Here is a 57,671-nt window from a genome sequence, read left to right on the forward strand (position 1 = left end):
CGAGGCCCCCGTGCGCCAGCGACCATTCGTACGGGAGCAGACCCCCGTAGTAGGCGTAGAGCAGGAAGCCTGCACAGAACGCAGGCAGCACCCACCCAGTGGTCCGCCGGCAGGCCTCGAGGACCAGCAGGAGCAGTATCAGTGCAACGACGGTGTCCACAACGGTGGGCAGTTGCCGCCGCTCGAGGAAGCCGTCGAAGTCGAGGAGCGGATACCCGCAGACCACCAAGGCGACTGCGGCCAGCACCCAGTCGACGATCCCCGGATCGTCGCCACGGGGCCCGTCGACGCCGGCACCGTCCCGCCGGTCGCCGGGACCTGCCCCTGTCGAGCGACGCAACGGCAGCCGGAGGGCCGCTGTGCGCAATCCCGCGCGGTGCGTCAGGAAGCAGAGCGGCAGCGCCACGGCAAGGAAGACGGTGACGTAGTACTGGGAACCCTCCTCCAGCGGAAAGAAGACCGTGCAGAGCGCGAAGACCGAAAGCGCGGCGCAGAGTGCGGATACCACGGCACCGACCATGGGCGAGAGCCGCCGCATCGGCCGCTCCTGCTCGTACTCGGCAACCAGCTCTTCGACGGTCGGCTGGGGCGGCAACGGAGGTTCTCATTTCTGGTGTTCCGGGGAAGGTGCACGGCCACGCCGCTGGTTGACGCGGGTAGCGACTCCCAGTGATCTTGAGGCGCAGCACCATGCCAACAGAGCGCCGAGCCCGCCGTCTACCGAGGAGTAGGGGATGACCGTGAACCTTTCGGGCCCGGTTCCCTAAGCTTTCGGTCACCTCTTTTCGGGTGAGTGACCTTCAAAAGGCGTGCCTCTGCCGACGTTGAACGGCGTCGGCGGCATCGCTGGTCGCCGACGCCGATGACTCAGCGGCCTCCGTCGGCGAACGCCCCGCCGCCGGGGACCCGTTGGCGGCTGGTTTCCAGGCCACCCCTTCCCGCCCCGCCGAGGGCCTACGAAGGGGGTGCTCACACAACGTGCTGGTTGAACGACGCAAAGTTCTGTGTGATGTGATATTGCACTCTCAACTGTCGTGGGTCCATGCTGTGCCGACCTCCGGGCAGCCCCACCCGGAGCTCACGTCTCAGCAGAGGACTGAAATGAGATGATCCCGAAGTTCGCGCGATGGGTCGCCGTGATCGGCGCGGCGGCCGTCGCCATATCGAGTGGGCTCGTGCCGGCGGCGACCGCCGTCCCACAGTCCGCGCACCCGAAATGTACGCTCAACGTCCCGGCCAGCCCCAAGTCGGAGAGCCCGGCCAGTTGTGTCGCGGTCGATCTGAAGCTGGACAAGCTCCCGGCCAAGGGTGAGACGGCTGCCCTCCGGGTCAGTCTCCGTTCCCAGGTCCACGTCACCCACGCCCGACTGACCGTCCGCGTGCCCGACACCCTCCAACTCATCACCGAGGGTTCCCCTCTCAGCGCGCCCCGGCCGGTGGGCCCTTGGCTGGACGCCAAGGGTGTGGTGGCCCTCGACACCGACAAGCGGACCCTCACCCTGCATGTCCGTGCCACGGCAGAGGGGCCTGCCCAGATCGAGGCCAACCTCACCGACGTCGACTCGCCGTCACCGGAACGGGAAGCCCACGGTTCGGTGTTGCTCACCGTCGGCACGAACAAGCCGGGCGACAGCGCCTCCCGGTCGGGGGTGGACATCACCCGGCTTCCGGGACGTTCGGGCGAGCGGCGCTCGAAGTCGACCTCGGTAAGCAAGAAGTTCGCGAAGGTTCCGCAGACCAGCGGGGGCACCGGCAGCGTTGCCCGGGCCGCCGGCGATCCGATCTGCATCAGCGGCGGCTTCGAGTTCACCAACCAGGCGGGGGCGTGGCTGGGCGGCCGCAACCTCACCGTGAAGGTGTGGGGGCGGCCCACCGCGAATGACGCGCAGCAGGTCTACGCCAGCGGGCTGACCGACAACAGCGGCCACTACAACCTCTGCTTCGCCCTGCCGGTCAACACGATGTACCTGATGTACGTGGAGTTCCGGTCGGAGAGCTCGGTCTGGCGAGTGACCGACGGCAATGGGTGGGTGTACTCGACCTCCACGCCCGCGAGGTACAACGTCTCCACCAACCAGGACTTCGGCTGGACGGCAGCGGCGGCAGCTCAGATGCGCGCCTGGCACGCCTTCGACACCCTCAATCTGACCTGGTGGTGGCGCAGCTCCGGCACCGGCTGCTGGACCTCCAACGAGAATCCGCCCTGCAGCAAGATCACAGTCCAGTGGTGGGCCGGCAACGCCGACGGCGGGTACTACAATCCCGGGGCCAACGCGGCCGCCAGCTACATCAGGCTGCGGGACAACGACCCCGACTCCGAGCACCTCGTGGTCCACGAATCCGCACACGCGCTGATGCACCAGCTGTACAACTGGTGGTGGTCAAACGCGAACTGCGCAGGGCACCAGATCTGGATCGCCCTGTCCACCCAGTGCGCCTGGACGGAGGGGTTCGCCAACGCTGTCGCCGGCAGCGTCAAGGGCGACAACCTGTTCGTCTGGCCCAGCGGCTCCTCGGTCAGCATGATGAACTCCACCTGGTTCAACTCCGGCTATCCGGTCTCCAGCACCAACTGGCACAACGGTGACGCGGTGGAAGGCCGCGTGGCAGGCTCCCTGATCGACCTGTGGAACCAGGTCGACGGCGGACAGGCGAGCACGATCAACCTGCTGCGGACGCAAGGGCAGTGGACCTTCGGCGAATACTTCAAGGACGACCGCCCCGTCAACGGACTGAGCACGGCGGACTTCGCCCGCAGTCAGCCGTACACGCACACCATCGACTACCGGGCCAACCTGCTCAACTCCGGCTTCGAGAACGGCACGCCCGGCTGGAGCTGGACGTCGTCGCTGGGCGGGTCGGTCATCGGCAACTGGGGGACGTACCCGGCCCACTGGGGCACCAAGTACGCCTGGCTGTGCGGCTGGGGGGCGGCGGGAACGCAGACCCTGTCCCAGCAGGTCACCATCCCGAGCAACGTCAATGGAGCGACGCTGGGGTTCTACAACCGCATCGGCACCTACGAGACGGAGCAGGTGGCATACGACACGCTCAAGGTGCAGGTCATCGACGGCGGCACCACCACCACTCTGGCGACCCTGTCCAACAGGGACGCCGTCGGCAGTTACGTCTACCGCTCCTACAACCTGTCCAACTGGCGGGGACGGACGGTGACGGTCAGGCTGACCGGCACCGAGGACGCCTCCCTCCAGACCGACTTCGTGGTCGACGACATGACGGTCACCACGTCCTGACGACGACGTCGGGCAGAGCCCCCCACGCTGGCAGGAACGCCAGTCCCCTTACCCTCGCTGCTGCATACAGCGAGGGTAAGGGGCCGTCATCGCCGTGGACCGCCACCAACGAGAACATTCAGAGGTGCGGTTCGAAGAGTGACGCCTGACCGAACTGGTCGGCGCCGGAGAAGATGACGCCTGGGGCGGACGGGGCCTGGTTGAGGACCCACAGGCCGATCAGAGTGGCCACGGCGAAGACGACGGCGATCAGCACCGCGAGGATGAGCCGCCGCCGGCGTTCACGGCGCAGCCACTCGCCACGTGCCGTGCGATAGGCGTCAGGGGCGGCCTGGACTCCGTCGGCCAGTGCCTGCAGGGCCTCGCGCAGCTCCTGCTCCGTGCGGTCCGGACTGGTGTCGTTCATCGCCGGGCCTCCATCGCCTGGGTCAGCGCGGTGGTGCCGCGTGACGTGTGTGTTTTCACCGAACCGCAGGAGATGCCCATCGCCGCCGCGATCTCGCTCTCCTTCAGTCCGAGCCAGTGCCGCAGCACGAGCGCCTCGCGCTGGCGCGGCGGTAGTTGCTGGAGCGCGTTGATCAGGACCCGCTGGTCCTCGCGCAGCAGCGCGGTGCTCTCGGCGGACGCGACGGTCTCGTCCGGCGGGGTCTCCACATGCTTGCGGGCGACCTGGAGGTGACGTATCCGCATACGGGCCAGGTTGCACACGGTGGAGCGCAGATAGGCCTCAGCCGCCTCGACGTCCCGCAGGCGCCGCCACCTTCGGTAGATCTGGTAGTACGCCTCGGCCACCACGTCCTCCGGGTCGTCCGCACCGAGCAGGTGGGCGAGGCGCAGCATCGAGGAGTAGTGCAGCTCGAAGAGCCGGGCGAGGCCGGCCTCGCGATCCAGGTCGGCCGGAGGCGTCGACACCGGCGCGAGGGGCTCGGCCGGCTGTCCGACGGACGGTTCCCGTACCTCGCGTTCCAGGTCGGCCGGAGCCGCCGTCGCGGGCGCGAGGGGCTCGGCCGGCTGCGCGACGGACGGTTCCCGTACGGGAGTTGTGTGTTTGCGTCTCACGGGTTGTCTGCTTCCGTCTCCGGGCGCCACCTCACGGCCAGGCGCGACGGCAGGTCGGTCAGATCGGCGCCGCGCGCGACGCCGAGGCGTTCGAGGGCCGCGGTCCCGGCCACAGCGACGGTCAGGTTGAGCAGCAGGGCCGCCAACCCCGCGTAGATCTCCAGCGGTCCGAGGCCCAGCGGCACGACCGGGGAGAACCCTTCGCGCACGACCATGAAGGTCCCGGCCACCATGCCCACGCCCCACCCGGCGAGCAGCGCCCGCGGATGCAGCCGCCCGGTGAACAGCCCCACGGCCACCGCCGGGAAGATCTGCAGGATCCAGACTCCGCCGAGGAGCTGGAGATTGATGGCGTCCTGGTCGCGCAGCCCGAACACGAAGGCCACCGCGCCCACCTTGGCGGTGAGCGACACGGCCTTGGCGGTGCGCACCTGACGCTTGGGCGTGGCGGTGGGATGGAAGTACTCGACGTACACATTGCGTACGAAGCTGGTGGCGGCCGCGATCGACATCACGGCTGCCGGGACGAGCGCCCCTACGGTGATCGCGCCGAACACCAGCCCGGCCAGCGGCCCCGGCATCAGCTGGTCGACCAGCATCGGCACGGCGGACTCGGCGCCGCCCCGGGGCGCCTTCACGCCTGCTGCGAGAGCGGCGATACCGAGGAAGCCGAACAGCGCGAGGAGTCCCGTCCAGGCGGGCAGCGCCACGCACGCCTTGCGCAGGGTTCGCGGGCTGTCGGCGGCGAAACCGGCGGTGAGCACGTGCGGGTACATCAGCAGAGCCAGCGCGGAGCCGAGGGCGAGCGTGGCGTACGCGGGCTGCTGCTCGGGGGACAGGAGCAAGGGGGAGTGGGCCACGTCCGTGCCGCCGAGCCGCCGTGCCGCGCCCTCGAACACGGCGCCGGGCCCGCCGAGCCGCACGAGGACCAGCCAGCACACGGCGGTCAGGGAGACGAAGACCGCCACCGCCTTCAGCGCGGAGATGACGGTGGGTGCGCGCAGCCCGTGCCGGTAGGTGGCCACGGCGAGCCCCGCGAACAGCGCCACCATCACCGCGTCTCCGGCCGCTTCCTGCGGGTACACGCCGCCGGCAGTCAGCACCGCGCGTATGCCGAGCAGCTGCAGCGCCAGATACGGCATGGTCGCCAGGATGCCGGTCAGCGCGACCACCAGGGCCAGCGGCGGCGACCCGTACCGTCCGCGCACGAAGTCGGCGACGGTGATGTAGCCGTGTCGGCGGGCCACGGTCCACAGGCGGCTCAGCAGGACGAAGGCGATCGGGCAGACGATCACCGTGTACGGCACCGCGAAGAAGGCGGCGGCGCCGTTGCCGTACGCCAGTCCCGGTACGGCGGTGAAGGTGTAGGCGGTGAAGATCGTGCCGCCGAGCAGCAGCCAGGTCCAGACGGGGCCGAGGCTGCGGTCGGCGAGGGCCCAGCCCTCCAGCGAGGGCAGCCGATCGCTGGGGTGCAGGCGGCGCGCGGTCACGGCGAGGAGCGACGCTCCGCCTATTACGGCGAGGAACGTCGCGGTCATGGCGCCGTCGGCCATGGGTCACCGTCCTTGGTGTGCCTGTGCCCTCGCAGAAGAGTTGCGCCGGGGGCCTGTCCGGAGGACACGGAACCGGGAGGAAATCTCGTGGAAATTCGCTGTCAACCGGTTGAGGCGTACGGGCAACTCTTGCACAGACCGACATTGAGCGGGAGAGGAGCGCAGGTCATGGGACGGAGGGGTCATCACCGGCTACGGCGCGTCGCGATCGCCGTACTGCTTCTCATGCCCGCCGCAGGCCTGCTCTGGGTCCCCTGGTACGCCGGTGAGAGCCCGATGCTCGCCGGGACGCCGTTCTTCTACTGGTACCAGCTCGCCTGGGTGCCGGGGTGCGGCCTCTGCCTGCTCGCCGCGTATGCGCTGACGGACCGACATCGTCGCCGCTGATCGCTTACTGATCCACGTTCACTTCTTGTCACACCGCCCCGGTGAGGAGCCGCCATGCCTACATCAGCCATGCCCGAATCCACTCTCCCGAGCCCAGAAGGGCCGCCGTCGCGGCGGTCCCGTATGACAGCCCGCTCGGTCCTGGTGTGGAGCGCGGTCGCCTTGGCCGGAGCGATCGGTTGGGCCGTGCTCGCCCTGTCCCGGGGCGAGGAGATCTCGGCCGTCTGGCTGGTCGTGGCGGCCCTCGGCTCGTACGCGATCGCCTACCGTTTCTATTCGCGGTTCATCGCCCGGCGGGTTCTCCAGGTCGACGACACCCGCGCCACTCCGGCCGAACGGCTGGAGGACGGCGTCGACTACCACCCCACCGACCGCCGGGTGCTCTTCGGCCACCACTTCGCGGCCATCGCCGGCGCCGGTCCACTCGTCGGCCCGGTCCTGGCCGCCCAGATGGGATACCTTCCCGGCACCATCTGGATCATTGCGGGTGTGATCTTCGCCGGTGCGGTGCAGGACATGATCGTCCTGTTCCTGTCCATGCGCCGGGACGGCAAGAGCCTGGGCCAGATGGCCCGGGACGAGATCGGCAAGGTGGGCGGTGCGGCCGCGCTGATCGGCGTGTTCGCCATCATGATCATCCTGCTTGCGGTCCTCGCGATGGTCGTCGTCAACGCGCTGGCCGAGTCCCCCTGGGGCACCTTCTCGGTCACCATGACCATCCCCATCGCCCTGTTCATGGGCTGCTACATGCGCTATCTGCGGCCGGGCCAGGTCGTGGAGACCAGCTTGATCGGTGTCGCGCTGCTGCTGCTCGCCATCCTCGGCGGCGGCTGGATCCAGGACTCCTCGCTCGCCGAGTACTTCGTCTGGAGTCCGGAGACCCTGGTCTTCTGCCTGGTCGGCTACGGTTTCGTCGCCTCCGTGCTCCCGGTGTGGATGCTGCTCGCGCCCCGTGACTACCTGTCGACCTTCATGAAGGTCGGCACCATCGCCCTGTTGGCCGTCGGTGTCGTGATCGCCGCGCCGCACCTGAAGGCCGAGTCGGTGACCGACTTCGCCTCCAACGGCGCCGGACCGGTGTTCGCCGGGTCGCTGTTCCCGTTCCTGTTCATCACCATCGCCTGCGGCGCCCTGTCCGGCTTCCACGCTCTGGTCTCCTCCGGCACCACGCCGAAGCTGATCCAGAAGGAGTCCCAGGTCCGGATGATCGGCTACGGCTCCATGCTCACGGAGTCCTTCGTCGCCGTGATGGCCCTCATCGCCGCCTGCGTCCTCGAACCCGGCCTGTTCTACGCGATGAACGCCCCGGCCGCGCTGCTCGGCCCGACCGTGGACAGCGCCGCCGAGGCGGTGAAGAACCTCGGCTTCACCATCACCCCGGACCAGCTCACCGCGGCGGCCAAGGCCGTGGAGGAGGAGACGCTCGTGGGCCGCTCGGGCGGCGCGCCCACGCTGGCCGTGGGCATGTCGGAGATCTTCTCCGGGGTGATCGGCGGCGCCGGACTGAAGGCCTTCTGGTACCACTTCGCCATCATGTTCGAGGCGCTGTTCATCCTCACCACCGTGGACGCCGGCACCCGGGTCGGCCGCTTCATGCTCCAGGACATGCTGGGCAACGTCTGGAAGCCGATCGGCCGGGTCACCTGGAAGCCGGGCATCTGGATCACCAGCGCCCTGGTCGTCGGCGCCTGGGGCTACTTCCTCTACGCCGGTGTCACCGACCCGCTGGGCGGCATCAAGCAGCTGTTCCCGCTGTTCGGTATCGCCAACCAGCTGCTTGCCGCGGTGGCTCTGGCCGTCACCACCACCGTACTGATCAAGTCCGGCAAGCTGCGCTGGGCCTGGGTCACCGGCATCCCCCTCGCCTGGGACGTGGCCGTCACCTTCACCGCCGGCTGGCAGAAGATCTTCTCCGACAACCCGAAGATCGGCTTCTTCTCCCTGCGGGACAAGTACGCCCAGGCCATCGACGCCGGCCAGCTCCTGCCGGGCGCGAAGACCATGGACGACATGCACACCATTGTGGTCAACAACACGGTCGACGGCGTGCTCATGGCCATCTTCCTCCTGCTGGTCCTCACGGTCCTGGTCAACTGCGCCGTGGTGTGCGTCCGCGCGGTCCGCGCCACGCAGCCGCTGCCGACGACCGAGGCACCCTACGTCGCCTCCCGCATCGACGTGCCGGTGCAGCGGGAGGAACCCCTGGCGGAGGTACGGGCATGAGGGCCGCCCGCTGGGCGCGGGCCGTGTGCTGGTACCTGCGGGAGCTGACGGGGGAGGCGGAGTACGGCCGTTACTGCGAGCGGCACCTACGCCACCACCCGCTCGCGCCGGTACCGACCCGCCGGGAATACCAGGAGCAGCGCGCACTGCACCGGGAGACCCACCCCCAGAGCCGCTGCTGCTGACGCCGCGGCGACGACCGCGGGGCGGGCGCGCCGACCAGCCCTGACCGGCGCGCCCGCCCCGCACCACCCTTTCGTACTCGACCGGGACCGAGATGCTCAGACGCCGCACAGCCCTGCTGGTCCGCCCCGAACTCGACGATCAGCCCCTCCACCTGACCCTGACTCAACTCCGCCCGACGGCACAGCTCCACGGTCTCGGCGCGGGCACCACGCGCCCCGTGTGGGAGCCGGTCGCCGAGCTGCTGCGCGGCACGGGGCGGGACTGGGACCGGCGGGTGCACCGGATCTCCGTACTGGCCCAGCACCTGCCGCCCGCGGTCTGCGAGCGCTGGGCCGCTGATCGGCCCGGCGACGGGGACGCCCTGGTCCTGCGCGCCTTCGTCCAGGTCACCAGAGCCGCGGCCGAGGGGCGGGCCGCCGCCGGCCCGGCCGAGCAGGCGTGTCTGCGCGCCGCCGACGTCTGTACCGCGGACCCGACACCGTGGCTGGCTCTGCTGGGCCTTATGCGCTCCTTCGCGGTCCCCGTTCATGACGCCGTTCCCGTCTGGAGCGAGGCCGTCTCCCGCGCCCCGTGGCACCGGACCGCCTACCACGATCTGCTGCGGTATCTGTCCCCGCGAGGGCACGGAACAGTCGCCGCCATGCTGGACTTCGCCCGGCAGAGCGCCGCCCGGTCACCGTACGGGTCCCCGGTCGCGCTGCTGCCCGTCGCGGCCCGCGTGGAGATCGTCGCCCACCGGCTGCGGCAGTCGGCGCCAGGGGCGGGGCTCCTCTGGAACGAACCACAGGTCGCCGAGGAGATCGACACGGCCCTGGACCAGTGGTTCGACTCCCGTGCCACGCCGCACGCCGAGGCGCTGATCGACCTCAACGTCCTCGCCTTCGCCCTGATCCAGGCCCACCGGCCCGCCGACGCCCGGCGGGTCCTCACACGCACAGGGCGCCACATGACCCCCCATCCCTGGGATCTCCTGCCCGAGCCGGAACGCACCTTCCGCTACTGGAGCGGCCGTTGACTAAGCCGGCACCGAGGGCGTTCCCGCCGATCGGACGCCGGTTCCGTCTCCGGGGCTTCCTTCTACGAGCAGTAGTGTGGTGTTGCCGCCGTGAGTTCGGCCCATACGAGCTGGCCGTGTGGGAGGCGGTATGTGCCCCACCGGGAGGTGAGAGCCTCGACCAGGTGGAGACCTCGTCCGCCGCCTGCGTCGCTTGCCATGCTCTGAGGTGTGGGGCTGCCGTCCCAGCCGGACCCGTGATCCCCGACTTCGATACGGATGACGCACGAGGCGGCTTCGTCGCGGATGATCTTCAGCGTGTGCCAGACGGGACCCGCGCCGTGCCGGACCGCATTGGTGACGAGTTCGGAGATGAGCAGGACGGCTTCGTCGGCAAGTTGGGAGTGACACCAGTGCCGCAGCCGGTCCGTTACCTGCTGCCGTGCCTGCCCGGGCGATTCGGGCGTCGCGGGGAGAATCCACGTGCTGGTCGTTCGCACGGTACGGGACACGTCAGTGCTGAGGATGGACATTGCGTGCTCGCAGAGGGGTGTACGCGGCCTGTATGTGTCAACGGCGTCCGCGCCTCACGCGAGGTGTCGTCCGCAGGCCACTGGGGGCTTTGCATAAGAGTTGCCCTGGTCGGCGATCCGGTTGACAGGAGGCATCCGGTGGATTCCGAGATCATTCCTGACGATCCGGGATGAACGGCCGACGGTCGACCAACCGCGGCCACCTCGACGGCCAGGCAGTGAGCCGCAACTCCGAGCCGCTCCAGCGGGTGGGCCAGGCCCCGTCCGCAGCGCGGCTCCGCCGCTCAGGGTGCGAAGTGCGCGGCGCGGACACGGTGCAGCCACGCCTCCACAGGCGCCTCGTCCGGCTGATCCGGCAGGGCGCTCCTCGTCCCGTCGAACCGCTCCTCGAAACGCTGCAGGAGAGGAAGCGCCGCCATGGCGTCCGCCGCGACCTGATCGCCGAAGGCGTGGTAGGCCTCAGGGTCCTCGACGCGGACATTCAGCCGGCCGGTGGCGTACAGCTCGAAACCCTGCTGGCACAGGCGCATGAGGTGCCGGGCATGCTTTGCGGTCCGCTTGCGGGTGTCCGCGGAAGGGGATCCGTCGCCCCGGTCGTACAGCCGCTTGAACTGCTGGGTGGCGTAGCCGAGGTAGGCGTCACGGATGCGCTTGGCGGACAGCAGGGAACTTCGCAGCTCGATCAGTTCGTCACCCCACGGAGTGCGCACTTCGTAGAGGTCGTCGGGAAGCCAGACGAGTTCCGTGACGGTGGGATTGCCGCGCAGGGCGAGGTGGCACCACTTCGCTGCCTCGTGCAGCGTCCGGTCCGGCGCCGTGGTGACATGGGACTCGGCCGGGCGGTGCAGGCCGTGGAGTGCGGCCGTGTCCACAGCGAACAGACCGAGACGGTCAACGTCGGATCCCGGCCCGGCCAGCCCGTAGGCGGTGGAACCGACTATCCCTGACAGAAGTACGTTCATGTGGGGTTTCTCCGGCCAGGACGAGTGTGTGCGCAGTGAACGCTACGGCAACAGCCCAGCACGACTCCACGGCATTTCGGCACGCCCCTCCCGCGGCCGCAACCCGCGGCGCAGTCAACGACCGGAATCTTGCGTATCCGTAATTCGGCACTCCTGCTTGTCCTGCCGGTCGGCTGCAGTCACGGTTGGAGCGATCCGATCCTCGATGCCCTGTTTCAGCGGGCACTTCCACGGAGTCCGATTTGGCCAGCACTGACTACACCCACCGAGCGGTCACCAGCCGCCCTCGACCGACCCTTGTGAAGCCGCCTGGTTTAGCACGATGTCGGGCGTTCTGCATCACCCGGGCGACGCGCACCACCGTGCCGGATCTACGTCGCTTCGCGGTCCATACAGCCCGGCGGTGGGCGATTGGGAAGGACCCGTACGACATGCTGGCGCTGGTCGTCAGCGAGCTGGTCACGAATGTCGTGCTCCACAGTGGCAGCCCGGACGTCGCGCTACTGATCACCTTGGACGGTGTCGACCTGACCGTCGAAGTCACCGACAGAGGACGGTGGCTGGAGCGTGACGCCGGCGCACCCACACTGGAGCACCGCGCCTCCTTCGGGCGAGGACTCGAGCTGGTCCGTGCGTACACCAGCTCGTGCGCCGTCCTCGCCACCGCGGCCGGCACCCGGGTGACGGCCGCTATCCCCGTCATTGAGCCGAACGCGAGCAGGGTTGAGGTCCGCGAGCACAGCGGTTCCACGCGCTTCGGGCAACTTCTTGGGTATGGGTGATCGCCATCCGCGTATTGCCGATCCCCAACCGTCCGAGGTGAGATGAGAGCGCACGGGGCTCCACACCGGAGCCACGGTCGCCTGGCGCACCCGGATCCGAGGTGGGGCGCGCCGGTCGTGCCCACGTGCCACTGCGGCGCCGTACGGCTCCGCTGTCTCGTCGACGGCCGGGCACCCGCATCGGGCACGCCCTGATACACCTCCGTCAACTCCTCGGAGTGACGCTCGGATTACGGGCGTGAGAATTCCATCGCCTCCCACGGCTGTCACCTGCCACCGGAGATGAGTGGAAGACCCCTATGCAATTACTCTCCGGCTCGCAAGCGCTGCAGCAGCCGCTCTCCGGCACCGCCTTGGTGCTTGCGGTCGCAAAGGTCATCTCGAGCTGTTCAGATTTATTGCCGTCGCCGCTACCCCGCCGAAGCAAATTACCCAAAACGCTCCCACTGGCATTCAAGCATCGGCCACAATGTCGCTTCCGCCTCATCGAAAGGCCTTGCTACGCATGTCCGTTGATAGTGTTGGCTCCCTGTCCGACGCCGAACTCACGGCAGCAATCAGAGAGTTAGTATCCGAAGCTCCGGTGGAGGAGCTGTACCGGCGGCACCGTTCGGCGGTTCTGTCCTATGCGCGTACGTGTTGCCGTGATCCCCACACGGCCGAGGACCTGGTTTCGGAAGCCTTCGCCCGCACGCTGCAGGCGGTGCGGTCCGGGGGTGGCCCGGAGGCCGCCTGGCGACCGTATCTGCTCACCGTGGTCCGCCGCGTCGCCGCGGAATGGGCGGGCACAGCACGGCGCACCGAGCTGTCGGCCGACTTCGAGCAGTGGCTCGGCAACCTGCCCGACAGTCCCGAGGCGGAGAGCAGCGAGGAGCGAATAATGCGCCTGGAGGACAACAGCCTCGTCGTCCGCGCGTTTCGCTCGCTGCCCGAGCGCTGGCAGGCCGTCCTGTGGCACACCGCCGTCGAGGAGGAACCCGCCTCGAAGGTCGGCGGCCTGCTCGGCATGAGCGCCAGCGGGGTCGGCTCGCTGGCGTCCCGGGCCCGGGAAGGGCTGCGCGAGGCCTACCTGGCCGTGCATGTCGAAAGCGCTTTGGTGAGCGAGGAGTGCCGCCGCTACAGTTCCCTGCTCGGAGCAGCGGTGCGCCGCAGTGGCCGTCGCTCGAACAAGGACCTCGACCGGCACCTCGCGCAGTGCCCGCACTGCCGTCACGCGCTGACCGAACTCACCGACCTCAATGAGCGGCTGGGCTCGGCGCTGCCGACCAGCGTGCTGTTGTGGGGCAGTTCGGCGTATGTGGCAGCCCGGATGGCCGAAGCCGGCGCGAGTGCCGCCGGTGCGGCCGTGGCACCCGGCACACTGGGCGGCGGCCCCTCCCCGGACGGTGGTACGGGGTGGTGGCCACCGGCGGCGGACTCCCCGCTGCGCTCGGGTGCCTTCGCCGGCGGCGTCGTCACCGCCCTCGCGGTCGCACTCCTCGTCCTGCCCATGCCGTTCGGTGACGACGACACCGAGTCCTCGCCCTCGCAGGCGGCGCCGGCCGTGACGGAGATCGAGCATCCGCCGCCCGTCACGGTCACCGCCACCCCCTCCCAGCAGCCCCCTTCCGGCCGGGCCGGGCCGGCCGTCCACGTATCAGGTGCGGCATCGGGGAAGCCGGCCGAGCCGTCTCCCACCGGGGCCGGTCTCGGGACCGTCACATGGTCGGGCACCCTCCGCAACCGGGGAATCACCACGAAATGCGTCGAGCCCGTCGGCACAGCAATCGTTCAGAACACATGCGACGGCAGCAAGGACCAGGTCTGGCAGGCCGTGTCGTCCAAGACCAGCAAGGACTACAGCCGGCTGCGCAACGCCGCCACCGGCGAGTGCATCGACTACGGTGCAGCGACCTATCACTCCGGAACCACCGGCAAGGACGTCATCGACGTCGGAATGTGCCCGTGCCGCACCGAGGGCGAAGGGCAACTGTTCCGCTTCGACCTGTGGTGGGGCGAGAACGACGGCAGCTATCTGGTGCGCGCCGACCTGACGGACGGCAAGCCCTGGGACGAGATGGTGCTCGGCATGCTGCACTGGCCGGAAGGCGGCGACCCGCCGCCCGAGACGAACGCCCCCCTCGTGCTCACCTACAACTACTACAACTCCACACGGCTCCGCTACTTCGTCGAAGGCCGGTGAGGGCAGGCCGGGCCGGACCCCGTACGAGGCCATCGCTCAACGGCACATGGACCCCACTCGGCAAAGCCTCGGCAAAGCGGCGGGATGGACGCTGTCGAACCCCCTCCTTTCTTGTGACCAGCCAAACACGCACAACGAGGGGGACTCGGTGGCCCGAAGCGTCGTCGCGCACCACGTCCACCAGCGCTTCAGCGATGCGCCCCGCGTTCGATGGGCGCGGAGACCACAGTCCGTTGCGACCAGACCGGCGCCGCGTCGGTCACCGCAATGCCGGTTCCCGAAGCGGGTTCAGCACGTGGGGCTCACGCGGTCATGAGGTCCGCCGTCGGCGGCCGCAGTGCGTACATCACGGCCGGTGCCGCAGCCGGATCCCCGCGTCCGCGCTACGGAATTCAACCAATGCGAGTGTCACCACAATTTCCTGCCGGCTGAGGCACGGCGACTCGGCCGGCAGGGAGGGTGGCGCCGTGCCGGAGTTCACCGATGGCACCACCGGACTTGAGTGGAAGGCTCCTCAATGCAATTGCTCTTGGGCTCGCGGCCGTCACAGCAGCCTCTCTCCGACGCTGCTGTGATGATTGCGTTGCGCAAAGGCCGGATCGAATTCTTTCGGCATCTCTACCGCCGCCACTATGCCGCGGTGCAGGCATACGCCTCCCAATGCGTGCGAGGTCCGCTGCATGCGCAGGAGGTGACATCAGATGTCTTTGCGCACCTGCTCCAACAGATGGTGTCCGGCGAATCGCTCATCGAGCGTCGTCATCCGGGGTGCCTGCGTCCCCAGTTACTGGGAAAGGTCCGCACCGCCGCGATCCATCGCTGGCACCGGGAGCGCGACACACTGGCGCCGGACTTCCAGGCCTGGGTCGCGGCAGGATCACGGTGGCCCTGGGGCGAAGACGGCCAGCTGGCTCTCGCGTACGAGCGCCTCCCGGCCACCACCCAGTGCCTGCTGTGGCACTCGGTGGTGGAACGGGACGATCCCGCGTTCACGGCACGCATCACGGGCCTGGATCACCATGCGGTTCCCGCTGCGTGCGACCAGGCCATGACCGCGCTGCGCCAGGCCCGTGCGGACCTGTACTTCGAGCGGCTGGAGCGTCCGGACTGCAGGGATGTGATCGAGCGGCTGATCAAGCGGCCTGAGGCGGACCCGGCTGAAGGATGGGGCCATCTCCGCGCCTGTCCGGCCTGTGCGGCTGTCTACAAGGACCTGTCCCAGCTCGACGAGCAGCTCGAAGCGCAGCTGCCGGTACGGCTGTTGGGATGGTGGACGGGACAGCGATACCTGCGTGCGAAGGCCGCCATCCCCATACCACTGGGCGATCCGCCGTTCCTGGCAAGGTTGCTGGAGCGAGGCCGGGCCGATGCCCCCGCCGAGCCCTCGCGTGTACGTCGGGCCACGGCGGCCACCCGGAGGAGCAGGGGGAGCAGGGGAAGAAGCAGGGCAGCGTCCCCGCAGTCTCCTCGCCGCTCCCGGGCTGCTTTCGCGGTGGCGGGCTTCCTGGTCGGCGCCGGTGCGGGCGTGCTGCTGCTGACCGCTTGTGACCCGCAGTTCGGAGCGAACATACAGCCGCCGCCTGCCCCCGGACCTTCAAATGCCCCTAGCGACCCGCCGTCACAGCAGGCGACACCTCCTCCTGCGGTCTCGGCCCGATTCCCCGTCCAGGCCAATGCGTACACATCGCAGCAGGGGACAAGCGCCGGCTCCAACCCCGGTTCCCGTGCCCTCGGAAGTTCTTCTGTCCTGCGTTACTACCGGGTCGATTTCTCCACCGTCCGAGACACCCTCGCCGTGGCAAGGCTCTCGGGGCCGTCGGGCGGCGGTGCCCGGATAGAGCTCAGGCTCGATTCCCCTGTCCGGCCACCACTGGCACAGATCGTTCCAAGTGCCGACGGTTCCGTGAACGACATCTCGGTGCCCATCACCCCCGTCGTCGGCGTGCACCGCCTCTACGTCACCGCGCACTGCCCGACGACCACCGATCGATGCGTCGAACTCTTTGCGTTCGGTGCCGCACCGTCGATGTCTGAGGCGCTGCTCCCCCTTCACCGTCCATAGGCAGCGTCATGCCCAATCACCACGCGGCGCCGACGGCGGCGATGGAGCCCGCCGCCGCTCGATGCGGGCCTCGTCAGGATCGACGGTGCGCGAGAGGCCATCCGTATCGCAAAGCCTGATTCGCCTCGCCGCGCAATCCGAACAAGACGGCGCACGTTGTTGCTGCGTCCCTTCCTTCAGGAGAAGTTCAAAGAGAAATGCTGGTCGAGAGAACTCGACCGGCATTTCTGCGTTGCCCGGGACGGGGACGGGGGCGGACGCACATGGAGAAGCGTTGCTCCGTCAGAATCCGGAAGAATTCCATGAGTTCCGTTGAGTCGGTCTGGATCCGCATCCGTACTATCAGGTGACGGTTGCCAATGATCCGGCCCAATGAGGTCATCATTCGAGGCAACCGGAAAGTGGGGTCTGACGGCCCCTGGAATCCAGTACGGAAAGGAAGAACAAGTCATGGGATTTGATCTCTTCGGGCGCGGCCAGCAGGGTGCCGGGCGTGGCAGGCAGGCCGCCGGACGCTGCCGGCGTGGCGCTGGTCAGGGCATTCAGGGTAACGGCCGCGGCCAGGGCCGCGGGGCAAAGGGCGTCGGCAGGCGCGCCTGCCGGTAACCGTTCTGCGGATACGAGAGATTCCAGTCGGACCAGGCAGTCGGCCCTGCGGATGACAACACCGGAGTTCTCTCTGTCCGCCTGACAGGGGCTCGGAGATTGATGCCCGTCAGCACCTCTCGCGGACACCGACTCCGACCACCGCAGCGATAGGGCCGCGGTCGCAGCATGAATTGCTGCGACCGCGGTCTGCCGGAGGGCGGCTCGGCGTCGGCATTCGCTCCACTCCAACCCAACATCGGTTAGATGCGCCAGATGAACAAATCAGCCATGCCCAAAGTTGCAGTCACACAAGGACAGCGAGTCCGTCACGCGAGGAAATCGCCTGTCGCCAGCTTCAAGGAATTCTGGCCATTGGCCCGGAAGAACAGACCCGCCATGGCGGCGACCCTATTGTTGCTCATGCTTTCCGCGGGTTTCCAGACAGCCTCCATATGGCTGGTCTCCTACCTCACCGACAATGTGCTTGCCGGTGGCAGGGTCTCTGCGTTCTGGCTGCCAGCCGCGACATGGCTCGCCTTGGCGGTGCTCGGGGGACTGGCGGGATTCGCGGGCGGTTACCTCGCCGACTGGGTCAGTGAGCACTTCCTGCTGCAGTTGCGTGACCACACCTTTCAGCACCTGCAGAAGTTGCCACCGGACTATTTCGGAAAGCGTGGGGTCGGCGACCTCGTGGCGCGGCTGACAGGCGACATCGAGGCCGTGGAGTCCCTGGTCACCTCCGCTCCGGTAGCGGCAGTGACCGCCGTGTTCGAGATCGTGTTCTTCACCGTCGCTGCCTTTTGGATCAGTTGGCCACTCGCCCTGGCGACCGTCGCTGCCGCTCCACTGTTCTGGCTGGTCGCTCGTGCCTTCTCCCAGCGCATGCGGACGGTGACCCGGCAGGAGCGAGACAGCAACGGACAGCTCGCCTCCCTGCTGGAAGAGAACCTGACCAACATGCCCGTTGTTCAGGCCTACAACCGGCAGGAAGCAGAGCGCGCACGGGTGCACCGCGAAGGGCGGACATGGATGCGTGCGAACCTACGCCAGGCGCTCCTGGACGGTGCCTATCGGCCCCTCAGCGGGTTTGTCGAAACCCTCTGTGTCCTGCTCATCATGGGCATCGGAGCCTGGCAGATCTCTGCAGGCCGGCTCACCATCGGCGGCCTCCTTGCCTTTTCGGCGTACGTCGGACATCTGTATCCCCAGTTGGAGCAGGTCAGTGCACTCTTGATCCAGATGTCGTCGGCGACGGCTGCAGCCGAACGCGTCCTTGAGGTGCTTGCAACTCGGCCCGTTGACCCACCCGCGGACGATCTCGTCACCGTCGATGACGGTCCTGCTCAACGCATTTCCCGTGACAAGCCGCAGCTGAGCAAGACCCGTCCACGGCGACGCACGGCCGTTGGGTCCCCTCGGGACTCCGGTGAGCGCCCGACGACACCGCACACGCCAAGCTTCGACCGGCGGGCCCCGTCCGAAGTCCTCGCATCGGTTCGTGGCTCGATCGCCTTCGAAGGTGTCAACTTCTTCTATCCCGGTGCGGCCCGACCATCGCTCTGGGAAGCGTCGCTCACCGCTGCACCCGGTCAGCTCGTTGTGATCACGGGACCGAGCGGGGCCGGCAAGTCCACGATAGGCAAGCTCCTTCTCCGCTTCTACGCTCCCTCGGCCGGCCGCATTCTTCTTGACGGTCTGGACATTGCCCCGATGACGGCGGCATCACTGCGCCGGAACGTCTGTCTCCTGCCGCAGGAAAGCATGCTCTTCGAGGGGACGATCCGTCAGAACATCGCCTACGGTCGCCCTGACGCCGACGATGAGCAGATCGCCGCAGCCGCCAAGGCCGCCGACGCGCACGATTTCATCAGCGCCTTACCTGACGGGTACGCCACCTCGGTCGGCAGGCAAGGCCAGTTCCTCTCCGGAGGGGAACGTCGCCGCCTGGCCATCGCACGTGCCATGATCCGTGACGCACGGGTCCTCGTCCTTGACGAACCCACTACGGGCCTGGACGACGAATCCGCGGAGCGGATCACGGAACCCCTTCGCCGCCTGACCACCGAGCGCACCACGTTCCTCATCACTCACGACCTGCGACTGGCCTCTTACGCCGACACCATCATCGAGGTGGATGCAGGAACTTTGACGTCGATCACTCCCTGACGCATGCTGTGCAGCCCCTCGGGACCCGCCCGTCACCTCGGCGCGACCCGGGTCAACTCAACGCCGCACGGGCCGACTTGGCAAAACATGCGCAAAGCGGCGGGACGGTCGGGCCCGGACAGAGTCCCCTCTGGTGACCAGCCGACGGCCTTCCGCGCTCGTGACGACGCGCATGAGGCCCTGTCTTGCTTGCTCTTGGGGGAGATGTCATGGTGCGTGCGTCACGGTTGTTCCGGCTGTCCCGGTTCAGAGGCAGAGGTCTCATTCTCCTGGCCCTGACAGCAGTCATGACAGCGCTGCTGCCGCTGATCACTACTACCGCCGACGGTGCGACCCCCGCCGCGCGCCCGCACCCGCCCGCCACGGGGCAGGCGGCGCCGCCTTCTGCGCCGCACCACGGGGCGGCCCCTGCGGCGGCGATGGAGCCTGCCGCTCCCGTACTGTCGCGTGCGGTCTGGACGGCCACCGCCAGTGATGAGGAGACCGCGGCCGAGGACGGCCGTGCCCAACTGGTCCTGGACGGGAGTGCCGACACCTTTTGGCACAGCAAGTGGTCTGGTACCCCTGCGCCGTTGCCGCACAGCTTCACCATCGACATGCACCGCACAGCGGTCGTCTCGGGCCTCGTCTACCTGCCGCGCCCCAGCAACAGTGCCAACGGCCGGATCGGCGAATTCGCGATTCACCTCAGCGCCGACGGCGCCAGTTGGGGGGCGGCCGTGGCGAGCGGGACCCTGGCCGACGACGGGACCACCAAAACCCTGAGCTTCGCCGCCAGGGGCGCCCGCTTCGTCCGGCTGACCGCCACCACCGAGGCCGGCGGGCGCGGTCCGTGGTCCTCGGCCGGGGAGATCAACCTGCTCGGCGACCCCGGTTCGCCCGCTTCCGTCGTCGACCTGCCGCGTGCGGGCTGGACGGCCACCGCCAGTGATGAGGAAACCGCGGCCGAGGACGGCCGTGCCCAACTGGTCCTGGACGGGAGTGCCGACACTTTCTGGCACAGCAAGTGGTCTGGTACCCCTGTGCCGTTGCCGCACAGCATCACCATCGACATGCACCGCACAGCGGTCGTCTCGGGCCTTGCCTACCTGCCGCGCCCCAGCAACAGTGCCAACGGCCGGATCGGTGCTTACACGGTCACGACCAGCACCGACGGCACCACCTTCGGCGCCCCCGTGGCCACCGGCACCTGGAAGGACGACGACTCCGTGAAGGGCGCCACGTTCACCCGTCCCGTCAGCGCCCGATACGTCCGCCTCACCGCCACCACCGAGGCAGGTGGGCGCGGTCCGTGGTCCTCGGCCGCCGAACTGCGCCTGAGTGGCCCGGCCGACCCTGCGGTCCACGGCGGGTGGGGACGGCTGACCGCCTTCCCCCTGGTGCCGGTGGCCACCGCCGTACTGCCCAACAACAAGCTCCTGGCCTGGTCCGCTTACGCCATCGACCGCTTCGGCGGCAGCAACGGCTACACCCAGACCGCGATCATGGACCTGGCCACCGCCAGGATCACCCAGCGCCGCGTCGACAACACGGGCCACGACATGTTCTGTCCCGGCATCGCCCTCCTCGCCGACGGCCGGGTACTGGTCACCGGAGGCAGCAACGCCGCGCGTGCCAGCATCTACAACCCCGCCACCGACGAGTGGACTTCGACAGCCGACATGAACATCGCACGCGGCTACCAAGCCATGACACTGCTTTCGAGCGGTGACGCGTTCGTCCTCGGCGGCTCCTGGAGCGGCGGCACCGGCGGCAAGGACGGCGAGGTCTGGTCGGCCGCCACCGGGACCTGGCGCAGACTGCCCGGTGTGCCGGCCACCGGCACGATGACCGCGGACCCGCAAGGCCCCTACCGGGCCGACAACCACCAATGGCTGCACGCCACCTCCAACGGACGGGTCCTGCACGTCGGTCCCAGCAAGCAGCTCAACTGGATATCCACCGCCGGAGACGGCAGCATCACCCCGGCAGGCACGCGCGCAGACAGCGCCGACGCGATGAACGGCAACGCCGTCGCCTACGACATCGGCAAACTGCTCACCCTGGGCGGCGCCACCGCCTACGAGAACGCCCCCGCCACCAAGCGCGCCTACACCGTCGACCTGAACGGCGGCGCACAACCCGTCAGCGCCCGCACCGGCGACATGGCCCACGCACGGGCCTTCAGCAACAGCGTCGTCATGCCGGACGGAAAGGTCGCGGTCTTCGGTGGACAGGCCACCCCCGTGCCCTTCAGCGACGCCGGCTCCGTCCTCACCCCCGAGATCTGGGACCCCGCGACCGGCACCTTTGCTCCGATGGCCTCGATGGCAGTACCGCGCAACTACCACAGCGTGGCCAACCTCCTCCCCGACGGGCGCATCTTCACCGGCGGCGGCGGTCTGTGCGGCGACTGCGCAACGAACCACCCCGACGGAGCGATCTTCACCCCGCCCTACCTCCTCAACCCCGACGGCACCGAAAGGACCCGGCCCCGCCTCACCGGCAACACTCCCGCCAAGGTGGCTCACGGGGCGAACCTGCCGGTGACCACCGACACGGCAATCGCTTCGTTCGCTCTGGTACGAACCGCAGCGGCAACCCACTCGACCGACAACGACCAACGACGAATACCTCTGACCTACCGAACGACAGGCATTAACAGCTACGCACTCGACATCCCCTCCGACCCCGGCATCGCACTGCCCGGCACCTACATGCTCTTCGCGCTGGACATGCAAGGCGTCCCCAGCAAAGCCGCGATCCTCACCATCGACTGACGCGTTGTGCCCGCGCCGCGGGTGGCCGAGCTGGGTCTCGGCGCGGGTCACGACGGTTCGGCTCCGACCTTCGAGTGCCCCGCGTGCCGTCCGGGGATATGGGAAGTTCGCCGTCATCGTCATGTGTTGCGTCTTGCGTTGGCGGGAACAGCCGGATGGCTGCTGTGTGGCCCCGTGGGTACAGAGGCGGTGTGTTCGGGCCGCTGCTGACATGAAAGGACGGGTCCCCGCACCTGAGGTGCCGGGACCCGCCGTCATGTCACTGGGGCAGGGTGCGTTGCAACCCAGCGTGTACGACCCCGATTCCGAGAGGCGGACCTGGTAGGTGTAGTGGCCGCTGGATCAGCGGATCTTGGAGCTGATGGCCCGTTCCATCGCGACGAGACCGATGAGGTTGAAGGGCTTGTTGATGTTGCGCATGAGGGAGTCCTGCGACGGGCGGTAGATGCCGCGCTCGTAGTAGCGCCCGCCCTGGTAGGCCCCGATGACGCCTCCGTCAGGGGTGTTCCGTCCGAGGTCGGACGCCCACTTGGTCCCGCGCGGGTCGGTGGTGACGTTCGGTTCCCTGGGTTCACCGCCCGGGTAGGTGGTGCCCTCGGTGAAGTACTCGTCGGCCAAGCCGCCTACGGAGTGGCCGAGTTCGTGGATGGCGATGCGGCCGGACTGCGCGTTGCCGCCGGAGACGCTGGCGAGGCTCGGGGCGCCGGCGCCGCCGTACTTGGTGGTGTTGCCGACGGCGAGGATCGCGTCGACACCGGGGGCCTGGGCGGCGTACGCCTGAGCCTTCGGCTCGTCGACACACAGCAGTCGATCAGTACGACCGTCGCAGAAGAAGCGCATGTCCAGGGCGGTGTCACGGTTGATGCCCGGAGAGGGGTCGTTGTCCACGCCGGACTCGTTGGACCGGACGTTGACCAGCCACACGTTGATGAGCTGGCGGTACTTGTTCCACGGGGCTGTGGCGGCGATCTCATTCCACTTCGCCTGTGCGTGCTGACGCAGCAGCCCCGTCTGTGAGGCTGTGTAGCCGTCTCCCACGATCACCATGTCGAAGCGCGAGCCAGACGGTCCGGTGTTCTGAAGGGCGGTCACCTCGGCAGCCGCCGCCTTGGCGTTGGCCGACGCGGCTGCGGTCTTGACCTGCGTGGATATTCGCACCCGGGTGATGGTGCCGTCGGGCGAGAACACCTCCCGCCCTTCGGTCAGTTCGGCGGTGCCCGCCGCCGCGGCCTTCGGCCGCGTGTCCTCAAACGCCGGACGGGCTGAAGAATTCAGCCCGTCCGGCGTTTGATGAGCGGGGGTCCATCCCGCAGGCATGGCGGCGAATCCCGCGGCACACAGCATGGCCACGGCAAGTAAGATTGAACTTCGTCGGCGCATCAGCGCTCCTCCTTGTGTCTTGTTTGGTGTGGGTGCGGCATTACATCGGCGGCCGACCGCCGCCATGGGCGGGGTGCGGGGCCGCGGCCTATCAGTCGCGTGCGGCCCGCACCCCCCTCTGCGAGTAGCGCGGAGCTGGGGACCCGCTCCCGCAGCCAGGGGACGGCGAGGCGGGAGCGGGAACCCGGTGCTGTTCCCGAGTTATCCGACGCGCTCGACGCGCACGTTCCGGATGACGTTCCTGCCCGGTTCGCGGACTTGCTCGAACGCCGCGTTGCTCAGCAGCACACAGCTTCCGGAGGGCGAATTCACCTCGACGGTCGTCGACCTGTTGTTGTCGAGGTTTGTCACCCTCAGCTGCGTCCCCGCAGGGAACTGGTTGCTGGATGCCGCCGGTGCACCGCCCTCTCCGGACAGTGTCACCGTCGACCCGGCGCAGACCACCTGGCTCGCCTGGCGGCGTCCCGACCCGTTGCAGCCTGCGGATTGCTGTTGCTGCCTGATCTGGCGTATCGCCGCTATCGAGTTGGCGATCCTCGCCCGGGAGTTGACATTGGGATTGGCTCGCTCGTTGGCGATGAACCGCTGGTGGTCCACCTCAAGCCTGGCCAGCCCGTTGCACCTGCCACGGCCGCCGCGTTGAGCGCCTTGATTGCCTCCTCCCTGCCGGTCTCCGGGTGGGACGGCCTGGCGGCGGCCTGACCCGTTGCAGCCTGCGGATTGCTGTTGCTGCCTGATCTGGCGTATCGCCGCTATCGAATTGGCGATCCTCGCCCGGGAGTTGACATTGGGATTGGCTCGCTCGTTGGCGATGAACCGCTGGTGGTCCGCCCCAAGCCTGGCCAGCCCGTTGCACCTCGACAACTGGTTGCCCTGCCGCTGGCCGGCATTTCCGGTTCCGGTCATCGCGAGTGCCGCACTACCGACCAGTGCGGCGGTGCCGACTAGCAAAACGACTTTCTTCTTCTTGGTGATCATTCTCTTTCGGGACACTTTCACTCCGTTCTCGATGGCGAAACGCGGTTCGGATTCGATCCGCGTGCCATGGAGTACGTGTTGATTCTCGATTGCGTTCAGATCCCCATTGGATTGTTTCGCGCCCCGTGGATTGTGCCTGAAGGCAGCGGTTGCCGAATCTGGAAAGGGCGCACAGGAATTGACGGACCGCACCCTTGAGCGAAATCTCGGACGTCATGAGTGACTTCGAGAATGAGCTGGGGAGGAATGCCCAGAAGGAATGTGTAATACCGTGACACGGCTCTCCCGCCGGAGGGGCGCAACGCCGCGGCGGGGGATCGGTACACGACTTTTCGGTCAACTCCCCGTGCGTCTGAGGATGTCCGGGCAGCAAGGGATCGACTCGGTGAGTCGCAGCCGCTGCTCGACGCTGTGCATCAGGACGTTTCGGGCCATCGGGGTCCCCGCAGATGTGTGTCGTATGGAGGGCCGGTCATGATGAAGGACTGTGTCCGGCTCCCGCCGTCCCGCCTCTTTGTCGATGCTTTACCAAACCGGCTCGTGCATCGCTGAGTTGACAGGGGTGTGTACGGGCCCCGCTTGACCGTGGGGCCGCCGGCCAGTTGACGGCTCTTCCGGGTCCGCTGTCGGCGAACCCGCCTGGGTAACCCGTGTTCGCGGTGCTTGGGTGTCGGGATGGAGATCTTGGTTCTGGGTGGAACAGCGTGGGTGGGCAGGGAGCTGTCGCGACAGGCGATTGAGCGCGGTCATCGGGTGACATGCCTGGCTCGCGGCGGAAGCGGAGAAGTCTCGGAGGGAGCCACGCTGGTGGCCGCCGACCGGCGCGATCCTTCGGCGTATGCACCTCTGCTCGAGCGCGAATGGGATGCGGTCATCGAGGTGTCGTGGCAGCCAGGGTTCGTTCGTGAGGCGCTTGACGCACTGGGCGGCCGGGCCAGGCACTGGGCTTATGTCTCCTCTGTAAGCGCCTATGCCTCCCATGCCACGCCGGCCGCGGACGAGTCCGCGGCCCTGCTTGCTCCGACCGACCGGAGCGAGGTCGACCGCGCGTTGTACGGCGAGGCGAAGGTCGCCTGCGAACGGGCGTCGACGGTCGCTGTGGGCGACCGCCTTCTCATCGCACGCGCCGGGCTGATCGGCGGCCCGGGGGATCACAGCGGACGCTCCGGCTACTGGGTGGCCCGTGCCGCACGCGACCCGCAAGGGCCGATGCTGGTTCCCGACGCACCGGCCATGCCGACACAGGTGATCGACGTACGGGACCTCACCACCTGGCTGCTCGACGCCGCGGAGACGGGGACCATCGGCACATACGACGCTGTCGGTCCGGTCGTTCCGTTCGGAGAGTGGATCGAGCTGTCGCGCGCCGTCGGCGGGCACACCGGTCCGGTGATCACCGCCGACTCGGCATGGCTGCTCACGAACGGCGTGGCCGAGTACATGGGGGCCGAGTCACTGCCGATGTGGCTGGTCGAATCGGGCTGGGAAGGGTTTTCCGCCCGGGACGGGTCCGCGGCGCGCGCCGCAGGGCTACGTCATCGGCCCCGGGCGCAGTTGCTGGCCGACACGCTGCTCTGGGAACGCGAGCAGGGTCTGAACCGGGCAAGACGTGCCGGCCTGGGCGCTCAGCGCGAGCGCGAGTTGCTCGACGCTCTCGGCTGACGGCTGGTCTCCCGCTGTACGCGCCGCGCCCCGGCGATGTCGCGGCCTGACGCGTGGTTGCCCGGAGGCGGAAACGTAGAGGTGCCTCGTGACCTGCGATGATGAGCTAGTCGAAGGGCCGGTGCGCGAGTTCACCGTGCTGCAGGTTGCGGCCGCATCGGCACCTCGCTGTATAACGGTTCGGTTACGTAGCGGGATGGTGCGGCCGTAAGTCGGTCTACATCACCGCAAGAAGTTCCGCCCCGTCCACAGCGCCAGGGTGATCGCCATTGCCCAACAGCCCCACCGGAAGCCCTGCAGCTGGTGCCGCAAGCAGCAACGCCAACTTGGGTGCCGGCGTAGGCAAAGGAACGTTCCGCGAGGCTCAGAGCGCGCTGCAGAAGTTGTACCGGCGGCACCAGCCGCCAGTGACCTCGGGGGCGTATGCCCGTGCGCTGCAGGCAATGCGTGGCTGCAGCGGTCCCGAAGGAGCCTGGAGCCCGTACCTGCTGACCATGGTCAGCCGCACCGCCGCAGCCTGGCCCCTCACGGCCCGCCGTACCGAACTCGCTCCCGGAGAGGAGGGGTGGCGTTCTGCAGTTTGCCCGAGTGCCGGCGGACCGTTCGGGCACTCGGCCACCAAGGGCCAGTCGCCGGACGGGATCGCGGCGCTGCCCGGACTCATCCCGAGCGGCGCCGCCTCGCTAGCGGCACGCGCGCGCGTGGGTCTGCGGGCGGCCTTCACGGCCGTCGCCACGTCCGGGGCCCGGGTGTTGTCGACCGCACCCCGCTGCCGGTCGCGGCCACTGGTGGATCCAGCCATCGGCACCCGCGCGACCGGAATGTGCCTCACTTACACCGGCCCGGCGACGGACGGTGCTCCGGTCTGTCGTTACGTGCCGCCTGCAACTCCGCCGCGGCCACGGCCCTGGGCGTACCTCCGGTTCGACGGGCAGACAGCCTTCACGCAGAGGGATCCCAGCCCGGTCCATCGGCACGATGGCAAGCCACTTCAAGTCGCCATCGCTTCGATTCCTTTCCGAGGGCGATGCCTGTGGTGACTGGCAGCACACATATGACGGGGCCGGCCGGGCTACCGGATCGAGTTCGAGTACGGGGAAACGAAGTAGGGGGAACGTGATGCGTGAGCGTGAGTGGGACACGGCAGTACGGGAGTCGCTGGCCTCGGCTGGGCCGGGCGCGTCGGTCCTGGTGATGGTCGAAGGAGAGGCAGGGACCGGCAAGACCAGGTTTGTGCAGTGGTTGCTCGCTCTTCCTGAGCTCGGCAGGGTGCAGCGCATGACGGTGACCTTCAAGGCGTCTGGTGCTTCCGTCGTCCGTGAGTCCCCCCATGTGAATGGCGCCGGGCCGGCGGGGCCGGTTGCCAGGTCGGCACGTCGTCCCGAGCCCCCGCACCCCGGAGTCACGCAGTCCGGCAATCCGGTGGCGCCCGCGTGGCCGGCCCCGCCGGCGGCATCCGCTCTGGGTGAGCTGGCGGCCTCGCTGGGCGCGGGTGTTCCGGTACTGCTGGTGGCCGAGGACGTTCACCGTGCGGACGAGCAGGACGCTCGTGCACTGCGCATCCTGCTTTCCGATCCGCCGGCCGGACTGCGCGTTGTGCTGACCTACCGCCCCGAGGAGCTGGCCAGTCGCGGGCTGATGCTTGGCGCGCCGGTGGGGTACCCGGCTGAGTTACCCCTCATTCGATTACGGCTCGGGGCACTCAGTGAGGCCGAGGTGCGCGGGATGGTAGTGGAGGAGCTGGGCGAGGACGATTACTCGGATCCCTTTCTTGCTCGGCTCTACGAGCGGTCGGGGGGAATCGCGCAGGTCGTGGCTGACCTGCTGGAGCAGCTGAAGACGGCCGCGTCGCTGCCGGCCCCGGGAACCGCAGAGGCCGGTCGGAAGCGGTTCACGGCCAAGGACATGGACGAGGTCAGGGTGCCGGTTCGGCTCGCCGAGTCGGTGGTCGGCCGCTTGGCGGCGCTGGACGAGGAACCACGGCGCGTGGTCTGGGCGGCTGCAGTGCTCGACGAGGCCGCGACTGAGGAGGAGTTGGCTGCCATAGCGGCCCTGCCGGCGGAAAGTGGGCGTGCGGCGCTGACGGCTGCTCTGTCCGCTGCGGTGCTGCAGGAGTCCGAGCCAGGCCGGTACGGGTTCCGGGCACCGATGGAGGCCGCGGCCATTTACCACGTACTGCCCGGCCCGGTGCGGCAGGAGCTGCACGGTCGCGCGGCCGAGGCGTTGGCGGCGCGCCGCCCAGTGCCGTGGGCGCGGCTTGCCCGCCAGCAGCTCGCCTCCGGCCGGATCGCGGACTGGCTGGAGAGCGTGGAAACCGCAGCTCGTGAGGCCGTCGAAGCCGGGGATCCCCGGCTGGCGATCTCGTTGCTCGAGGACACGCTGGCGCGTCCTGACGTTTGTCGGTCGGACCGGGCCCGGCTGGCTTTGATGCTCGCGCGCAGCGTGATTCATGGGTTGCGCTCCGGCCAGACGCTGGAGGTCCTGCGGCGATTGGTCGACGACCGTGCGCTGCCCGCGGCCGTGCGTGGCGAGATTCGCCTCCATCTCGGGCGGATCCTGCTCAGTGCTGGGCGGAGTGACCACGGGCGAATCGAAATCCTCAGAACGGTTGACGAGCTGAGTAATCGTCCGGCCTTGGCGGCGCGAGCCATGGCGGTCCTGGGGGTTCCCTACTGGCCTGGTGAACCGCTGGCGGACTGTCTGGTCTGGCTGGCGCGGGCCGAGGCGGCAGCGGCCGAGAGCGGGGATGCGGCGGTCCAGGCGGCGGTCGCGGCGCACCGGGCGGCCGTGGTGGTTTGCGTGGGTGATCCGGACGGATGGCGACACTTGGAACAGCTTCCGCGGGAAAGCGAGGATCCGCGGATGCTTCAGCACTCGGCATATGGTCTGTGCAGCGCCGCCTATGCGGCGATCTGGCTGGGCGAGTACGCGCGAGCGCGCGAGCTGCAGGCCGAAGGCCTGATGTTGTACGCACGAAGCGGGTCTCCGTTCGGAGAACAGCTGTCTCGGGGTATGTCGCTGCCTCTGGACATGGTGACCGGCCAATGGGCAGGCCTGGCTGCCCGAGCCCGCCTGTATGCCGCGGAGGTCGGTGAGCTGCCAAGCATCGCGGGCGAGGCCAGGCTGGTGCTCGGCCTCCTCGCCCTGGCGAAAGGCGAGTGGAGCCGAGCCAGCACCTGGCTCGCCGCACCCGGCCTGTCTGGGGCCGACGGCCCCGTACCCCAGGTGGCGGCGGCTTCAGGCGGCCGCATCAGGCTCGCGCTGGCCCGCCAGGAACTGGCGTCCGCGGCGCAGGAAGCCGCTGAGGCATGGGCCAGACTCCAGGCAACGGCCGTGTGGGTATGGGCGGCGGAATTGGTCCCATGGGCTGTGGAAGCAACGGCCCGATCGGGAGCGTTGGACACGGCGCGGACGATGGTGGATGAGTTCTCGGCAGGCATAGAGACCAGGCAGGCACCCGCCGCCGCGGCGGCACTGATGTGGTGCCGGGCGCTGCTGGCGGAGGCGGATGGCGAACTCGCGGCGGCGGGGGAGCACTTCCGGCATGCCCGCAAGCTCTACCAGGCGCTGCCCCGGCCCTATGAGGCGGCCCTTATCGCGGAGGCCGACGGACGATGTGCTCTCGCAGGTGGTCTGGAGACCGCCACAGGCATACAGGAACTGACCACCGCAGCACACGAGTTCGAGGCACTCGGCGCGACATGGGATGCCGCTCGCGCACGAGCGGAACTACGAACCCACCAGAATGCCCACCCGCTTCGCCGTACGGGCCGCCTCAGCTACGACGAACGGCTGTCGCCCCGCGAGCACGAGGTGGCCCAACTCGCCGGTTACGGCATGAGCAACCGCGAGATCGCGGCCACCCTGTACCTCTCCCCGCGGACGGTGGAGTCGCATGTCGCTCGCGCCATCCGAAAGGTGGGCGCGCTTTCCCGGCGTGACCTTGCGCGTATGGTCCGCAACGGCGAGGCGGAAGCTGGACAGGCGGTGAGCTCGCCCACGAAGCGCTGCTGACCACCTGGTGGGCCGGCTTCCCCGGTACCTGTACCGGGGAAGCCGGCCCACAACAGCGTCGGCGGGCTGGTCCAGTGCTTCGGCGGCGCCGCAGCAGCTGTGGCCGGCGCAATAGCCGAACATGCACGACTTGGTGCGCCCGCCGTCACGAACCTCTGGCGGTCAGGTGCATCGAGTCGGGCCGGATGCCGGGCGGTGGACAGGTGGTTTCCGGCGGTCAACCGATGAAAGCAGGTGCCAAGGCCGCGCTCGCCAGCTGTTTTGGTGCCCCGCTGCCATCGGCGGGCACCGTCCATAGGTCCGTCCCGAACTTCCCGGGCCTGGCATAGACGAGGGCTGCGTCGGCCGCCCACACCGCCTGGTCGTCGATGTTGCTGTGTTCGGCTGTTGCTCTCTCGGTCATGGTCCGCAGGTCCAGCACATACAGCCGCCAGGGTGAGTCGGCCGGCAGGCCGGGCACCCGCTTCTTGTAGGCGATCCGGGTGCCGTCCGGAGAGAGCGAGGGGCATTCCACATTGCTGTGCACAGTGGTCAGCGTGTTCGCCGCGATGTCGCCTGCGGCCAGATAGGTCTGCCCACGGGTAGAGACCGTGGCATAGAAGTGGTCGTCGTCGGCGAAGGTCACGCCCCAGACGTTCACATCGAGGGATCGGTACCCATGGCCGTCCACCTTCAGCTCGTATTCCTCAAGGTTGTCCCGCAGCTTCCACGTGCGGGTGTCCAGGATGGATGTGCGCGTGGAGAAGGCTGTGTCGCCGTAGGAGTGCCCATTGACGAAGACCGTCCATGCGACCAGGTGCCCTGACGGCGAGACCCGGGCCCGGCTGGGGATCCCTGCCAGTGGGAAGCTGCGCCGTTCGTTCAGCCGCTCGTCGAGGACCACCGCTCGGTAGCTGTTCTGCAGCGGCCCTTGGGTGCTCCGCAGGCAGATCCCGGTGCCGCCTGCGGCGAAGAAGCGCAAGCACTTCACCCCCGACGTAGCGCGCTGTGCGTCGGGCCGTTCGGCAGGCACCGAGGCGAGTTCGTCGCGGTGTGGGCCGTAGGCCGTACTGCGGAAAATCATGCGCCGCCCCGTGCCCGGAGGCGCGGCCAGGGACACGCGACCGTCCGCGACTGCCGGTCCGCCCGCCTGCGGACGACTGCGGCGGTCGGCTCGTTCGGCGGCATGGTGCACGGCGAAGGCGGCGATCGAACCCAGTACGAGAACGGCGGTGAGCAAAGTGAGAAGGCGGCTCTTGCGGGTCATCAGGCACTGCCTTTCCGAGGGGGCCGAGCCGGCCATTCGCTGGGTTGGCTCACCCAGGGTTGTCGGGTGCGGGAGAAGCCAGGGCGGCTCGGCAACGGCGTCACGAAGCGCGCTCCGTCGTCACCCGGCTGCCGGTGAGGCGCAGTACGAGCATCGCGGCCGCTGTGCACACAGCGAGCGCACCCGTGGCGGTGGCAAGTGCGATGCCGGTGCCCCAGGCGGACCAGAGGGCGCCGAAGGCGAGTGAGCCGGTGAAGCGGGCCAGCGCCTGGCCCGTACCGACCAGGGCGAGTCCCGTGCCGCGCTGGGCCGGAGGGAGGGTGTCGGCCGCGGCCGCGGCCAGCACCCCGTCGGTGGCGGCATAGAACGCCCCGTGCAGCACGAGCACCGGCAGGACCCCCGTCCAGCCGTCGGATAGCGGCACCAGCAGCAATCCGTACCCGACGAGCAGCAGGAGATGGCCAAGGAGAAAGAGCCGGCTTCGGCCGATCCGGTCGGCGGCCGCGCCCAGCGGCACGGCGAGCACCAGAAATGCTGCGGCAGTGCCCAGCGGCAGCAGGGGCAGGAGATGCCCGGGAAGACCGAGTTGGCGCTGGATCAGCAAGTACAGGAAGGAGTCGCTGACTGTGGTCAGCCCCAGCAGTACCGCGCAGCCGGTCAGGCGCCGCAGTCCACGCAGCCGCAGCAACCCCAACGCGGCCCGCCAGCCGCGCTCTTGCCCGGACGGCCGGGCGGCAGCGGGCACTGTCCCCCGGTGCCCGGGGACGAAGAGCAGCAGGATCAGCACACCCAGTGCGGCAATGCACCCGCTCACCGCGAACACCGCGTCGTAGCCGTCAACCGCCAGGGTCAGAAGGGCGAAAGCGACCAGGGGGCCGAGCAGCGCCCCGGTGGTGTCCATGGCCCTGTGCACACCGAACGCCCGGCCCCGCTGTGCGGGCTCGGTGGCCAGCGAGATCATGGCGTCCCGGGGTGCCGTGCGCAGCCCCTTTCCGGTGCGGTCCACCGCCAGCACGGCACCGATGAGCGGCCCGGTATGGACGAGCAGGAGCAGTGGCTTGCACAAGGCGGACAGCCCGTATCCCGTGGCGGCTACGGCCTTGTGGCGGTTTCCGCCCTTGTCGCCGAGGTGTCCGCCGAGGAGCCGTACCAGCGCGCCAGCCCCGTTGTAGATCCCGTCCAGGAGTCCGAAGCCGAGCGGGGACAGGCCGAGCCCGGTCACCAGGTACAGCGGCATGATGGCGGTGACCATCTCCGACGACACATCGGTGACCAGGCTGACGGCCCCGAGCGCCAGCACGGTGCCGGGTACGGCAGACCGCCGTCCAACGCCGGTGCGGGTGGGAGGAGTAGGAGTACTCCGACTGTCAGCGAGGTACAACGGTTTCACTTTCTGGCGCGGGCCGTCCGTTGGTCAATCAGCGTGATGTGCGGGAACCACTGTGTCGAGCCCCTGGAGTCGGAGACTGCCGCGGTTCCGACCAGCTGGGCCGGGCGAAGCCGATGGCATCACCCCGCTTGCAGCACGCCCGGAAGGCCTTACGGGGTGGAGTAGGCGTGGGCAAGGAGGGCCCGGACGCAGGGTGCCTGCCTGCGACGCCTTTGAATGGAACGGAAATTGAACGGAAGAGAAAATGGACGGAACGGAACGCGTGGAGCGAGCCGGTTGATCATGAGGAACGATCCAATCTGAGCCTCGAACCGTCCAACGAACGGGCGTTGTCCGACCCAGCGAGGACTCGTTACTCATGCCGCGAACCCCGGGACCGGTCCCTGGTGGCGGCGGGATGACAGCGCCGCTCCGCGCCAGTCGACTGCGACGAACGCCTCCGAGGCGATGTCCTCGACGTCGGCGGGAGCGGCGTTCGGCGGGCCTGAGGCCACGGGAGCGATCCTGGCGGCACCCACCGCCCGAGGAGAACGGCGCCCGCACGGCCGCCGTTTCGGGCAGAGAGATCAGCAGCCGTGCACTGTGTGGGATGCGCTCGCGTTGCCGTCGCACCAGATCGCCTCGGTTAATACACGCCCAACATTGCGTTGCGCTATGCGAATTCGAGGGCGCCTATTGAAACAGTCTGAGCCGGGGAATAAAGTACGGCCGACCGATACCCAGTTCGGCAGTTGGCGCCGCGGCGGAAACCGCCACATTCGCCTAATCTGCTTCAACGCCGCCAGCACGCCATCCCTGAACTGACTTCCCCCGCACCGGTGATAGACGCGCGACGTGCCCGCGATCGAGGGCCGGCCGCGCCCCAAAGGCCCTGGTGAGCCAACCACCCCGGGCCACATCCCCCCATTTTCATGCACGCGGCCCCCACGAGGAGTGGAGACATGGCTGGCTCCCGCAGACGCAGACCGTTCAGGCTTCTGTGCTGGTTGATCGCGCCGATGGCGTTGCTCGTAGCGTTCGTCGCCGTACCTTCGGCTTCGGCCTCTACGGACTCGATCACCCTTGACAAGACGACGTACATGCAAGGGAACACGATCAACGTCACGTACACCACCACAGCCAACAGCAGCAACTGGGTGGGCATCTACAAGGCGGGTGACACTCCTGGATCGGCCGCAGCGATCAAGTGGGCGTATGCCAAGAGTGCCTCGGGGACGCTGACCTTCGCCGTCAGTGGTGCCCCGGGCACGACCGAGGGGGACAGCAACCAAGCAGCAGGCACCACTCTGGTTCCGGGGGAGTATGTGGCCTACCTCCTGTGGAACAACGGCTACACCCAACTGGCCAACCGCCACTTCTGGGTAGGGCCCACGCTGAGCCTGGACAAGTCCAGCTACGCGGCCGGGGAAACCATCACAGCCAAGTACAGCGTGCCGGACCAGTGGGGACCCAAGAACAACTGGATCGGCATCTACAGGGAGAGTGACGCTCCCGGATCCGGTAGTTCCGTCGCTTGGAAATATGCGACCGGCGCCTCGGGGACGGCGACCCTCTCGACGAGCGGCCTGGCGGCCGGGGGCTATGTGGCCTACTACCTGTACAACGACGGATACAGCAACGACCTGGCCACCGACCCCAAGCTCGGCGATCTGTACAGCGTACCGGTGCACTTCTATGTCGGTTCGCCCCCCTCGACGGCGGGCAAGGTTCCGGCGCTGGACCACGTCTTCATGGTCATGATGGAGAACAAGGCACCCAGCGACGTCTTCGGCACCAGCAACAACAGGCCCAACTGCGCCTCTCCCAGCACGGCGCCCGCGCCCTACCTGTCCCAGCTCGCCTGCAGCAACATCACGCTCACGAACTCGCACGGCCTGATGCACCCGAGCGACCCCAACTACGTCGCACTGGCCACCGCCCAAGTGGGCATCCAGGGCAACAACTTCTCCTACGTGCACAGCGTCGGAGGCATCAACACGAAGCACCTCGGCTCGATCACCGAGGATGCGGGCAAGACGTGGAAGGGCTACATCGAGGGCACGAGCAGCAGCTGCGACCTCACGGCCAATGCTCCGTACGACCCCGACAATCTGCCGTTCCTCTACTTCAAGGGCGTGGGGAACGACACCACGTACTGCCAGAACCATCTGAAGCCGATCTCGCAGTTCTGGACGGACCTCCGGAGCACGTCGACCACGCCCAACTATGTGTGGTTCGTGCCCAACAGCGACAACACCATGCACAACAACTGCAGCCCCAACATCCAGACGTGCGTGAGCGCTGGTGACAACTGGATGAAGAACAATCTGCCGACGCTCCTGAACTCCCCTGCGTTCAAGACGCAGAAGTCGCTGCTGATCATCACCTGGGACGAGGACAGGTACTGGACGTCCGCCAACCCGATTCCCACGATCATCGTCGGCTCCCCGAACCTGCTGAAGGCGGCCGGATCGACGTCGAACACCTACTACAACCACTACAACGTGACCCGGACGGTCGAGGATGCGCTCGGCCTGACGCGCATGACCTCCAACGACACGAACGCCATCCCGATCTACGACATCTGGGCCTCGTAACCGGGTATCTCGCCACGTCCTGGTGAACTCCGCCCGCGGCACCGGCATCGACACCAAGCTCGATGCCGGTGCCGCGGGCGGCCCCGGCACTCGCCGCCCGCGCGAGTGCCGCCGCCGACCTCGTCCTTCTAACGCCATGACGCGCGCTGCCCCAAGTGGATTGGGACGCTTTCGAGGCACTGCAGGGCTACCGTTGGTCGGGGACCCTGGGCGTCGCCCAGTCCAGAGATCCACAGCGGGAGGGCTCCACACCTTCTGCACCTCAACGACCGCCGACACCGCATCCCCCGCTCTGAACCGCAGCACCTGAACGTGTGCGCTGGTGAGACGAAGGTATTAATGCTAGATCGAGCCGCCGCGCCTGCCGATTCACTACCCTGTCCAGCACTGAGCGTCGCTTCGGGTGGCTAAGCACGGAGGCGGGCTGCACTGGGGCCTTACCGCTGCCTGCGCTCATGCTCGGCGAGTTCCTCAGGTGTGCCGTTGAACGCGGGGCCGCAGTTGGACGGCAGCCGCTCAACGACCATCGCAACGGCCTCCTGCGCAGTGTCGGCCCTACCGATCTTCTGTGTCCGAGAGGGTCCCTCGACGTAGTACGGCCCGGTATGGTCCGGGCCGGCCGCAGTTGGGCCGATGTACGGCACATCCCACGTCCAACGGCTCCCCGTGCAGCGACTGAAATGCAGCTCCCACATTCCGATCCAGGGGAAGAGCTGCCGCAGTTGCTGCTCGGCGTATGCCGCCGCAACCAGCTCCAGGCTCACTTGGTCAGAACTGAGTAGCTCATGCCATGCCGCTTCCACCATGTCCGTGCCCGGGGCGTTCGTCGTCATGTTCGGATTCTCCACGGCTGCCAGTCTGCTGGCTGTGGTGGGGTCATGAGCCCTATTCGCAGCCTCGACTATCCGAACTTGCCGATACCTGCCAAGGTCACCGGGAGGGCAGAATTTTGCCGCTGCGGAGCCGACACCGCGCAGACCACCACCGACAACCGCAGGCGCATCGGTAGCGGCTCCAACACGCTCGACCCTCTCCGCACCCACGGCAGCAGCAAGGGCTGCCCGTTTCTATGTGGTGTGCGTGGCCGCGGGGTGCTGAACCTCCAGGACCGCCGCCGTGCCGCCCACAGTTCGGTCCTCATGCATGGCGATCACCTGTCCGGGCTGAAGTTGCTGCCACTGCGACGGGTCGAGGGGGGCGAGACGCACGGTGGACCGTCCGCCTGGCTCCAAGAAGGGCGTGAACTCTACCCAGAGGCGGGCGACGTTGAGGGCCGGTTCGCCGGTCGGGGTTCGGTTTCCGATGTTCCACATCGGTCGCAGGACACCGGCTCCGGAGAAGGGAGTCCGCCGGCGGCTCTCGGTGGCCGGGCGGAGGGTGAGGTCGGCTCGGATGATTCCGTAGCGGGTCTCGTAGCAGCGCCAATGACACCAGGCAGCGCTCTTCTCCAGCCGCATCTGTTCGGCGGCGGAGGCCAGGGTCTCCCAGAAGCTGAGCGGAAGCGGGTGGACATCGCCGAGTTCCTCCAGCAGCCCGAGAGCCACTTCCCACTCGTCATGTGTGAGGTAATCCCAGACGTCATTAACCGTGATGTCGTTCTCGGTAGCGATCTCTTCAGGGACCAGGAGGGAAGCGGCTTCCAGCAGCTTGGGAACGTCCACGCCCTGATTCTGAACCACGGCTTCCTGTCTGCGGCAGTGGGTGCCAGGTAATGACGATCGAGCAGCTCGCGACACTGGCGACGTTCGGCTCGACCTGGGCCGTGCCGGCGGTCGGTCACAACGTGGCAGACCATTGTCTTCGGCCGGAGTGATCACCAGGCGGCGAACAAGGGGCGCCGCCGGTGGAGTACGTAGCTGCGGCGGGCTGGTCGGACCTGCCGGAATGGAGTGCCGAAACGCGGATGGTCGTGTCGCGATGCACGGTCTCCCTACGTACATGAGAACCGGCTTCCGGCTCAACTCCCGTGCAGTAGCCACCTTTAGTGATGGTTGAACGTCTCCGGTCGACCTCGCGGCTGAGCCACGGCGTTTGAGGACTTGTCCAATGCCGAACGGCACGTACGCCGTTGGCGGTCGGGGTGGACAGAGGTGGGCAGTGCTGGACAGCCACCGACCCTGCAGGGCCTGGAGAGTGGACACCGCCCGAGACGAGTCTGTGTGCCATGAACGTCGCACGTACACAGAAGGGCGAGGCAGCGCGTCAATGGCCTCGGCCGGGAACGGCTCTGCCGCTCACCCAGTCGCAGACGCCCCCGCGCCTGCCCGGCAACGTCTCCGACAAGGCCGCACCCACACCCGCACCCGAAGGAGCATCAACCATGATGTCCCGCCCGCTCCGTACCATGACTGTGCTGACCGCCGCCGCAGCCCTCTGCGCCACCGCCTCCACCGCCTACGCCGCGCAGGACACCAACCAGCGCGCGCCAAGGATTGTCACCGCCTGGGCCCGTGCCTGGAACGGCACCAACCCTCAGGCGCTCGGCGCCCTGTTCACCGCCGACGGCACCTACACCGACGAAGCCGTGGGCGTCACCTTCCACGGCCGCAAGGAGATCGCAGGGTGGAAGGCCCGCGCCGACACCCTCATTGACAACGTCCACGTCACCATCCGCGCCACCCACCTCGACGGCGACCGCATCACCGTCCGGGCCGTCTACTCCGGCCACCTCAAGGGCGCACCCAAGCCTTTCGCTGTGCCGATGACCACCCAGCTCGGCCTCGACAAGAACCACTGCCGGATCGCCTTCGACCAGGACCACTACAGCCTGGCCACTGTCCTCACCCAGTCCGGCCTGCCCGCCGACTGGACCCCGCCCGCCACCTGACGGCAGTCACAGCACACATCGCACACGCCCTCTTTTCCCCCACCACGCAGCGCCGCGCTCCCAGCCGGCGAGAGGAGGATGCCCGTCCCAGCACCGGCCGGCCACGAAAGGATGCCTCGTGGCCGGCCGGTCGCCGCTTCACCGACCGAACCAGACCGACCACCACGACGGCTTTACCTGTATCTGGTCGGCTTTGGTGAGGGATTGGGCGAGGGTCCACCCGGCGACGGTCCGGGGCGAAGGCGGGCGGGCAGTCGCTGGTCGTGGTGAGGTGAGTGCGCGCCAAGGACCTCGGCCTGAGTATCGGGGACTACCTGGCTCGCCTCGTGCAGGACGATGCCAGCGGCTTGCGCGCCCGCGGCGTGCATGCGGCCGCCCGGTTCCTTGCCGAGCATCAGGCCGTGTTCGACGAGGCCACAGCCCACGAGGTGAAGCCTCATCACGATAGGCACCGTTGCAGTGGTAGCCCAATGGCCTGAACCCGGCCCCCCGAGGGGCCCGCATGCCTCCGGGCGCCCACTCCCGAAAATAGGTTGAACAAGACCTATTTGTCTCGTTAGGTGCTCATGTGAGCGCCAGAGGAGTGATCATGACGGTAGATTCGCCCGCGCCGACGGCCGCAGTGGCCATGACCCTGGCCGCGCTCGCGGCGACCGGGGCGACCCCGCGCCCGTCCGGGGAGAGCGTGACGGCGCAGAAACTGCGCATCGCTGCCGGCATCAAGCAGCAGCTGTCCGACCCCGCCCTGGCGACGAAGGGCACGTGGCAGCCGGCCTGGCTCGCGCTGAGCCCGGACAACGCGAACATGGCGTACATCGCGAAGGACACCTCCGGCTCGAACGCGTTCGCCGTGGTCGTCCGCGGGACGGTCGCCAACGCGATCGACACCCTCGAGGACCTCGATGTCGGCACGGTGGTCCCCTTCACCGTGGGCGGATCGTCGCCGGTCTCCGTCTCGAAGGGCTCCATGACCGCGTTCACCCAGGTCGCCGGTATGACCGACGGGTCCCCGGGGGCGGGCTCCAACCTCGTGCGGGCGCTCACCCTCCTCCTGACGAACGCGCCCCCGCGGGCGACGGTCAGCGTGATCGGCCACAGCCTGGGCGGCTGCATCGCCACCGTGCTCGCGCTGTACCTGCAGGCCCAGAACTGGGGCAGCCTCGCGCCGCAGTTCGGGGTGATCACCTTCGCCGCCCCCACCGCAGGGCTGAAGGACTTCGCCGACCGCTTCAACTCCGTGCAGTGGAACGTGAACCAGGCGTACGTCAACAACTACGACATCGTGCCACGGGCCTGGGCCGACCTGGACGCGGCCAAGAAGTGGTACCCCGCCACCCACGGGCCGGTCGCGCCCGCCGACGTCAAGGACGTCCTCATTCCGGGGATCGAGGCCCTCACCGGTCCCAACGTCTACGTCCAGCCGAACAACGCCATGCCGCCCCTGAACCCCAACTACGACACGTTCGACCCCGCCGTGGTGAAGAGCTCGACCGAGGACTTCCTGGCCCAGGTCGCCTATCAGCACGCCAACTCCACCTACCTGGGTCTGCTGCAGGCACCGCAGCTGCCCACCGGGCCGGTGGTGCAGGCCGTCAGCCCCAACGTCGGCACCGCGGGCACGCAGATCACCATCGCCGGGCGCGGCTTCGGCTCGGACAGCGTTGTCGACTTCGGCCCGGTCCCGTGTGTGAGCAAGGTCGTCAGCGACACCCAGATCATTGCGACCGCACCCGAGGGGGTCGGCGTCGTCGACGTCAGGGTCACCGGGAGTCTGGGCACCTCCCCGGCCGTCCCGACCGGGCAGTTCGCCTACGGCGGGCCGCAGCCCGTCCTGGTCACCGGCATCTCTCCGGACAACGGGAAGTCCGGGACAACGGTCACCATCACGGGCGTGGGCTTCGCCGCCAATCCCACCGTGTACTTCGGGAAGAACCCCGCGACGTCCAAGCTCGTCTCGCCGACCCAGATCACCGCGACGGCGCCGTCGTCCGGTGCGCCCTTCAGCAAGACCATCGACATCAGGGTACTGGTGAACGGCTACCTGTCCCCTGCCGTGCCCGTCGACGAGTTCACCTACCCAGGCTGACGCCGGGGCCGGCCGGCTGCGCCACGCACGTGGGGCCCGTGCCGCCTCGGCTGCATCCGCCTCGTCCGCATCCGGCGCGGACTGTCCGCGACCCGAGGGCACCCTTCGGACAGGGGTGCTCGCGGGCCGCGGGGTGATGTTGCCGGTACCACCCCTGGTGGCGTCGGACCTGGTAGCCGTCCAGGCCGCACTGGCCCTTCGCGGTTTGAAAACACTCGTTGATTGCCCAGCGGACGCCGAGCCACCTTGATCAGCTCGTCCAGCATGGCCCCGACGGGCGCGTGGGCGCTGTAATAGCCGTTCTTCGCGGGATCGGTGAGGCTGCGGCGGGCCAGAACCCAGTGCCGGCGCTCGGGGCGATGCCAGGGCCGGACCTCCGGGTGCCGTCGAGTACGGGCCGTGGGGCCGGATCTATGACCTGTTCCGCCGATGGCAGCGGGACGGCACCTGGCACCTGGTCCTCACCCAGCTCCAGTCCCAGGCCGACGCGAAAGGCGGGATCACATACCCGCCGAGCCTGCTGCCGGGCGTCGCAAGGACGCCTACCGCGGGACGGGGTGGTGACCGGGCAAGGCGGTCGACGAGTACGAAGCTGGGTGCCGTCGCAGCGATGAGTCTGCCGACGCTGACAGGTCTACCCCCCGACCGAGACAACCAATTGGGAGCAAGGCATGGGCCTCATCCACATCGAGCTGTTCGCAACCCTCGACCTCGTCGGGCAGTCGCCCGGCGGCCCCGACGAGGACCCAGTGGGGTTCCCGTTCGGCGGCTGGCAGGCGCCCCTGTTCGACGAGGTTGCCGGGGCGCAGGTCGGTGCCGCGTACGAGGGCACGGACGCCCTCCTGCTCGGCCGGCGGACATATGACATCTTCGCTGCCTACTGGCCGTACCAGGAGGATGGCGAGGACAACGAGATCGCCACGCTCTTCAACAGCGTCCCGAAGTACGTGGCCTCCCGCGGCAGGCCCGACCTCTCGTGGGCCGGGTCGACGCAGCTCGGCACGGATCTGGCCGGCGCGGTGCGCGAGATCCGCGACCGGCACGAGCACGTGAAGGTCGTCGGGAGCCTGAACCTGGTGCAGACCCTTCTGCGCGAGAAGCTCTTCGACCGTCTTGACCTCTGGGTGCACCCGATCGTGCTCGGCGTCGGGAAGAAGGTGTTCGATGGTGGCGCGGTGCCGACGAACGTCACACTCCTCGAACCGCCGGTAGCCGGTCCGAAGGGCACCGTATTTCTGCGCTACGGGCTCGCCGACGGCACGCCCGGGACGGGGGACATGAGCGCACCCGATCGCGGCGTCGGGCGCGACGACTGAAGCCGCCCCGCGCCAGGTGGGTCCGTGTCGTCGGCGGTGAATCCGCCGGGTCATCAGTCCGTCACGGCGTCGATGGGATTCACGGTTCGAGGACCCACCTCGGTGAGGGGGCCACCGCCATGCTCTTCCGCTTCACCATCTGCGGCACGCACCTCGCCCGACGCCTCGTAACCCGCTCCCCAGCCCGCTGCCCGCGATATCGAAGCGATCGTTCCATCAAAGGAATCGGGCTCAAATTCGATGGTTCTCAAGACACTCAGTTGTGTCTCACCTACTGGTGCCGTCGTTTCAGGAGCCTGTGCGCGAGGGTGGCCACGGGAGTTTGGGCGCGTTCTTCGTCGTACACATGACGATGTGCGCCCCGTTCCAGGTGAAGGCGATCGGTACGTTGCGGGGTTCCGTCCTTGGCGACGCAGGCCAGGTGGGTCACGTCACGGGCCGGCAGCGCCTGGCTGATCGGGCGGTTCAGAACCTCGACGATCTCGTCGGCTGCATGGTTCGGATTCTCCTTCTCAGCGCAGTTGCTCGGCCAGTCCGACGATGACGCCCTCCGGGCCGCGGAGGTAGCAGAGCAGATAGCTGTCCTCGAACCGGGCGATCTCGCCGACGAGTTCGGCGCCGTGAGGGCGCAGGCGGGCAACGGTGTCCTCGATGTCGTCGACGGCGAACATGACGCGGTGCGTGCCCAGAATGTTGTGCGGCCGGTTGCGCGGCCCGGCGCTGATCGCCGCAGGGCTGCGGTACTTCGCCAGCTCGAGCCGGCTGTGACCGTCCGGGGTCCGGACCATCGCGATGTCACAGCGGACCCCGTCGAGTCCGGTGCACTGGTCGGCGAAGAGGCCCTCGACCTCCGCCCTGCCCTCCAGCTCCATACCGAGTTCCACGAAGAACGCGATGGCGGCATCCATGTCCTCGACGACGATGCCGACGTTGTCCATCCGCTGAATCGCCATGCTGGTTTCTCCTTCTTCCTCGTGCGGCCGGTGGTGGCTGCTGATGTCCCTGGGACGGAGCCGGTGGCACGTTCTCGACATCCTCAGACCGCCGAACTCCGAAAAATCTGGATCGCGCCTCAGCACCGCTACAGCAGACCGCGAGCCAGGCGCCACCACCGAGGGTGAGTGCGGCGCGGGTGGCCGCTCCCATGAAGACGATCAGCCGCAGCGTGCCGTCCCCGATTTTCAATGCTTCTTCGACGATTCGCAGCGTGCGCGCTTGAGCATTGCGCATCCCCAACTAATTCACGGTGCCGGGTCACCCCAGGCGGGTGGAGTTTTCCGTGCCGCTCGCCCTCGCCGCACCCGTCCGGGCCCCGCCGCGCAGCGCCGGCGCGAGCACGGTGGGTAACCCGGATCCCCGTGCCCCACACCGAGATCATCACGGCATGTGGGGTGGCCAGGAGCTCAGTTCTCAGACGCGCCCCAGGTCTTGTTCTTTGCCGTTCCCGTGCTGTGCAATGTCACACATCACATTAGGAGGCTGCTTTGATGCATCAGAGACGTCCCAGTCCGTCCATTACCTTGCTCGCCGCGACGGCCATGCTGGCCGGATTTGCCCTGGCCGCCGTGCCCTCGAAGGCCGATGCCGACCCCGCCGACCCCGCTGTCGACGCCGTGGCCGCCACAGCCCATCCCCGCGCGGACGTCGGCCCCGACGAGCACGACCTGCCTGGGCCCTTCACCAAGAAGAACCGGGCTCAGCGCAAAGAAGCCCTCGAGCAGGTGCTCTCCGGCAAGGCTTCCGTCCGGAAGCGCGGCGCCTCCCAGGTCGTGCGCCTGGGCAAGGGCAAGTACGCCGAGCTCGGTCGCGAGAAGACCGACAGAATATTCGTCATCCTCACCGAGTTCGGTGACACGGTCGACAACACGACCACCTACGACCCGGACGGCGCCGGCCCCAAGCCGGCGGTGGTCAAGTACGGCGGCGAGCCCGGCCCGGCGCACAACCAGATCACGCAGCCGGACCCGGCAATGGACAACTCCACCGCCTGGCAGGCCGACTACGACCGCGACCACTTCCAGGACCTGTACTTTTCGCACGACCCCGACAAGGAGTCGGTGGCCAAGTACTACGAGCGGCAGTCTTCGGGCCGCTACTCCGTGGACGGCTCGGTCGTCGACTGGGTGAAGATCCCCTACAACGAGGCCCGCTACGGCTCCGACTTCTGCGGCGCCCGCATCTGCGACAACGCCCAGGACCTGGTCCGCGACGCCGTCAACGCCTGGGTGGCCGACCAGAAGGCCAAGGGCCGTACCGACCAGCAGATCAAGGCCGACCTCGCCTCCTACGACCAGTGGGACCGCAACGACTACGACGGCGACGGCGACTTCAACGAGCCCGACGGCTACATCGACCACTTCCAGATCGTCCACGCCGGTGAGGACCAGTCCGCCGGCGGCGGCGCCCAGGGGAGCAACGCCATCTGGGCCCATCGCAGTTACGTCTATGGACAGAACGCCGGCAGGACCGGTCCGGAGGGCAACAAGGGCGGCGGCACCCCCATCGGTGACACCGGCCTCTGGGTCGGCGACTACACAATGCAGCCCGAGAACGGCGGCCTCGGCATCTACGCCCACGAGTACGGCCACGACCTCGGCCTGCCCGACCACTACGACACCAGCGGCACCGGCGAATCCTCCTCCGGCTCCTGGAGCGTGATGTCGCAGGGCTCCTGGCTAGGCCGAGGCAAGGGCGTCATCGGCGACCTGCCCGGCGACATGAACGCATGGGACAAGCTGCAGCTGGGCTGGCTCGACTATGCCACCGCCAAGGCCGCGACCGAGGGCACCTACAAGCTCGGCTATGCCGAGTTCAACAGCAAGGACCCGCAGGCCCTGGTCGTCGACCTGCCCGACAAGCAGGTCGCTACCCCCATCACCACCCCCGCCCAGGGCGGCAGGCAGTGGTGGTCGGGCATGGGCGACAAGCTGACCACCACCCTCACCCGCCCCCTCGACCTCACCGGGAAGGCCGCCGCGGCCCTCACCCTCAAGGGCTGGTGGGACATCGAGCAGGACTGGGACTTCCTCTACACCGAGGCTTCCACAGACGGCGGCACCACCTGGACCGCTCTTAACGGCACCGCCGACGGCGCGTCCATCGGCCACGACGGCGCCGGCAGGCCCGCCCTGACGGGCACCGGCGGCGCCTACAAGAACCTGGCCTACGACCTGACCGCCTACGCCGGCCAGAAGATCGACGTCAGGTTCCGCTACGCCACCGACGAAGCCGTCCAGGGCAAGGGCTTCGCCGCCGACGCCATCACCGTCACCGCCGACGGCGCCACGCTGCTCTCCGACGACGTCGAGGGGGGCGACAACGGCTGGACCGCGAGGGGCTTCTCGCGTATCGGCGAGGCATTCATCAGCCGGTACCCGCAGTACTACATCGCCGAGAACCGCCAGTACGTCTCCTATGACACCGCCCTGCAGACGGGCCCGTACAACTTCGGCTGGCGCACCACCCGCCCGCGGTGGGTGGAGCACTACCCCTTCCACAACGGCCTGCTCATCTCGCTGTGGGACACCTCCCAGCCGGACAACAACGTCGGCCAGCACCCCGGCCACGGCCAGATCCTGCCCGTCGATGCCCACCCGGCGCCGCTGCGCTGGCCCGACGGTACGCTGCTGACCAACCTGATCCAGACCTTCGACTCCCCCTTCGGCCTCCGGCCGACCGACGCCTTCACCCTGCACCGCAACGGCGTCGAGCTGCGTGTGCCCACGGCGCCCGGTGTGGCGGTCTTCGACGACCGCCACGGTGACCACTACTACGACCCGGCCAACCCCACCAGCGGCGTGATCGTGCCGAACACCAATACCAGGATCACCGTCCTGAACGAGGCCGGCGACGGCCACCACGTCGTCCTGCGGGTCGAACCCTCCGACGGCTGACGGCGATCGGTCCGGCCGCCGCGGGCACCGCCCCTCACGACGCACGACCTGACGAGGTGGCAGGCGGTGCCCGCGGTCCGGCCGAGCAGGTCCCAGGGGACTCCGTCGGGAGCCCGTCGCCCGACTGCGGGGATACCGTGAAGACTCTGACCTGCACGGACGGCCCCCAGATCAACACTACACAGTGCGTATACACATCGCGTATACATGGTGTGTATAGTTCCCGTCATGTCAATCGGTCACACGCTCCTCGGGCTCCTGGAGTCCGGACCCCGCCACGGTTACGACCTGAAGCGCGCCTTCGACGAGAAGTTCGGCCACGACCGCCCGCTCCACTACGGACAGGTCTATTCGACGATGTCGCGCCTGCTGAAGAACGGCCTCGTCGAGGTCGACGGGATAGAGGCGGGAGGCGGCCCCGAGCGCAAGCGGTACGCGATCACCGAAGCCGGCATCACCGACGTCGCCCAGTGGCTCGCCACGCCCGAGAAGCCGGAGCCGTACCTCCAGTCGACCCTCTACACCAAGGTCGTCCTCGCCCTGCTCACCGGCCGCAGCGCAGCCGAACTGCTCGACACACAGCGCTCGGAGCATCTGCGGCTGATGCGCATCCTCACCGACCGCAAGCGCCGCGGCGACCTCGCCGACCAACTCATCTGCGACCACGCGCTCTTCCACCTGGAGGCCGACCTGCGCTGGCTGGAGCTGGCCGCCGCCCGCCTCGACCAGCTCGCGAAGGCGGTGACCGCATGACCCCCGCCGGCTCCCTGCTCGTCGCGGACGAACTCCGCAAGGCCTACGGGCCCACCAACGCGCTGGACGGTGCCGAGTTCTCCATCCACCCCGGCGAGGTCGTCGCCGTCATGGGCCCCTCCGGCTCCGGCAAGTCGACGCTGCTGCACTGCCTCGCCGGGATCGTCACCCCCGACTCGGGCACCATCACCTACGACGGCCGTGAGCTGTCGGCGATGAACGACGCGGAGCGCAGTGCGCTGCGCCGCAGCGAGTTCGGCTTCGTCTTCCAGTTCGGTCAGCTCGTGCCCGAACTGACCTGCGTCGAGAACGTGGCGCTGCCGCTGCGGCTGAACGGCACCAAGCGCAAGGAGGCCGAGCACACCGCCCTGAAGCAGATGGAACGCCTGGAGGTCGACGACCTCGCCGCCAAGCGCCCCGGTGAGGTCTCCGGCGGCCAGGGCCAGCGCGTCGCCGTGGCCCGCGCACTGGTCACCGGCCCGCGGGTGCTGTTCGCCGACGAGCCGACCGGCGCGCTCGACTCCCTCAACGGCGAGCGCGTGATGGAGCTGCTCACGGAGGCCGCCCGGTCCACGAACGCCGCCGTCGTCCTCGTCACCCACGAGGCCCGCGTCGCCGCGTACTCGGACCGCGAGATCGTCGTACGCGACGGCAGGTCCCGGGACATGGAGCGCGCCATATGACCGCCCGCGTCTGGGCGCGCGATCTGCTCATGGGAGCCAGGTTCGCTGTCAGCGGCGGCCGGGAGGGCTGGACCCGCACCCTGCTCACCGGTCTCGGCGTCGGCCTGGGCGTGGCACTGCTGCTGGTCACCACCGCAATCCCCAGCGCCCTCGCCGCGCGCGATCTGCGCGGTGACGCCCGCAGCGTGCAGACGGCGTCGGCGGGCGAAACGGCGGGGGACAACTCGCTGCTCGTGGGGGAGGCCGACACCCGTTTCGGCGGCGAGGACATCCACGGCATGCTGCTGATGCCGCAGGGCTCCGACGCACCGCTGCCGCCGGGCCTGGGAGCGTTCCCCGCCCCCGGTGAGATGGCCGTCTCCCCGGCCCTTGACCAGCTGCTGAAGTCGGACGACGGGACCCTGCTGCGCGAGCGGCTGGACGCGAAGGTCACCACGGTCATCGGCGACGAGGGCCTGCTCGGCCCGGATGAACTCGCCTACTACGAGGGCAGCAACACGCTCAAACAGCTCGGCGGAGAGCTGGTCACCGGCTTCGGCAACTCCGCCGAACCCGAGACGATGGATGCCGTCCTCGCCCTGCTGATCGTCCTGGTCTTCGTCGCCCTGCTGACGCCGGTGGCCGTGTTCATCGCCGCCGCGGTGCGCTTCGGCGGTGAGCGGCGCGACCGCAGACTCGCCGCGCTGCGCCTGGTCGGCGCCGACGGCAGGATGACCCGCCGGATCGCGGCGGGCGAGGCACTCGCCGGAGCACTTGCCGGGCTGATCTTCGGGGCCGGGTTCTTCGCCGCGGCACGCCAGTCGGCGTCCGTGATCGAGCTGTACGGGATGAGCGTGTTCCCCGGCGATCTCGATCCGTCCCCGGCACTTGCCGCCCTTGTCGCACTGGCCGTGCCCGCCGTCGCGGTCGCCGTGACGCTGCTGGCCATGCGGGGTGTGGTGATCGAGCCGCTGGGGGTGGTCCGTGCAGCGAAACCGTCACGGCGACGGATGTGGTGGCGGCTGCTGCTGCCCGTGGGAGGGCTCGCACTGCTCTATCCGATGATCGGCATGGGCAACGAGAATCCGGGGTTCAGCCGCTGGCAGGTGAGCACCGGCGTGGTGATGCTGCTGGTCGGGATCACTGCCCTGCTGCCCTGGCTGGTGGAGGGCGTGGCCTGTCGGCTCGGCGGCGGCCCGGTCTCGTGGCAACTGGCCGTCCGACGGCTCCAGATGAGCAGCGCTGCCGCGGCACGACTGGTCAACGGCATCGCTGTCGCGGTCGCCGGCGCGATCGCCCTGCAGATGATGTTCACGGGCGTCGAAGGCATGTACAGCAGGAACACGGGCAACGACCCCTCGCGCGCCGCGATCTCCGCCGGCGCAGGAGTCGGCGACGCCGCCGCCGGCCGCGCCGACGCCATCGCCCGCGAGATCGGCGGCACCAAGGGCGTCGCCGAGGCGATCGCCCTGAGCGAGACTCACCTCGCCACCTCCCCGGCGGAGTGGAGGACGACCGCCAAACTCACCATGGGCAGCTGCGACGCGCTGCGCGAGGTGGCACACCTGCCCTCCTGCAAGGACGGCGATACGTTCGTGCTGCGCGGCGGCTGGGACGACGACTCCACCGCGGCGGTGGTGAAACCCGGCCGGAAGATCTACGCCGGAAACACGAGCGACGGCAGCGGCCCAGAACCCGTCGCATGGACCCTGCCGGCATCCGCGAAGGAGGCCAAGAGCCGGCGTGACCCTCAGGGTCTGCAACGCAGCGGCATCCTCGCGACTACGAAAGCGGCACCAAAGGGCCTCGGCCGAGGCCAGGCGGCGGTCATCTACATCCGGCTGGACCCGTCCGTGCCGCAGGCCGCCGAGCGGGCCCGGACAGCCGTCCGCAAGGCCGATCCGACGCTGTCCCTGTCCCACCTCCAGGCCACCGAGCAGTCCCACCGCTTCACGTCGATCCGCACCGGACTGTTCATCGGAGCGACCTGTGTACTGCTGCTGATCGGGGTCAGCCTGCTCGTCTCCCAGCTCGAGCAGCTACGCGAACGCAGGAAACTCCTGTCCGCGCTCGTCGCCTTCGGCACCCGCCGCTCGACCTTGAGTATGTCGGTTCTCTGGCAGACCGCCGTACCGGTCGCCCTCGCACTGCTGCTCTCGTCGGCCGTGGGCGTGGCCCTCGGCACGGTGCTGCTGAAGATGGCGAGCGTCCGGGTGACCGTCGACTGGGTGCCGGTCGCCGCGATGGCCGGGGTCGGAGCCGGGGTCGTACTGCTGGTGACACTGCTCAGCCTGCCGCCACTGTGGCGCCTGATGCGCCCGGACGGGCTGCGGACGGAGTGACGTCGGCGGATCCCGGTAGGTCAGCATCTGCTCCGGGAGGTCCGCCAGGGCCTCCCGGAGCGCGACCGCGAACCCCTCGAACACGCTCGGCTGTCCGCCGAGATGACCTACGGTGACGGGTTCCATGCTCCCCGACGGCAGCAATCCAACGGCCCGTCAGCGATCGGGAAGGTGATGCGCCGCTCCGCAAGGACCGGCGTACATCACATGCATGCATCGGCGTATGCAGGCCGATGACCACCACTCACGACCATCAAGGGGTAATTCCGGCATGCCCGAATACAGGAAGAAGTTCACGGTCACCGCCGTCGCAGCACTCGCGCTGGCAATCGGCGGCTGCTCGATGGAGCCCACGTCGCCTTCGGCCGCCCGCGACAGCGCATCGGCTGCGGAATCGCTGTCCCTGTCAGCCGCGGGAGGCACCGACTGCGCGAAGGTCAAGTGCATAGCCCTGACCTTCGACGCCGGGCCCGGCAAGGACACCCCGAAGCTGCTCGACTCGCTGAAAGAGAAGCAGGTTCACGCGACCTTCTTCCTGCTCGGCGAGAACCACGTGGTCAAACAGCCCGACGTCGTGCGGCGTATCGCCGCCGAGGGCCATGAAGTAGCCAATCACACCTGGTCGCACCATCGGCTCGACGAACTCGACGCCGATGGGATACGCAACGAGCTCTCCCGTACGCAAGAAGCCATCGCCAAGATCACCGGCAGCCGCCCCACCCTGATGCGCCCACCGCAGGGCCGAACCGACGACGACGTCACCAGCGTCAGCCGGGAGCTCGGCCTCGCCCAGGTCCTGTGGAGCGCCACCGCCAAGGACTACTCCACCACCGACTCCGAGCTCATCAGAAAACGGATCCTCGACCAGGCCGGGCGCGACGGCATCATCCTGCTGCACGACATCTACGACGGAACCGTGCCCGCCGTCCCCGGAATCATCGACGAGCTGAAGAATCGCGGCTACACATTCGTCACCGTGCCCGAGCTGCTCGCGCCCGGCAAGGCCAACCCCGGTGAGGTGTACCGCCCCTGAGAGCCACTGGGGAACATGCCGAGCGGGCACGGTCGAGGCGGCGGATCGCCACACCGCGCGAACGCGGCCTGGGTGTGCGCAAGACAGCCGAGCGGCTGGAGCGAGTGCCCTCGACGATCAGTCGCGAACTTCGCTGCAACAGCCTGCCCACGACAATGGACAACCGGTCGCACCCCTCTGCCGGGAAGGGGGACACCCGTGTCACCTGCAACGTTCGGCTATGGCGTACCCCACACTCCTGGCAATACCGCCGGACCGCCCCGCCAGGTGCCATAGCCCCCACCATCCAGGCCGCCGACTCCGACGAACAGGGATGTCAAAAACTTGCTAAGGCATGGCTGACTGTCAGCGGTGTTCGCGGCGCCTGATCATCCTGACGACTCGGGGAAGTGCCGATCCGGCCAGCAGGGCCGCCAGCGGAAGGACGATGTCCGTCCATGGGTCGCGGATCGGCTTGTAGGTGGCTTTGCCGTCGGTGATCTCGATGTAGCCGAGCGGCCGGGCCTCGACTCCGCCGCCTCCGCCTCCGCCCTCACCGGTTTTGGCGGCGCCCATTTCCCGTCCGACGCCACCGCCGAAGCCGAAGCCGACCCTGGCGACCGGAATGACGGTGATGCCGTCGCGAGTAATGGGTTCGCCGTAGACGGCGGTCACGGAGGCCCGTGCGCCGAGTTTGTCGGCCAGGCGCTCCAGAAGGGTGACGGAGGCGTGGGCGGCGCTGAGGTCGGCCAGGGGGACGGGACTGTCTTCGCCTGCTGTGCTCGTCATGTGCTGTCTCCCGTATGGGGGCGTTTCGCTGTGCCGAGGATGTGGGTGGCGGCTGGGGAAGGGAGTTTCGTATCGGGGAAGGCGAACTTCTCCACCGTGGTGAGGGTGAGACCGGCTGTGGTGATGGCGGCGGCGGCCCGGAGCGCCTCGTGGAGTTGGCCGGCGTCGGGGGCGCCGGCGAGGCCGTCCGCGGTCCGGTACATCCGGCAGGACAGCCCGGGGGTGTGCGCGGGCTCGGCGAACGGGTCGCGGCCGTCAATGAGGATGGTCGGGGAGCCGGTGAAGCCGATCCGCTCGGCTTCGGCCTGGCCGGTCACGATGCGGGTGGTGAATCCGATACTGCTCAACCCCGACGTGTCGAGCGCGCAGCGCAGCCGCTCGGCCGCGAGCGTCTCGTTCGGGCAGCCGGGCACGAGAAGGATCTCGATGTCCATGTCTCCAGGCTCCCGCACCTGCCTGCCGTGCGCGCCCGCGCCGTCCGGCCTGGCCGTTCCCGAACGGGGTCCCGTGCGGGCGGGGGCTTGGGGCTCCGTCGCTGCGGCGGGTGTGTTCATCGGCAGCAGTCGCAGCCGGGCCGGCATCCGCACGCGTCCGTCTCCGGGTCGGCAGACGGCACCACTGCAGCGGCCCTTGCCCTGCCAGGCGTCGCGGCCCTCCCTGAGCGCGATGGCGGCGATGACCAAGGCAGCGATCGGGTCGGCCCAGGACCAGCCGAGGGTGGCGTTGAGCACCAGGCCGACCAGGAGGACGGCGGAGAGGCAGGTGCACATGAGCCGTACGCGTCGAAGCCGTCATCGCCACTCGCCCAGCACAACCGAGGGGTGCTGCTTGGCGCACGACCGCTCGTCACGCAGCCAGGCAGCAGAGACGCTGCCGGGCACGGGGGCGCTGGTTGGCCTTTTGTGTTATTTCAGGCAGTCTCGGCGGATGCGGCCTGGTCGCCCCAGCCAGAGGTCCGGTCCGAACACCTCGTAGTGGATCATTTCGGCGGGTACGCCGAGACGCAGTAGGTCGCCGCGGACCGCGCGCATGAAGGGGAGGGGGCCGCACAAGTAGGCGGTCAATGCAGGGCGGAGTTCCAGGCTGGTGACATCGGCCCGGCCGGTCGATGCCTCCGGCGCATGGTCGCAGGGCTCCTCGTACCACAGGTGGAGCTGGGCGTTCGGGAGCGCCCGAGCCAGGGTGCGTTGCTCGTCGCGGTGCGCGTGGTCGGCGGGGGATCGGTCTGCGTGAACGACGGTCACCGGGCGGGTCGAGCCGGTGGAGGCGAGATGGTCGAGCATGGCAAGCATGGGCGTGCTTCCGATACCGGCGGACGCCAGGAGCAGCGGGCCGTCGCCCTCCGGCAGGACCAGGTCGCCGAACGGGGCGGACACGGTGAGACTGTCCCCTGGCTGGGCGTGCTCGTGGAGCCAGGACGAGACCTCACCGTCCGGATTCACATCGTCCCGGAGGCGCTTGACGGTGATTCGCCAGTGCGGGTGGCCCGGGGCGGCGGACAGGCTGTACTGGCGGATCTGCCTGGCGCCATCGGGCAGCTCGACCTGGACACTGATGTACTGCCCGGGCCGGAAGGGCTCCGTGGGGCGGCCGTCGGCGCGCCGCAGAATCAACGAGACGACGTCGGACGTCTCCTGGCGCCGCTCGGTGATCTCCATGCTGTGCCAAGTGTCGCCATCGAGGCCGGTCTGCTGGTAGAGACCGGCCTCGATGGCGATCAGCGCGTTGGCCATCAGCCAGTAGACCTCGTCCCATGCAGAGGCGACCTCGGAGGTGACGGCGTCGCCCAGCACATCGGCTATCGCCTCGAAGAGGTGGTGGTGGACGACCTTGTACTGGGCGGAGGTGATGCCGAGGGAAGCGTGCTTGTGCGCGATCCGGGCGAGCATCGCGTCCGGGCGGGCGTCGGGGGTCTCCAGCAGCATGCCCGCGAACGCCGCGATGGATCCAGCCAGCGCCCGCTGCTGATCCCCGTTGGCTTGGTTGCCCCGGTTGAACAGGTCCCGCAGCAGCTCCGGGTGGGCATCGAACAGCTTCTTGTAGAACAGCTCGGTGATGTCCCCAACGGCGGCGCCGACCAACGGGAGCGTCGCCCGGACAACGGGGGTGGACTGCTCGGAGAGCACAGTGACTCCTTAATCGGTATGCGATCTGCGTATTTAAGCGTGCGGGGGACTGACCCCCTGGGTGTGCGTCTGCTACTCCTGTGGGCGGCCGACGAGTCCGACGAGTACCGGTCCGGTGGGGGAAGCCACCAGGTCGGTCACGGTCAGCGGGTCGAGGGCGGCATAGAACGTCTCCTGGGCGTCGCGCAGTGCACGTCGCAGGCGGCAGGCTCCGCGTAGCGGGCAAGGCGGGTCGTCGCAGGCGACGACCTCGTCCTCGCCCTCGAGCTCCCGTACCAGCCAGCCGACCGAGGCGCGCCGGCCGAGGCTTGTGAGCGCCAGTCCGCCGCCTCGGCCACGCCGGGCTTCCACTACGCCCAGGTGCTGGAGGCGTGTGATCGCCTTCGCTACGTGGGTGTATCGAACGTCCATGGCCGCTGCCACTTCGCGTGTGGTCAGAGGGTCGCCGTCGTCGGAGACCGCCAGGCGCATGACGGAACGCAGTGCCAGGTCGGTGAACTTTGTCAGTCGCACAGCCTGGACGCTATCAAATACGCATACTGAATTCCTATTTAGAGTCGCCGTGACCGTGTGGAGTGCGTCACGGGTGGGGCGGCTTACGGCGTTGGTCCCCGCTCCGGCGTACCCGCGGCTCCGGATACCCGCGCTGATTTCGAGTACCGCGAGCCTCGGCACGGGTGGCAGAGGTGCCACCACCGTCGAACGCGCGTCCCGGCCGGCCTGCAGCGAGGCCGAAGAGCGGGTGTCGTTCTCAGCGTCGGGGTTCTGGGCGGCGAGCGGGTCCTCGGCGAGGCCATAGGTCAGCGGCCGTTTCTGCCACACATCCCGCAGCATCGGGTTCCAGGTCCACACATGCCCATTGAAGTCGGCGCAGTTCACCAGCGAGCCATTGCCCGCATCGACCAGCGCGAGGCCGTGATCGCGATCGAGGAGGGTATCTCGCTGCTCAACAGCAGCCGTGCGTCCGGCATGACGCATGGGTGAGGCGTCACGTTTGACAAACGTGATCTCTTTGAAGACGGCCCCTTGATTCACAAGGTCCTGCGGACGACCTCCGCCAACTCGTCAGCTTCGGCCGTGCAGCCACTGCGCTGTCCGAGGGCAGCAGGCGGTCGCGCGGGTACAGCTCGGCGGCCTGCCGAGTCGGACGGCGCTGCGAAGGCGGCGGTCGCCCGCGTCCTGGCAGGCCGAAGCTCCTCAGCGTAGGACGGCCGCCAGCAAGTCGCCCCCCAGCGCCGCCAGATCGGGCAGATTGAGGGTGTAGCGAACATAGCGACCGTGCCGCCGGGCCGTGAGCAGGCCCGCGCGGCGGAGGACAGCGAGGTGGCGGGAAACCTCCGGGGGTGACAGTTCCCAGGCGTGGGCCAGCTCACGGGTGGTGTGCGGGCCGCGGGCCAGGGTGCGCAGCAGTCGCAGCCGTACCGGATGTGCGAGTGCCTCCAGTCTGAGGGTGACCGTTTCCAGCGGTACGGGCTCTGATGGACTCGGCTCGGCCACGGGGTACTGCACCACCGGCTGCCACCCCGGCGCGTGGACCGCCACCAGGTGCGGGCGGCCGAAGACACTGGGGATGAAGGTGACCCCGGTGCCGTGGGCGGTGGTCGCCTTGTCCTGCAGCTTGTCCACGATGATGCAGTCGCCGTCCGGTGCCAGGGTGACTGAGCCGGAGACCGATGCGAGTGCCGCCCCGATGCCCTGGCGCTTCAGCAGGTCGTTCTTCAGGCGCAGGTCGGTGGCGAGCTGCACGGCGACGCCCGCCCAAGCGGCGTCGAAGAAGGCCTCGGCGCACTGTGCGAGGGTGTGGCGCACCCGTGCCCGCACGGCGGCCGGGTCCATGAGCAGCCGTTCCGCGAAGGCCTCTTGCCGCGCGCCGCGGGCTTGGGCCAGGTCCAGGGCCCGCCCGCGCGCAGTCGCGTCGGTGAGTGGCGACGGCGCGCCGAAGTGGACCCGGTTGCTGCCGCACGTGGTGACGAGCGCGGCGGTCACATACGTTTCGTCGTCGATCTGGTCCACGTCGTCCAACTCCTCGGCGAGGGTCGGCCGAGGTCGGGCGGGGATCAGGAAGTCGGCTTGTGAGGAGCGCCAGAGAAACTCCGCCTCCCGCAACCGCTCGGCCAACTCCGGCCGCAGACCGGCCCAGACGTCCCCGGCCCAGCCGGCGAGCTGCGGATGATGCCCGGGTTCGGCCAGCACGTGCAGCATCGCGGTCAGCTCGGCCAGCGGGGAGGCGGCGAAGCGCAGTCGCTCGGACGGCAGGCCGCTGATGTCGATCCTCAACGTCATCCCCACAGCATCCCTGAGCGGATGGCCGGCGACGGCGTCGGTTGACGGTGTCAGTCAACCGACGTGCCCAGCCCGGCGGCCGAAAGCACGTTGACGCCATGGCAACCACCACCAAGTTCCAGCCCCGCGCCCTCGTCCGTGCCTCCGGAGGCCCCCGCTATGCCGTCGCCCTGGCCGTGGACGCGCTCGGCACCGGCCTGCTTCGGCCCTTTCTGCTGCTCTACGGGGTGACGGTACTGAGGCTGTCCGCGCCGGCAACCGGCATCGCCATGACGGTCGGTGTCGTCGTGGGTCTGGTGTGCATGCCCGCTGTGGGCCGATGGCTGGACCGGGGCGCACGCAGCACGGTCGTGGCGGCGTCGATGCTGGTGCGGGTGCTGGGTGTGGCGCTGCTGCTGGCCACCCCGGCTGGGCACGTCTGGCTGTTCGCGACGGCGGTGCTCTTCCTCGGCATGGGCAACCAGGCATGGCCGGCCGCCCACGCAGCTCTCGTGGCCACGGTCGCCCACGGCCGGGAACGCGACGTCGCTCTCGCGGGAGGCCGCGCCCTGCGCAACGCCGGCCTGGGCGTGGGCGCACTTCTCGCCACCGCATGCCTGGCGGGCGGCACCACCGCACTGCAGGCGCTGGCAGCCGTCACCGGGCTCGCCTATCTCGCTGCGGCGGCCTTGGCATGGTCCGTCCACCTGCGCGCGCATCCGGCCGCTGCCCCGGCCAAGGACAGGACCGACGGGCCCGCACCTCGGATGCGCGCGCTGCTGGCCGCCAACGTGGTCTACGTCTTCTGCCTCAACGTCCCTGAAATCGCGCTCCCTCTGGTCCTGGTGACACAGTTGCACGCATCCCCGGTGTGGTCGGCAGCCATCTTCGTCGCCAACACGGTGCTGGTGGTCACCCTGCAGGTTCCGGTCACCGTCCTGATGTCCCGCTTCTCCCGGCGGACCGTGCTGGCTCTCGCCGGCGTGGTACTCGCCGCGTCCTATCTCGGCTTCCTCGCGGCCACCTCGCTGGGACACGGCTGGGGTGCCCCGGCCGTTGCCACGGTGTCCGTGGTCTGCACTATCGGTGAGATCATCTATGCCGGAAGCGCCACCGCGCTCGTCACCGCCCTCGCCCCGGCCCATGTGCTGGGACGCGCCCTCGCCCGCTTCGAGCTCTCCACGGGCTTCGGCCTCGCCGTGTCCCCGGCGGTCATCACCGCTCTTGCACCCCACGGCTCGGCCGCCCTCTGGGGCAGCCTCGCCGGCGCAACACTCCTCTCCGCCTCCGCCGTTGCCGCCGAGAAGGATCAAGGAACGCGGCTCAGTGGTTGCGTCGCCGGGCGTTAGCAGGCTCGTGAGCTCGGCAATCGCCGCTGGCGACGGTTTGAATTAGCGGCGGACGTTCTCCGGCTTCTTGTTCGGAGCGGGCGGGGGTCTGGGAGTCCGGTACCGAGCCTCGGCCGGAGGGCCCGGCGGTCTCGGCCCGGGCGAAGCCGCTGGCGGTGCTGGCGCGAACCCGGTGGGGGAGAAGGGCAGAACTTCGCGCAAAACCAAGGAAGTTCACGGCCAGTGGTCTTGCCGGTCGCTCGCAACGGCTGAGCGCAAGCTGGACGCGTCCGCGCACTCGCAGCTGCACGAACTGCTGAGCTGCACCGCGACGTCGGGCTCCGCCGCCGAGGCCATGGCGGGTCTGGGCCCGGACATCGGAGGCAAGACGGGCTCGGCCGAGGTCGGAGGCCAGGAGAAGCCCAACGGCTGGTTCACCGCGTGGCACGGCGACCCGGCCGCGGCGGCGGTGGTGCAACAGGGCGGCCCAGAGGCAAGTCGGCGGGGCCGCTGGTGGCAGCGGCCCGCGTCGGTGGCCGGTGCGCTGAGCCCTGGCCTCGTCCTTTAGCCTGTCGCCATGCAAATGCCGGGGGATGTGATCGACGGGCGGTTCGAGCTGATCGAGCGGCTCGGCAGCGGAGGCATGGGCACGGTGTGGCGGGCTCGCGACGCTGTGCTCCACCGCGAAGTCGCCCTCAAGGCGGTCAGACCCGACCGGGAAGCATCGGATGCCGTACGGGAGCGGGTGCTGCGCGAGGCGCGGGCACTCGCGCGGCTCAGCCATCCCCATGTGGTAACGATCCATCAGATCGTGAACGCCGACCCGCATCCGTGGATCGTGATGGAGCTGGTGCCGGGCGACTCGCTCCAGGAACGGCTCACCCGGGGCCCCTTGGCTCCTGCCGAGGCGGCGCGCATCGGCCGACAAGTACTGTCGGCGCTGCGTGCCGCGAACGCGGCGGGCATTCAGCACCGCGACGTGAAGCCCGCGAATGTGCTGCTGCAGCCGGACGGCAGTGCCGTGCTCACCGATTTCGGGATCGCGGCGCTCCAGGGCTCGTCCTCTCTGACCCTCACTGGTGAATTGGTCGGCTCGCCGGAGTTCATGGCCCCGGAGCGGGTCCGTGGCCGCAACGACGACCCCGCGTGCGACCTGTGGTCCCTGGGACTCGTCCTGTACGTGTGCGCGGAGGGCGTGAGCCCACTGCGCCGCTCCACCACGTACGCCACCCTGGCCGCGGTCCTCGACGACCCAGTACCGCCGCCGGTCCGCTCGGGACCGCTGGCTCCGGTGCTTCAGGCCCTGTTGGTACGGGACGCGACAGCGCGTCCCGATGCG

45 protein-coding genes and 2 pseudogenes (2 of these 47 running past the window's edge) are annotated in these 57,671 nt (G+C 68.6%); 27 read left to right on the plus strand and 20 right to left on the minus strand.

What is annotated here, in order from left to right:
- On the minus strand, positions 1–595 hold the beginning of the coding sequence (locus tag OHA61_RS38555; protein WP_406307043.1) for a TRAP transporter permease. It extends 1,499 nt beyond the left edge of the window; only the first 595 of its 2,094 coding nucleotides appear in the window; the start codon lies at positions 593–595; its stop codon lies off the left edge, out of view.
- Between the two features lie 511 nt (positions 596–1,106).
- Between OHA61_RS38555 and OHA61_RS38560 the strand changes: the two genes are divergently transcribed.
- Complete coding sequence (locus tag OHA61_RS38560; protein ID WP_406307044.1) at positions 1,107–3,254, plus strand: hypothetical protein; 2,148 nt, start codon at positions 1,107–1,109, stop codon at positions 3,252–3,254.
- A 118-nt stretch (positions 3,255–3,372) separates the two neighbouring features.
- Here OHA61_RS38560 and OHA61_RS38565 read toward each other — a convergent pair whose 3' ends face one another.
- The 3 genes from OHA61_RS38565 to OHA61_RS38575 are packed head-to-tail and all read right to left on the minus strand — an operon-like array spanning position 3,373 to position 5,866.
- Positions 3,373–3,660 (minus strand): hypothetical protein, encoded by a 288-nt coding sequence (locus tag OHA61_RS38565; protein ID WP_406307045.1) that lies wholly within the window; start codon positions 3,658–3,660, stop codon positions 3,373–3,375.
- A complete protein-coding gene (locus OHA61_RS38570) occupies positions 3,657–4,313 on the minus strand; it encodes a SigE family RNA polymerase sigma factor (protein ID WP_406307046.1) in 657 nt (218 codons plus the stop codon). The genes OHA61_RS38565 and OHA61_RS38570 overlap by 4 nt, the downstream gene beginning before the upstream one ends.
- Positions 4,310–5,866, minus strand: coding sequence for a sodium:solute symporter (locus OHA61_RS38575; protein WP_406307047.1), 1,557 nt, complete (start codon positions 5,864–5,866; stop codon positions 4,310–4,312). The genes OHA61_RS38570 and OHA61_RS38575 overlap by 4 nt, the downstream gene beginning before the upstream one ends.
- Before the next feature lie 168 nt (positions 5,867–6,034).
- On the opposite strand from OHA61_RS38575, the gene OHA61_RS38580 reads away from it, so the two are divergent.
- The 4 genes from OHA61_RS38580 (at position 6,035) to OHA61_RS38595 (ending at position 9,677) form a co-directional block, all read left to right on the plus strand.
- Positions 6,035–6,253 carry a DUF3311 domain-containing protein gene (locus OHA61_RS38580; RefSeq protein ID WP_361916355.1) on the plus strand — a complete coding sequence of 73 codons (219 nt, stop codon included), beginning with the start codon at positions 6,035–6,037 and terminating at the stop codon, positions 6,251–6,253.
- 54 nt (positions 6,254–6,307) lie between these two features.
- The gene (locus tag OHA61_RS38585) at positions 6,308–8,476 is read left to right on the plus strand and encodes a carbon starvation CstA family protein (RefSeq protein ID WP_406307048.1); all 2,169 of its coding nucleotides are present in this window, start codon (positions 6,308–6,310) and stop codon (positions 8,474–8,476) included.
- Positions 8,473–8,661, plus strand: coding sequence for a YbdD/YjiX family protein (locus OHA61_RS38590; protein WP_406307049.1), 189 nt, complete (start codon positions 8,473–8,475; stop codon positions 8,659–8,661). The genes OHA61_RS38585 and OHA61_RS38590 overlap by 4 nt, the downstream gene beginning before the upstream one ends.
- Positions 8,662–8,753: 92 nt before the next feature.
- On the plus strand, positions 8,754–9,677 hold the full coding sequence (locus tag OHA61_RS38595; protein WP_406307050.1) for a hypothetical protein: 924 nt from the start codon (positions 8,754–8,756) through the stop codon (positions 9,675–9,677).
- A gap of 62 nt (positions 9,678–9,739) precedes the next feature.
- Here OHA61_RS38595 and OHA61_RS38600 read toward each other — a convergent pair whose 3' ends face one another.
- Both OHA61_RS38600 and OHA61_RS38605 read right to left on the minus strand, forming a co-directional pair.
- Complete coding sequence (locus tag OHA61_RS38600; protein ID WP_406307051.1) at positions 9,740–10,168, minus strand: ATP-binding protein; 429 nt, start codon at positions 10,166–10,168, stop codon at positions 9,740–9,742.
- Positions 10,169–10,473: 305 nt separating this feature from the next.
- Complete coding sequence (locus OHA61_RS38605) at positions 10,474–11,151, minus strand: DNA polymerase beta superfamily protein (protein ID WP_406307052.1); 678 nt, start codon at positions 11,149–11,151, stop codon at positions 10,474–10,476.
- Positions 11,152–11,450: 299 nt separating this feature from the next.
- Between OHA61_RS38605 and OHA61_RS38610 the strand changes: the two genes are divergently transcribed.
- The 5 genes from OHA61_RS38610 to OHA61_RS38630 all read left to right on the plus strand — a co-directional run bounded on the left by OHA61_RS38610 (position 11,451) and on the right by OHA61_RS38630 (position 21,690).
- Positions 11,451–11,933, plus strand: a complete 483-nt coding sequence (locus tag OHA61_RS38610; RefSeq protein WP_406307613.1) for an ATP-binding protein — start codon at positions 11,451–11,453, stop codon at positions 11,931–11,933.
- 505 nt (positions 11,934–12,438) lie between these two features.
- Positions 12,439–14,115, plus strand: a complete 1,677-nt coding sequence (locus OHA61_RS38615; RefSeq protein WP_406307053.1) for a sigma-70 family RNA polymerase sigma factor — start codon at positions 12,439–12,441, stop codon at positions 14,113–14,115.
- Between the two features lie 574 nt (positions 14,116–14,689).
- Positions 14,690–16,177, plus strand: a complete 1,488-nt coding sequence (locus tag OHA61_RS38620) for a hypothetical protein (protein WP_406307054.1) — start codon at positions 14,690–14,692, stop codon at positions 16,175–16,177.
- A gap of 852 nt (positions 16,178–17,029) precedes the next feature.
- Positions 17,030–18,931 (plus strand): ABC transporter ATP-binding protein, encoded by a 1,902-nt coding sequence (locus OHA61_RS38625; protein WP_406307055.1) that lies wholly within the window; start codon positions 17,030–17,032, stop codon positions 18,929–18,931.
- Between the two features lie 287 nt (positions 18,932–19,218).
- Positions 19,219–21,690: a discoidin domain-containing protein gene (locus tag OHA61_RS38630; RefSeq protein WP_406307056.1), complete on the plus strand. Its 2,472-nt coding sequence runs from the start codon at positions 19,219–19,221 to the stop codon at positions 21,688–21,690.
- 342 nt (positions 21,691–22,032) lie between these two features.
- Here OHA61_RS38630 and OHA61_RS38635 read toward each other — a convergent pair whose 3' ends face one another.
- Both OHA61_RS38635 and OHA61_RS38640 read right to left on the minus strand, forming a co-directional pair.
- Positions 22,033–23,034, minus strand: a complete 1,002-nt coding sequence (locus OHA61_RS38635; RefSeq protein ID WP_406307614.1) for a M64 family metallopeptidase — start codon at positions 23,032–23,034, stop codon at positions 22,033–22,035.
- A gap of 237 nt (positions 23,035–23,271) precedes the next feature.
- On the minus strand, positions 23,272–24,048 hold the full coding sequence (locus OHA61_RS38640) for a hypothetical protein (protein ID WP_406307057.1): 777 nt from the start codon (positions 24,046–24,048) through the stop codon (positions 23,272–23,274).
- A 675-nt stretch (positions 24,049–24,723) separates the two neighbouring features.
- Here OHA61_RS38640 and OHA61_RS38645 point away from each other — a divergent pair.
- The gene (locus tag OHA61_RS38645; protein ID WP_406307058.1) at positions 24,724–25,710 is read left to right on the plus strand and encodes an NAD-dependent epimerase/dehydratase family protein; all 987 of its coding nucleotides are present in this window, start codon (positions 24,724–24,726) and stop codon (positions 25,708–25,710) included.
- Between the two features lie 1,119 nt (positions 25,711–26,829).
- Positions 26,830–29,724 carry a LuxR C-terminal-related transcriptional regulator gene (locus OHA61_RS38650; protein WP_406307059.1) on the plus strand — a complete coding sequence of 965 codons (2,895 nt, stop codon included), beginning with the start codon at positions 26,830–26,832 and terminating at the stop codon, positions 29,722–29,724.
- Positions 29,725–29,941: 217 nt separating this feature from the next.
- Here OHA61_RS38650 and OHA61_RS38655 read toward each other — a convergent pair whose 3' ends face one another.
- The 3 genes from OHA61_RS38655 to OHA61_RS38665 form a co-directional block, all read right to left on the minus strand.
- Positions 29,942–30,970 carry a TolB family protein gene (locus OHA61_RS38655; RefSeq protein ID WP_406307060.1) on the minus strand — a complete coding sequence of 343 codons (1,029 nt, stop codon included), beginning with the start codon at positions 30,968–30,970 and terminating at the stop codon, positions 29,942–29,944.
- Positions 30,971–31,070: 100 nt separating this feature from the next.
- Positions 31,071–32,351 carry an MFS transporter gene (locus OHA61_RS38660; RefSeq protein WP_406307061.1) on the minus strand — a complete coding sequence of 427 codons (1,281 nt, stop codon included), beginning with the start codon at positions 32,349–32,351 and terminating at the stop codon, positions 31,071–31,073.
- Between the two features lie 365 nt (positions 32,352–32,716).
- Positions 32,717–32,854 (minus strand): hypothetical protein, encoded by a 138-nt coding sequence (locus OHA61_RS38665; RefSeq protein ID WP_406307062.1) that lies wholly within the window; start codon positions 32,852–32,854, stop codon positions 32,717–32,719.
- Positions 32,855–33,358: 504 nt separating this feature from the next.
- Between OHA61_RS38665 and OHA61_RS38670 the strand changes: the two genes are divergently transcribed.
- Entirely contained in the window at positions 33,359–34,936 is a 1,578-nt protein-coding gene (locus OHA61_RS38670) for an alkaline phosphatase family protein (RefSeq protein ID WP_406307063.1), read from the plus strand.
- A gap of 437 nt (positions 34,937–35,373) precedes the next feature.
- On the opposite strand, the gene OHA61_RS38675 is transcribed toward OHA61_RS38670, so the two are convergent.
- The gene (locus OHA61_RS38675) at positions 35,374–35,769 is read right to left on the minus strand and encodes a DUF6193 family natural product biosynthesis protein (RefSeq protein ID WP_406307064.1); all 396 of its coding nucleotides are present in this window, start codon (positions 35,767–35,769) and stop codon (positions 35,374–35,376) included.
- Between the two features lie 234 nt (positions 35,770–36,003).
- Complete coding sequence (locus tag OHA61_RS38680) at positions 36,004–36,597, minus strand: hypothetical protein (RefSeq protein WP_406307065.1); 594 nt, start codon at positions 36,595–36,597, stop codon at positions 36,004–36,006.
- A 683-nt stretch (positions 36,598–37,280) separates the two neighbouring features.
- Between OHA61_RS38680 and OHA61_RS38685 the strand changes: the two genes are divergently transcribed.
- From OHA61_RS38685 to OHA61_RS38700, 4 genes are all read left to right on the plus strand, one after another.
- The gene (locus OHA61_RS38685) at positions 37,281–37,763 is read left to right on the plus strand and encodes a nuclear transport factor 2 family protein (protein WP_406307066.1); all 483 of its coding nucleotides are present in this window, start codon (positions 37,281–37,283) and stop codon (positions 37,761–37,763) included.
- A gap of 275 nt (positions 37,764–38,038) precedes the next feature.
- Positions 38,039–38,242: a hypothetical protein gene (locus OHA61_RS38690; protein WP_406307067.1), complete on the plus strand. Its 204-nt coding sequence runs from the start codon at positions 38,039–38,041 to the stop codon at positions 38,240–38,242.
- Between the two features lie 110 nt (positions 38,243–38,352).
- Positions 38,353–39,849, plus strand: coding sequence for an IPT/TIG domain-containing protein (locus tag OHA61_RS38695; protein ID WP_406307068.1), 1,497 nt, complete (start codon positions 38,353–38,355; stop codon positions 39,847–39,849).
- 671 nt (positions 39,850–40,520) lie between these two features.
- Positions 40,521–41,165 (plus strand): dihydrofolate reductase family protein, encoded by a 645-nt coding sequence (locus OHA61_RS38700; protein WP_406307069.1) that lies wholly within the window; start codon positions 40,521–40,523, stop codon positions 41,163–41,165.
- Between the two features lie 512 nt (positions 41,166–41,677).
- Here the strand turns inward: OHA61_RS38700 and OHA61_RS38705 are convergent.
- Entirely contained in the window at positions 41,678–42,118 is a 441-nt protein-coding gene (locus OHA61_RS38705; protein WP_406307070.1) for a VOC family protein, read from the minus strand.
- Between the two features lie 534 nt (positions 42,119–42,652).
- Here OHA61_RS38705 and OHA61_RS38710 point away from each other — a divergent pair.
- The 6 genes from OHA61_RS38710 to OHA61_RS38735 all read left to right on the plus strand — a co-directional run bounded on the left by OHA61_RS38710 (position 42,653) and on the right by OHA61_RS38735 (position 50,216).
- On the plus strand, positions 42,653–45,058 hold the full coding sequence (locus OHA61_RS38710) for an immune inhibitor A domain-containing protein (protein WP_406307071.1): 2,406 nt from the start codon (positions 42,653–42,655) through the stop codon (positions 45,056–45,058).
- A 228-nt stretch (positions 45,059–45,286) separates the two neighbouring features.
- Entirely contained in the window at positions 45,287–45,811 is a 525-nt protein-coding gene (locus OHA61_RS38715) for a PadR family transcriptional regulator (protein WP_361916874.1), read from the plus strand.
- Positions 45,808–46,494 carry an ABC transporter ATP-binding protein gene (locus OHA61_RS38720; protein WP_406307072.1) on the plus strand — a complete coding sequence of 229 codons (687 nt, stop codon included), beginning with the start codon at positions 45,808–45,810 and terminating at the stop codon, positions 46,492–46,494. The genes OHA61_RS38715 and OHA61_RS38720 overlap by 4 nt, the downstream gene beginning before the upstream one ends.
- On the plus strand, positions 46,491–48,815 hold the full coding sequence (locus OHA61_RS38725; RefSeq protein WP_406307073.1) for an ABC transporter permease: 2,325 nt from the start codon (positions 46,491–46,493) through the stop codon (positions 48,813–48,815). Before OHA61_RS38720 ends, OHA61_RS38725 begins: the two co-directional genes overlap by 4 nt.
- A 271-nt stretch (positions 48,816–49,086) precedes the next feature.
- Complete coding sequence (locus tag OHA61_RS38730) at positions 49,087–49,848, plus strand: polysaccharide deacetylase family protein (protein WP_406307074.1); 762 nt, start codon at positions 49,087–49,089, stop codon at positions 49,846–49,848.
- A gap of 44 nt (positions 49,849–49,892) precedes the next feature.
- Complete coding sequence (locus tag OHA61_RS38735; RefSeq protein WP_406307615.1) at positions 49,893–50,216, plus strand: helix-turn-helix domain-containing protein; 324 nt, start codon at positions 49,893–49,895, stop codon at positions 50,214–50,216.
- Here the strand turns inward: OHA61_RS38735 and OHA61_RS38740 are convergent.
- The 5 genes and pseudogenes from OHA61_RS38740 to nsrR form a co-directional block, all read right to left on the minus strand.
- A complete protein-coding gene (locus tag OHA61_RS38740; RefSeq protein WP_406307075.1) occupies positions 50,194–50,616 on the minus strand; it encodes a spore germination protein GerW family protein in 423 nt (140 codons plus the stop codon). The two genes, OHA61_RS38735 and OHA61_RS38740, sit on opposite strands and share 23 nt — an antisense overlap.
- Entirely contained in the window at positions 50,613–51,050 is a 438-nt protein-coding gene (locus tag OHA61_RS38745; RefSeq protein ID WP_406307076.1) for a hypothetical protein, read from the minus strand. Before OHA61_RS38745 ends, OHA61_RS38740 begins: the two co-directional genes overlap by 4 nt.
- Before the next feature lie 116 nt (positions 51,051–51,166).
- Positions 51,167–51,389, minus strand: a pseudogene (locus OHA61_RS38750) (cation transporter); the annotation flags it as partial.
- A gap of 132 nt (positions 51,390–51,521) precedes the next feature.
- The gene (locus tag OHA61_RS38755) at positions 51,522–52,742 is read right to left on the minus strand and encodes a globin domain-containing protein (RefSeq protein ID WP_406307077.1); all 1,221 of its coding nucleotides are present in this window, start codon (positions 52,740–52,742) and stop codon (positions 51,522–51,524) included.
- Positions 52,743–52,814: 72 nt separating this feature from the next.
- Positions 52,815–53,255, minus strand: coding sequence for a nitric oxide-sensing transcriptional repressor NsrR (gene nsrR, locus OHA61_RS38760; RefSeq protein ID WP_406307078.1), 441 nt, complete (start codon positions 53,253–53,255; stop codon positions 52,815–52,817).
- A 339-nt stretch (positions 53,256–53,594) separates the two neighbouring features.
- Here nsrR and OHA61_RS38765 point away from each other — a divergent pair, with 339 nt between their 5' ends.
- On the plus strand, positions 53,595–53,726 hold the full coding sequence (locus tag OHA61_RS38765) for a hypothetical protein (protein ID WP_406307079.1): 132 nt from the start codon (positions 53,595–53,597) through the stop codon (positions 53,724–53,726).
- A 213-nt stretch (positions 53,727–53,939) separates the two neighbouring features.
- Here the strand turns inward: OHA61_RS38765 and OHA61_RS38770 are convergent, their stop codons facing one another.
- On the minus strand, positions 53,940–55,025 hold the full coding sequence (locus OHA61_RS38770) for a DUF5937 family protein (RefSeq protein ID WP_406307080.1): 1,086 nt from the start codon (positions 55,023–55,025) through the stop codon (positions 53,940–53,942).
- A gap of 98 nt (positions 55,026–55,123) precedes the next feature.
- Here OHA61_RS38770 and OHA61_RS38775 point away from each other — a divergent pair, with 98 nt between their 5' ends.
- The 3 genes and pseudogenes from OHA61_RS38775 to OHA61_RS38785 form a co-directional block, all read left to right on the plus strand.
- Positions 55,124–56,353, plus strand: coding sequence for an MFS transporter (locus OHA61_RS38775; RefSeq protein ID WP_406307081.1), 1,230 nt, complete (start codon positions 55,124–55,126; stop codon positions 56,351–56,353).
- A 232-nt stretch (positions 56,354–56,585) separates the two neighbouring features.
- A pseudogene (locus OHA61_RS38780) lies at positions 56,586–56,866 on the plus strand (penicillin-binding transpeptidase domain-containing protein); the annotation flags it as partial.
- A 43-nt stretch (positions 56,867–56,909) separates the two neighbouring features.
- Positions 56,910–57,671, plus strand: partial view of a serine/threonine-protein kinase gene (locus OHA61_RS38785; RefSeq protein ID WP_406307082.1) — the beginning only. Its footprint extends 762 nt past the window's final position; 762 of the gene's 1,524 nt are visible here — the first part of the coding sequence; the start codon lies at positions 56,910–56,912; its stop codon lies off the right edge, out of view.

Origin of the sequence: Streptomyces sp. NBC_00885, assembly GCF_045207475.1 — a bacterium.
In the GTDB taxonomy this organism is placed as follows: Bacteria; Actinomycetota; Actinomycetes; order Streptomycetales; family Streptomycetaceae; genus Streptomyces.

Excerpts from the sequence above, each read along its gene's own strand:
- OHA61_RS38745 (WP_406307076.1), bottom strand. The coding sequence starts at position 51,050 with ATGGACATCGAGATCCTTCTCGTGCCCGGCTGCCCGAACGAGACGCTC.
- OHA61_RS38725 (WP_406307073.1), top strand. The coding sequence starts at position 46,491 with ATGACCGCCCGCGTCTGGGCGCGCGATCTGCTCATGGGAGCCAGGTTC.
- OHA61_RS38585 (WP_406307048.1), top strand. The coding sequence starts at position 6,308 with ATGCCTACATCAGCCATGCCCGAATCCACTCTCCCGAGCCCAGAAGGG.
- OHA61_RS38700 (WP_406307069.1), top strand. The coding sequence starts at position 40,521 with ATGGGCCTCATCCACATCGAGCTGTTCGCAACCCTCGACCTCGTCGGG.
- OHA61_RS38635 (WP_406307614.1), bottom strand. The coding sequence starts at position 23,034 with ATGCTGTGTGCCGCGGGATTCGCCGCCATGCCTGCGGGATGGACCCCC.
- OHA61_RS38590 (WP_406307049.1), top strand. The coding sequence starts at position 8,473 with ATGAGGGCCGCCCGCTGGGCGCGGGCCGTGTGCTGGTACCTGCGGGAG.
- OHA61_RS38575 (WP_406307047.1), bottom strand. The coding sequence starts at position 5,866 with ATGGCCGACGGCGCCATGACCGCGACGTTCCTCGCCGTAATAGGCGGA.
- OHA61_RS38615 (WP_406307053.1), top strand. The coding sequence starts at position 12,439 with ATGTCCGTTGATAGTGTTGGCTCCCTGTCCGACGCCGAACTCACGGCA.
- OHA61_RS38775 (WP_406307081.1), top strand. The coding sequence starts at position 55,124 with ATGGCAACCACCACCAAGTTCCAGCCCCGCGCCCTCGTCCGTGCCTCC.
- OHA61_RS38560 (WP_406307044.1), top strand. The coding sequence starts at position 1,107 with ATGATCCCGAAGTTCGCGCGATGGGTCGCCGTGATCGGCGCGGCGGCC.
- OHA61_RS38670 (WP_406307063.1), top strand. The coding sequence starts at position 33,359 with ATGGCGTTGCTCGTAGCGTTCGTCGCCGTACCTTCGGCTTCGGCCTCT.
- OHA61_RS38730 (WP_406307074.1), top strand. The coding sequence starts at position 49,087 with ATGCCCGAATACAGGAAGAAGTTCACGGTCACCGCCGTCGCAGCACTC.
- OHA61_RS38765 (WP_406307079.1), top strand. The coding sequence starts at position 53,595 with ATGCCCATTGAAGTCGGCGCAGTTCACCAGCGAGCCATTGCCCGCATC.
- OHA61_RS38715 (WP_361916874.1), top strand. The coding sequence starts at position 45,287 with ATGTCAATCGGTCACACGCTCCTCGGGCTCCTGGAGTCCGGACCCCGC.
- OHA61_RS38675 (WP_406307064.1), bottom strand. The coding sequence starts at position 35,769 with ATGACGACGAACGCCCCGGGCACGGACATGGTGGAAGCGGCATGGCAT.
- OHA61_RS38770 (WP_406307080.1), bottom strand. The coding sequence starts at position 55,025 with ATGACGTTGAGGATCGACATCAGCGGCCTGCCGTCCGAGCGACTGCGC.
- OHA61_RS38630 (WP_406307056.1), top strand. The coding sequence starts at position 19,219 with ATGACAGCGCTGCTGCCGCTGATCACTACTACCGCCGACGGTGCGACC.
- OHA61_RS38650 (WP_406307059.1), top strand. The coding sequence starts at position 26,830 with ATGCGTGAGCGTGAGTGGGACACGGCAGTACGGGAGTCGCTGGCCTCG.
- OHA61_RS38705 (WP_406307070.1), bottom strand. The coding sequence starts at position 42,118 with ATGGCGATTCAGCGGATGGACAACGTCGGCATCGTCGTCGAGGACATG.
- OHA61_RS38740 (WP_406307075.1), bottom strand. The coding sequence starts at position 50,616 with ATGACGAGCACAGCAGGCGAAGACAGTCCCGTCCCCCTGGCCGACCTC.
- OHA61_RS38580 (WP_361916355.1), top strand. The coding sequence starts at position 6,035 with ATGGGACGGAGGGGTCATCACCGGCTACGGCGCGTCGCGATCGCCGTA.
- OHA61_RS38605 (WP_406307052.1), bottom strand. The coding sequence starts at position 11,151 with ATGAACGTACTTCTGTCAGGGATAGTCGGTTCCACCGCCTACGGGCTG.
- OHA61_RS38595 (WP_406307050.1), top strand. The coding sequence starts at position 8,754 with ATGCTCAGACGCCGCACAGCCCTGCTGGTCCGCCCCGAACTCGACGAT.
- OHA61_RS38645 (WP_406307058.1), top strand. The coding sequence starts at position 24,724 with ATGGAGATCTTGGTTCTGGGTGGAACAGCGTGGGTGGGCAGGGAGCTG.
- OHA61_RS38640 (WP_406307057.1), bottom strand. The coding sequence starts at position 24,048 with ATGATCACCAAGAAGAAGAAAGTCGTTTTGCTAGTCGGCACCGCCGCA.
- OHA61_RS38625 (WP_406307055.1), top strand. The coding sequence starts at position 17,030 with ATGCGCCAGATGAACAAATCAGCCATGCCCAAAGTTGCAGTCACACAA.
- OHA61_RS38655 (WP_406307060.1), bottom strand. The coding sequence starts at position 30,970 with ATGACCCGCAAGAGCCGCCTTCTCACTTTGCTCACCGCCGTTCTCGTA.
- OHA61_RS38685 (WP_406307066.1), top strand. The coding sequence starts at position 37,281 with ATGACTGTGCTGACCGCCGCCGCAGCCCTCTGCGCCACCGCCTCCACC.
- OHA61_RS38695 (WP_406307068.1), top strand. The coding sequence starts at position 38,353 with ATGACGGTAGATTCGCCCGCGCCGACGGCCGCAGTGGCCATGACCCTG.
- OHA61_RS38620 (WP_406307054.1), top strand. The coding sequence starts at position 14,690 with ATGATTGCGTTGCGCAAAGGCCGGATCGAATTCTTTCGGCATCTCTAC.
- OHA61_RS38565 (WP_406307045.1), bottom strand. The coding sequence starts at position 3,660 with ATGAACGACACCAGTCCGGACCGCACGGAGCAGGAGCTGCGCGAGGCC.
- OHA61_RS38710 (WP_406307071.1), top strand. The coding sequence starts at position 42,653 with ATGCATCAGAGACGTCCCAGTCCGTCCATTACCTTGCTCGCCGCGACG.
- OHA61_RS38720 (WP_406307072.1), top strand. The coding sequence starts at position 45,808 with ATGACCCCCGCCGGCTCCCTGCTCGTCGCGGACGAACTCCGCAAGGCC.